Source organism: Ferruginibacter sp. (genome assembly GCF_031391665.1).
Taxonomy (GTDB): domain Bacteria; phylum Bacteroidota; class Bacteroidia; order Chitinophagales; family Chitinophagaceae; genus Ferruginibacter.
In genome coordinates this window covers 1-41,466 of record NZ_JANMUN010000261.1, presented here as the reverse complement: position 1 = coordinate 41,466, position 41,466 = coordinate 1, and the positions used below count along the sequence as shown (strand labels likewise).

At 37.0% G+C, this 41,466-nt stretch carries 44 protein-coding genes; 30 read left to right on the top strand and 14 right to left on the bottom strand.

Annotation, left to right across the window (positions count from 1 at the left end; genetic code table 11):
* A partial coding sequence (locus ACY651_RS20235; RefSeq protein WP_462255334.1) for a sensor histidine kinase occupies positions 1-349 on the top strand: 349 nt, incomplete at its 5' end.
* Here ACY651_RS20235 and ACY651_RS20230 read toward each other — a convergent pair.
* The 3 genes from ACY651_RS20230 to ACY651_RS20220 all read right to left on the bottom strand — a co-directional run bounded on the left by ACY651_RS20230 (position 333) and on the right by ACY651_RS20220 (position 2,090).
* On the bottom strand, positions 333-707 hold the full coding sequence (locus ACY651_RS20230) for a DUF423 domain-containing protein (RefSeq protein ID WP_462255333.1): 375 nt from the start codon (positions 705-707) through the stop codon (positions 333-335). The two genes, ACY651_RS20235 and ACY651_RS20230, sit on opposite strands and share 17 nt — an antisense overlap.
* A complete protein-coding gene (locus ACY651_RS20225; protein ID WP_462255332.1) occupies positions 704-1,237 on the bottom strand; it encodes a shikimate kinase in 534 nt (177 codons plus the stop codon). The genes ACY651_RS20230 and ACY651_RS20225 overlap by 4 nt, the downstream gene beginning before the upstream one ends.
* A gap of 139 nt (positions 1,238-1,376) precedes the next feature.
* A complete protein-coding gene (locus ACY651_RS20220; protein WP_462255330.1) occupies positions 1,377-2,090 on the bottom strand; it encodes a carboxypeptidase-like regulatory domain-containing protein in 714 nt (237 codons plus the stop codon).
* A 168-nt stretch (positions 2,091-2,258) separates the two neighbouring features.
* On the opposite strand from ACY651_RS20220, the gene ACY651_RS20215 reads away from it, so the two are divergent.
* Both ACY651_RS20215 and ACY651_RS20210 read left to right on the top strand, forming a co-directional pair.
* Complete coding sequence (locus ACY651_RS20215; protein WP_462255329.1) at positions 2,259-3,356, top strand: Mrp/NBP35 family ATP-binding protein; 1,098 nt, start codon at positions 2,259-2,261, stop codon at positions 3,354-3,356.
* 260 nt (positions 3,357-3,616) lie between these two features.
* On the top strand, positions 3,617-4,477 hold the full coding sequence (locus ACY651_RS20210; RefSeq protein ID WP_462255327.1) for a glycerophosphodiester phosphodiesterase: 861 nt from the start codon (positions 3,617-3,619) through the stop codon (positions 4,475-4,477).
* 92 nt (positions 4,478-4,569) lie between these two features.
* Here ACY651_RS20210 and ACY651_RS20205 read toward each other — a convergent pair whose 3' ends face one another.
* The gene (locus ACY651_RS20205) at positions 4,570-5,556 is read right to left on the bottom strand and encodes an amidohydrolase family protein (RefSeq protein WP_462255326.1); all 987 of its coding nucleotides are present in this window, start codon (positions 5,554-5,556) and stop codon (positions 4,570-4,572) included.
* 114 nt (positions 5,557-5,670) lie between these two features.
* Positions 5,671-6,321, bottom strand: a complete 651-nt coding sequence (locus ACY651_RS20200) for a 3-hydroxyanthranilate 3,4-dioxygenase (protein WP_462255325.1) — start codon at positions 6,319-6,321, stop codon at positions 5,671-5,673.
* Here ACY651_RS20200 and ACY651_RS20195 point away from each other — a divergent pair.
* From ACY651_RS20195 to ACY651_RS20165, 7 genes are all read left to right on the top strand, one after another.
* Entirely contained in the window at positions 6,298-7,755 is a 1,458-nt protein-coding gene (locus tag ACY651_RS20195; RefSeq protein ID WP_462255324.1) for an aldehyde dehydrogenase, read from the top strand. The genes ACY651_RS20200 and ACY651_RS20195 overlap by 24 nt on opposite strands.
* A gap of 95 nt (positions 7,756-7,850) precedes the next feature.
* Positions 7,851-8,267, top strand: coding sequence for a RidA family protein (locus ACY651_RS20190; protein WP_462255323.1), 417 nt, complete (start codon positions 7,851-7,853; stop codon positions 8,265-8,267).
* 98 nt (positions 8,268-8,365) lie between these two features.
* Complete coding sequence (gene kynU / locus ACY651_RS20185) at positions 8,366-9,643, top strand: kynureninase (RefSeq protein ID WP_462255322.1); 1,278 nt, start codon at positions 8,366-8,368, stop codon at positions 9,641-9,643.
* Between the two features lie 76 nt (positions 9,644-9,719).
* Positions 9,720-11,066 (top strand): FAD-dependent oxidoreductase, encoded by a 1,347-nt coding sequence (locus ACY651_RS20180; protein ID WP_462255321.1) that lies wholly within the window; start codon positions 9,720-9,722, stop codon positions 11,064-11,066.
* 154 nt (positions 11,067-11,220) lie between these two features.
* Positions 11,221-11,835, top strand: coding sequence for an FMN-binding negative transcriptional regulator (locus ACY651_RS20175; protein ID WP_462255320.1), 615 nt, complete (start codon positions 11,221-11,223; stop codon positions 11,833-11,835).
* Positions 11,836-11,872: 37 nt separating this feature from the next.
* Positions 11,873-12,727, top strand: coding sequence for an orotidine-5'-phosphate decarboxylase (pyrF, locus tag ACY651_RS20170; protein ID WP_462255319.1), 855 nt, complete (start codon positions 11,873-11,875; stop codon positions 12,725-12,727).
* Positions 12,728-12,733: 6 nt separating this feature from the next.
* Positions 12,734-13,651: a metallophosphoesterase family protein gene (locus ACY651_RS20165; RefSeq protein WP_462255318.1), complete on the top strand. Its 918-nt coding sequence runs from the start codon at positions 12,734-12,736 to the stop codon at positions 13,649-13,651.
* A 178-nt stretch (positions 13,652-13,829) separates the two neighbouring features.
* Here ACY651_RS20165 and ACY651_RS20160 read toward each other — a convergent pair whose 3' ends face one another.
* Positions 13,830-14,900 (bottom strand): serine hydrolase domain-containing protein, encoded by a 1,071-nt coding sequence (locus tag ACY651_RS20160; RefSeq protein WP_462255316.1) that lies wholly within the window; start codon positions 14,898-14,900, stop codon positions 13,830-13,832.
* A gap of 202 nt (positions 14,901-15,102) precedes the next feature.
* On the opposite strand from ACY651_RS20160, the gene ACY651_RS20155 reads away from it, so the two are divergent.
* Entirely contained in the window at positions 15,103-15,579 is a 477-nt protein-coding gene (locus ACY651_RS20155; protein WP_462255315.1) for a hypothetical protein, read from the top strand.
* Complete coding sequence (locus ACY651_RS20150; protein ID WP_462255314.1) at positions 15,569-15,769, top strand: helix-turn-helix transcriptional regulator; 201 nt, start codon at positions 15,569-15,571, stop codon at positions 15,767-15,769. Before ACY651_RS20155 ends, ACY651_RS20150 begins: the two co-directional genes overlap by 11 nt.
* 10 nt (positions 15,770-15,779) lie before the next feature.
* Here ACY651_RS20150 and ACY651_RS20145 read toward each other — a convergent pair whose 3' ends face one another.
* The 5 genes from ACY651_RS20145 to ACY651_RS20125 form a co-directional block, all read right to left on the bottom strand.
* Positions 15,780-16,247, bottom strand: a complete 468-nt coding sequence (locus ACY651_RS20145) for a hypothetical protein (RefSeq protein ID WP_462255313.1) — start codon at positions 16,245-16,247, stop codon at positions 15,780-15,782.
* A 1-nt stretch (position 16,248) separates the two neighbouring features.
* Positions 16,249-16,662: a YciI family protein gene (locus ACY651_RS20140; protein ID WP_462255312.1), complete on the bottom strand. Its 414-nt coding sequence runs from the start codon at positions 16,660-16,662 to the stop codon at positions 16,249-16,251.
* A gap of 115 nt (positions 16,663-16,777) precedes the next feature.
* Positions 16,778-17,779 carry a hypothetical protein gene (locus ACY651_RS20135; protein ID WP_462255311.1) on the bottom strand — a complete coding sequence of 334 codons (1,002 nt, stop codon included), beginning with the start codon at positions 17,777-17,779 and terminating at the stop codon, positions 16,778-16,780.
* Complete coding sequence (locus ACY651_RS20130; RefSeq protein WP_462255310.1) at positions 17,754-18,338, bottom strand: hypothetical protein; 585 nt, start codon at positions 18,336-18,338, stop codon at positions 17,754-17,756. Before ACY651_RS20130 ends, ACY651_RS20135 begins: the two co-directional genes overlap by 26 nt.
* Entirely contained in the window at positions 18,335-18,886 is a 552-nt protein-coding gene (locus tag ACY651_RS20125; RefSeq protein ID WP_462255309.1) for an RNA polymerase sigma factor, read from the bottom strand. The genes ACY651_RS20130 and ACY651_RS20125 overlap by 4 nt, the downstream gene beginning before the upstream one ends.
* A gap of 324 nt (positions 18,887-19,210) precedes the next feature.
* On the opposite strand from ACY651_RS20125, the gene ACY651_RS20120 reads away from it, so the two are divergent.
* From ACY651_RS20120 to ACY651_RS20100, 5 genes are all read left to right on the top strand, one after another.
* A complete protein-coding gene (locus tag ACY651_RS20120) occupies positions 19,211-20,395 on the top strand; it encodes an acyl-CoA dehydrogenase family protein (RefSeq protein WP_462255308.1) in 1,185 nt (394 codons plus the stop codon).
* A 243-nt stretch (positions 20,396-20,638) separates the two neighbouring features.
* The gene (locus ACY651_RS20115) at positions 20,639-21,583 is read left to right on the top strand and encodes a 3-hydroxyacyl-CoA dehydrogenase family protein (protein ID WP_462255307.1); all 945 of its coding nucleotides are present in this window, start codon (positions 20,639-20,641) and stop codon (positions 21,581-21,583) included.
* A 22-nt stretch (positions 21,584-21,605) separates the two neighbouring features.
* Positions 21,606-22,241: a hypothetical protein gene (locus ACY651_RS20110; RefSeq protein WP_462255306.1), complete on the top strand. Its 636-nt coding sequence runs from the start codon at positions 21,606-21,608 to the stop codon at positions 22,239-22,241.
* A gap of 147 nt (positions 22,242-22,388) precedes the next feature.
* Positions 22,389-23,135 (top strand): class I SAM-dependent methyltransferase, encoded by a 747-nt coding sequence (locus tag ACY651_RS20105; protein ID WP_462255305.1) that lies wholly within the window; start codon positions 22,389-22,391, stop codon positions 23,133-23,135.
* 10 nt (positions 23,136-23,145) lie between these two features.
* On the top strand, positions 23,146-23,757 hold the full coding sequence (locus ACY651_RS20100) for a YdeI/OmpD-associated family protein (protein ID WP_462255304.1): 612 nt from the start codon (positions 23,146-23,148) through the stop codon (positions 23,755-23,757).
* Between the two features lie 62 nt (positions 23,758-23,819).
* On the opposite strand, the gene ACY651_RS20095 is transcribed toward ACY651_RS20100, so the two are convergent.
* Both ACY651_RS20095 and mnmA read right to left on the bottom strand, forming a co-directional pair.
* A complete protein-coding gene (locus tag ACY651_RS20095; protein ID WP_462255302.1) occupies positions 23,820-24,530 on the bottom strand; it encodes a hypothetical protein in 711 nt (236 codons plus the stop codon).
* Positions 24,531-24,580: 50 nt separating this feature from the next.
* Complete coding sequence (gene mnmA / locus ACY651_RS20090) at positions 24,581-25,696, bottom strand: tRNA 2-thiouridine(34) synthase MnmA (RefSeq protein ID WP_462255300.1); 1,116 nt, start codon at positions 25,694-25,696, stop codon at positions 24,581-24,583.
* Between the two features lie 142 nt (positions 25,697-25,838).
* On the opposite strand from mnmA, the gene ACY651_RS20085 reads away from it, so the two are divergent.
* From ACY651_RS20085 to ACY651_RS20040, 10 genes are all read left to right on the top strand, one after another.
* On the top strand, positions 25,839-26,633 hold the full coding sequence (locus tag ACY651_RS20085; protein WP_462255299.1) for a thymidylate synthase: 795 nt from the start codon (positions 25,839-25,841) through the stop codon (positions 26,631-26,633).
* 28 nt (positions 26,634-26,661) lie between these two features.
* On the top strand, positions 26,662-27,312 hold the full coding sequence (locus ACY651_RS20080; protein WP_462255298.1) for a hypothetical protein: 651 nt from the start codon (positions 26,662-26,664) through the stop codon (positions 27,310-27,312).
* An 82-nt stretch (positions 27,313-27,394) separates the two neighbouring features.
* On the top strand, positions 27,395-29,014 hold the full coding sequence (locus ACY651_RS20075) for an OmpA family protein (RefSeq protein WP_462255297.1): 1,620 nt from the start codon (positions 27,395-27,397) through the stop codon (positions 29,012-29,014).
* Positions 29,015-29,166: 152 nt separating this feature from the next.
* Positions 29,167-29,661: a dihydrofolate reductase gene (locus tag ACY651_RS20070; RefSeq protein ID WP_462255296.1), complete on the top strand. Its 495-nt coding sequence runs from the start codon at positions 29,167-29,169 to the stop codon at positions 29,659-29,661.
* Between the two features lie 27 nt (positions 29,662-29,688).
* On the top strand, positions 29,689-30,486 hold the full coding sequence (locus tag ACY651_RS20065; protein WP_462255295.1) for an O-methyltransferase: 798 nt from the start codon (positions 29,689-29,691) through the stop codon (positions 30,484-30,486).
* Between the two features lie 57 nt (positions 30,487-30,543).
* Positions 30,544-31,674 carry a Re/Si-specific NAD(P)(+) transhydrogenase subunit alpha gene (locus ACY651_RS20060; protein ID WP_462255294.1) on the top strand — a complete coding sequence of 377 codons (1,131 nt, stop codon included), beginning with the start codon at positions 30,544-30,546 and terminating at the stop codon, positions 31,672-31,674.
* A 95-nt stretch (positions 31,675-31,769) separates the two neighbouring features.
* Positions 31,770-32,075, top strand: coding sequence for an NAD(P) transhydrogenase subunit alpha part 2 (locus ACY651_RS20055; RefSeq protein ID WP_462255293.1), 306 nt, complete (start codon positions 31,770-31,772; stop codon positions 32,073-32,075).
* Positions 32,076-32,190: 115 nt separating this feature from the next.
* A complete protein-coding gene (locus ACY651_RS20050; RefSeq protein WP_462255292.1) occupies positions 32,191-33,702 on the top strand; it encodes an NAD(P)(+) transhydrogenase (Re/Si-specific) subunit beta in 1,512 nt (503 codons plus the stop codon).
* Between the two features lie 340 nt (positions 33,703-34,042).
* On the top strand, positions 34,043-34,387 hold the full coding sequence (locus ACY651_RS20045) for a hypothetical protein (RefSeq protein WP_462255291.1): 345 nt from the start codon (positions 34,043-34,045) through the stop codon (positions 34,385-34,387).
* A 121-nt stretch (positions 34,388-34,508) separates the two neighbouring features.
* On the top strand, positions 34,509-36,986 hold the full coding sequence (locus ACY651_RS20040) for a DUF5686 and carboxypeptidase regulatory-like domain-containing protein (RefSeq protein ID WP_462255290.1): 2,478 nt from the start codon (positions 34,509-34,511) through the stop codon (positions 36,984-36,986).
* 5 nt (positions 36,987-36,991) lie between these two features.
* Here ACY651_RS20040 and ACY651_RS20035 read toward each other — a convergent pair whose 3' ends face one another.
* Positions 36,992-37,786 (bottom strand): META domain-containing protein, encoded by a 795-nt coding sequence (locus ACY651_RS20035; RefSeq protein ID WP_462255289.1) that lies wholly within the window; start codon positions 37,784-37,786, stop codon positions 36,992-36,994.
* 282 nt (positions 37,787-38,068) lie between these two features.
* Between ACY651_RS20035 and ACY651_RS20030 the strand changes: the two genes are divergently transcribed.
* The 3 genes from ACY651_RS20030 to ACY651_RS20020 all read left to right on the top strand — a co-directional run bounded on the left by ACY651_RS20030 (position 38,069) and on the right by ACY651_RS20020 (position 41,320).
* Complete coding sequence (locus ACY651_RS20030; RefSeq protein WP_462255288.1) at positions 38,069-38,284, top strand: hypothetical protein; 216 nt, start codon at positions 38,069-38,071, stop codon at positions 38,282-38,284.
* Positions 38,285-38,412: 128 nt separating this feature from the next.
* The gene (locus ACY651_RS20025) at positions 38,413-39,510 is read left to right on the top strand and encodes a T9SS type A sorting domain-containing protein (RefSeq protein ID WP_462255287.1); all 1,098 of its coding nucleotides are present in this window, start codon (positions 38,413-38,415) and stop codon (positions 39,508-39,510) included.
* Positions 39,511-39,805: 295 nt separating this feature from the next.
* A complete protein-coding gene (locus tag ACY651_RS20020) occupies positions 39,806-41,320 on the top strand; it encodes a DUF4394 domain-containing protein (RefSeq protein ID WP_462255286.1) in 1,515 nt (504 codons plus the stop codon).
* Positions 41,321-41,466: the final 146 nt, after the last annotated feature.

The following is a 41,466-nucleotide window of genomic DNA, read 5'->3' as shown; positions in this document are numbered from 1 at the left end:
GGTTAATTGCACCATCAGCATTCCGGATGATCTACCCAATATTGTTGTGAGTGGAGAAATAAGAAGAAATGTTTTTTTAGTAGTAAAGGAAGCATTGAATAATGTGTTGAAGCATTCAAAAGCAACTGAAGTTAATATTACCCTGCAGCGTGTGCCCGACGGGCTTAAACTTTTTATACAGGACAACGGTGTTGGCATTGATTTTGAAAAATTGCGCCAGTTTGGTAATGGTTTAAAAAATATGAAGAAGAGAATGGATGATATTGGTATACTATTTTCCATTGAAAATAATAATGGCACTTTAGTTACGCTGCACCGGATAATAACTGACACTAATTTTTCTTCGTAATACCTGCAGCCAATAAAATCCAACCGGTAATAAAACACAAACCGCCAAATGGGGTAATGGCACCAATCCATTTTACAGATTGTACCGCAGTTAAAATATACAATGAACCTGAAAATAAAATAATACCGGCAATAAAAAGATTACCTGCCCATTTTAATAATTTGTTTGAAAATTCTTTATACAAAATACCGGTTACCAGCAATGCAAACGCATGATAAAATTGGTACCTCACAGCAGTTTCAAATGTTTGCAATCCTTCGGCAGATAGTTTTGTTTTTAAAAAATGTGCGCCGAATGCACCACAAATAACTGCCACTGCTGCAAGCAAAGCTCCTGCTGTTAAAAAAAATTTATTCATTGTATTAAGTTGATGCTGTCTGCTGTAATTGCCGAAACCGGCAAAGTTATTTTTGCCTGCGAATAATAAATTTCTCTTTCCTGTAATTTATTTTCAATAAAAATTAATAACTCCTGCGGAGAAAAATCTTTTATCAGCGGCCTTTTTTCCTGTTCGGTAATTACTCTTTTAAAAATATCCTGAGCAGTTGCTGCAAGATATACCGTTGTTCCATTTGCATTCATCCACTGCATATTATTATTAAAGCATGGCGTGCCGCCGCCGCAGGCAATTATACAATTTTGTTTTGTTGCAAATGTTTGCAGCATTTGCATTTCCTTCTGCCTGAAATATGCCTCGCCATTTTGGTTAAATATTTCTGCAACCGATTTTTTTTCTTTCTTTTCTATTACTTCGTCCAGATCAAAAAACTGCAGTCCGCTTTTTGCAGCCCATAATTTACCCCAGTGCGTTTTACCACTGCCCATAAATCCAATAAGAAAAATCTTACCCCCTAACCCCCTGAAGGGGGAATTGACCGCAGTGTTCATGTTAATTGTTTAACTATCCTTATAACTAGGAAAACACGAATTTACACGAATAAAAATTCCGCATTAAATTCTACATAATAATCTTTGCTAAATTCTTCGCTACGATAAAGTTCCCCTTTAGGGGCGGAGGGGCGAGGGGCTAATGCTTTGGATTATAAATATCGTTGGGTGTAGGTGTGGTGGAAGGTGTAGGCGATGTACGTGTAGTAGAAGAACTCTTCTTTTTAAAATCCCCTCTCTTCCACGCTTTAATAAACTCTGCCCATGCAAACGGGTTAAAAATATTTTGCGGGGGAACCTGGCCGGCATAATAAGCTTTTGTACCTGCCTGTCTTAAAAATTGATTGCTGGCTTCCCTTCCGTCGGAGGGTAAGTTGGCTGCTAAAATGCGGCGTGTGGCAGCGTCATTATTTTTTCGGGCCACAGTTATATAATCGTCCTGTACAGGGTTGTTTAAAAAATCTCTTTCAAACTGTGCCCTTGATGGACGTGATTTAATAATTGTTGCAGGCAAATAAATAGTATCGTTAATCATTAATTGAATTACGCTTTGCTGGTTGCCGGTAAGATCTTTAGGGATGGAAACTGATTTTGTTTTAAACCCAATGCTGCTGAATTCAATTTCGTCGCCTTTTAAAACCACAATACTAAAAACGCCTTTATCGTTGGTAACTGTTCCCCTGTTTTGATTTTTTACCACCACACTAACACCTTCCAAACCTTTTAAACTGTCTGCAGTCATTACAAGGCCATATAATTGCACTACCGAATCTTTAAAAGATTCGAACTGAGCTTTTGACTGCACAGGTTTTATAAAACAAAAAATAAAAAGTATAGGTATAAATCTACGCATCAATAAAAGTTGAATAATGGTATGCCGTACAAGTGAGTGACACAACGATGTTAAATAGTGTTACCAAAGTTTGTCCCAAAAATAACAACATTCCTTAATTAATAAACAAAGTAAAGGCATGGTTGTTTAAATTTGCATCTCTATTGGCTTTTTAACAAATAATTGAACATGACAAACGAAGATATTTTAAAAGCGCTGAGTAATGTGCAGGAACCCGATTTAGGCAAGGATCTGGTGACCTTAAATATGATAAAAGATATAAATATTGAGGGCAATAATGTGTCGTTTACCATTGTGCTTACCACGCCTGCCTGCCCAATGAAAGATATGATGCGTATGGCCAGTGAAAATGCGGTGAAAATATTGGTGAATAAAGAAGCCGTGGTTACCGTAAATTTTACGGCCAACACTACCACCAACCGAAAAGATGCTAAGACAATTTTGAGCGGTGTAAAAAATATTATTGCAGTGGTGAGTGGTAAAGGCGGTGTAGGAAAAAGTACGGTAAGTGCGAACCTTGCTTTGGCATTAGCTGCTGGTGGTGCAAAAGTTGGACTGATGGATGCTGATATTTACGGCCCCAGCCAGCACATAATGTTTGGCATACGTGGCGAAAGGCCATTGATGAAAGATGATGGCAGTGGCAAAGGCATGATTGTGCCGATTGAAAAATTTGGAATTAAAATAATGAGTATTGGTTTGCTGATTGATGAAAAACAGGCGGTGGTTTGGCGTGGCCCAATGGTAAGCAGTGCCATCCGCCAGTTTGTTACCGAAGTTGATTGGGGCGAACTGGATTATTTAGTAATTGATATGCCACCCGGCACCGGCGATATTCATTTAACTGTGGTGCAAACTGTACCTGTTACCGGGGTGATTGTTGTTACTACGCCGCAATTGGTGGCGCTTGCAGATGCAAAAAAAGGTGTAGCCATGTTCGGGCAGGCACAACTGAAAGTACCTGTAATTGGTTTGGTAGAAAACATGAGTTATTTTACTCCGGCAGAATTGCCCGGTAATAAATATTATATTTTCGGAAAAGATGGCGGCAAAAATTTAGCCGATGAATTTGATCTTGCTTTTTTAGGCCAAATACCTATTGTACAAAGCATACGTGAGGGTGGTGATATTGGGGTGCCCGTAATAGTGAGTGATGAACCGGTAAGCAAAAAAGCTTTTGAAGATTTTGCAGGCAATGCGGTTAGGGCTATTGCCATGAGGAATGCGAATATGGAACCGACGAAGGTGCAGGAAATGGTGGGTTAACCTCACCTATCCCAAAGGAGAGGGAAATGGAGGAGATTATGTAGAAGATTGTGTTATAGAAATTATTTTGAGTAGAATGCACTCTTTGTAACAAAATTCTAAAAGATGGTTAAATAATTTTAGTTACCCATTTCAGTTTCCTCTTCCTTAGGAGAGGGGTTGGGATGAGCTTTTATTCAACAAAGCACTTCGCTGATATGAAATACTTTTCAATAGCTTTATTCTTTACCGTTTTATTTTCGTGCGCTACAAATAAAAAAATGGCTGCAACTACAAATGAAGTACAAAAGCCCCCTTTAGGGGGTTTGGGGGTTTTCGATAAACAAGGCCACCGTGGCTGCCGTGGTTTGATGCCCGAAAACACTGTACCGGCAATGATAAATGCGGTGGGTATGGGTGTTACTACTTTAGAAATGGATGTGGTAATTACAAAAGATAAGCAGGTGATATTATCGCATGAGCCGTTTTTTAATCATGAGATAACGACAAAAGCGGATGGCAGTTTGGTAAATGAAAAAGAAGAAAAGAGTTTCAATATTTATAAAATGAATTTTGCTGAAACTCAACAATTTGATGTGGGATTAAAACCGCATCCCCGTTTTCCTCAGCAACAAAAAATGGCGGTACACAAACCACGTTTGGCTGATGTATTTGATTCGGTAAAAAATTATATGATGATGGCGAGAAGGCCGTTTCCTTTTTTTAATATTGAAACAAAATCAATGCCTGCTACCGATAATATTTACCATCCTGCACCTGCGGTGTTTGTGGAATTACTGATGAAAGTGATTAAAGAAAAAGATATGGAGCAATATGTAATTATTCAATCTTTTGATTTTAGAACGTTGCAATATTTACACCAGCATTATCCTTTAATAAAAACGGCTATGCTTATTGAGGATTACGATAAGCGAAGTTTAGAAGATCAAATTAAGGCATTAGGTTTTACACCAACTATTTACAGCCCTGCTTATGTTTTAGCTACTGCGGAAGTGATAAAAAAATGTCATCAGCAAAATATAAAGATTATTCCGTGGACGGTGAATGATAAAAAAGAAATAGAAAGGTTGAAGGGTTTGGGTGTGGATGGGATAATTAGTGATTATCCGGATTTATTCTAAAGAATAAAAAAACGGAACGCAGATTATCATGATAGATAAGATTTAATATGATCTTATCTGTGTTAATCATAATCATCATAAAAATCAGCGTTCTAAACCCCCAGCCAATCCTCCGCATTTTTAAACAACAACTTTTCCTGCAAGTCTTTCTCCAGTCCCATCGTTTGAATTAACTTTCCGGGATGATGTTCTCCCAATGGAAAAGGATAATCGCTGCCCAAACAAATTTTGTCTTCTCCCATTACATCAATTATATACTTCATGGCTTTTTCATCATGCACTAAACTGTCTATCCAAAATTTACCAATATAATCTCTGGGGTTAATAGCATTATCAATAGCAACCAAATCGGGACGAACATTAAAGCCATGTTCTATTCTTCCTATCGTTAAAGGAAAACTGCCACCGCCATGTGCAAATGCCACTCTCAATTTTGGAAATGCCTGCAGCACTCCACCAAAAATCATCGAACAAATTGCCCTTGAAGTTTCGACAGGCATGCCTACTAACCAGGGCAACCAATATTTTTGTATCTGGTTTTCTCCCATCATTTCCCATGGATGAATAAATAAAGCACAGCCCAATTCTTCTGCTCTTTTATAAAAAGGAAAGAATTTTTGTTCTGATAAATTTTCGCCGTTGATGTTACTGCCAATTTCTAACCCCGGCATTTTTAATTCGGTAACACAACGTTCCATTTCCTGTATGGCCAGGTCAATATCCTGCAATGGCACAGTGCCAATACCTATAAAACGTTTGGTGTTTTTTGTAACCGTGTTTGCAATATGATCATTAAAAAAGCGGCTGGTTTCTAAACCATCTTTGGGTTTTGCCCAGTAATTAAATAACACCGGAATGGTAGATAAAACCTGGATGGTTACATCTCTTTCATTCATTTCTTTCAACCGCAATGCAGCATCAAAACAATTGTCTTCTACTTCTCTAAACAACTTATCGCCTTTCATCATGCAGGCTTTGCAGTTGCGGTGTTCTAAATGTATAAATTCTCCATAGCCAAATTTTTGTACCCAGTTGGGCATTTTATCGGGCATTATGTGGGTGTGTATGTCGATTTTCATATTTTTCACGCCAAGCAGATAAGATGCAAAGACGCAGTTAATGTAGAGAATAATGAGTTGTAAATAATTTTTCATTGCGCCTTATTTCCTTTGCGCCTTTGCATGAAAACTCCGCTACCCTTTTTTAACTGGAGGTGCCATCACCGCTCCACATTTATCACAAGTTCGTTTATGTTCATCTTTATAAAAACCTTCCATCACTGGCGGCAACTGGGTAACAATATCTGTGATCACTTTATATTCTTCGTACAATTTATTGCCGCAACTTTCGCAGTACCATAAAAAACCATCTTCTTCGCTTTCTCTTACTTTTTCAATTACCAGTCCAACAGTGTTTGGTCCACGCTGTGGACTGTGCGGTGTTTTAGGCGGTAATAAAAAAATATCGCCTTCATTAATTGCAATATCTTTCGGTACACCATCATCAATTATCTTCAGCACAATATTGCCCTCCACCTGGTAATACAATTCTTCACTTTCGTTGTAATGATAATCTTTACGGCTGTTGGGGCCGCCTACCACCATCACAATAAAATTTTCTGCATCTTTATAAATACATTGATTGCCTACAGGAGGTTTTAGTAAATCCCGGTGTTCATCAATCCATTTTTTTAAATTAAAGGGTGCTGAAACTGACATAGCTAAAGTTTTAGGATTGTAAGTTAAATATTTTTTTGTACTGAATACCAACTCATAATTCATAACGCTTAATTCATCACTAAAATATTTACCTTTAACCTTATGAATCTTGCCATTCCATATCATTTAGAAAATTTTATTGGTGGAAATTTTATTGGTCCGCTAAGCGGTGCATTTTTAGATAATGTAAATCCTGCTACTGCAGAAGTGTACGGACAAATTCCCAACAGCAATAAAAAAGATATTGATGTTGCAGTGCATGCGGCACAAAAAGCTTTCGTAGAATGGAGTATCACTTCCAATGAAAAACGATTTTTTATTTTAAATAAAATTGCAGATTTAATTGATAAAAACCTGGAGACATTAGCATTAGCCGAAACCAACGATAATGGAAAACCATTATGGCTAAGTAAAGAAGTTGATATCAAAAGAGCATCGGCTAACTTTCGTTTTTTTGCAACAGCCATTATGCAGTTTGCCAGCGAAAGCCATGCCATGGAAGATAAAGCCATCAATTACACTTTACGTCAACCCATTGGTATTGTGGGTTGCATTTCTCCCTGGAATTTACCTTTATATTTATTTACATGGAAGATTGCGCCTGCACTGGCCGCAGGTAATTGTGTAATTGCAAAGCCAAGCGAAGTAACACCGGTTACTGCTTTTCTCTTAGCAAAAATTTGTAAAGAAGCCGGTTTGCCCGATGGTGTTTTAAATATTGTACATGGCGATGGGCAAAATTGTGGTGAAGCAATTGTACAACATCCTGCAATAAAAGCAATATCGTTTACCGGCAGCACAAAAGCAGGTGGCAGCATTGCCAGTATTGCTGCACCCATGTTTAAAAAACTTTCATTGGAGCTGGGCGGAAAAAACCCTATTATTATTTTTAATGATTGCGACTGGCCAAAAATGCTGCAGGAAACCATTCGTTCGTCGTTTGGTAACCAGGGACAAATATGTTTGTGCGGCAGCCGGATATTAATTGAAAAAGCTGCTTACGAAAATTTTAAAACATATTTTGTTGACATCACAAAAAAATTAACTGTTGGTGATCCGCTGGATGAAAAAAGTAAACAGGGCGCCATAGTAAGTAAAGCACATTTTGAAAAAATAATGAAATGTATTGCAATTGCAAAACAGGAAGGCGGAAAAATTTTATGTGGCGGCAATGCCATTAAATTAGAAGGAAGATGTACTAACGGATATTTTATTGAACCGACAATTATTGAAGGCTTAGATCAACAATGTAAAACTAACCAGGAAGAAATTTTTGGACCGGTAATAACCATTCAATCTTTTGAAACAGAAGAAGAGGCTTTGCAATTAGCCAACGCAACGCAGTATGGTTTAGCAGCAACGATATGGACGCAGGACATCAGCAAAGCCAACCGCATGGCGGCAAAAGTAGAAAGCGGAATTGTTTGGGTAAATTGCTGGCTGGTAAGAGATTTGCGTACCCCGTTTGGTGGTATTAAAAATAGCGGCATTGGCAGAGAAGGTGGCTGGGAAGCCTTGAGATTTTTTACTGAAGCGAAAAATGTTTGCATACAATTTTAAAATTCTATCGCAGAGAAAAGGAGAAGCAGAGATGTCGCAGAGATCCTCTGCGGAAACTCATTATCTCCTTTTCTCTGCGGTTAAAAAAATGAACCATGAGCGAAGTTGTAAATACAGAAACAGCAGCAAAACCATTAGGCGCATATCCGCATGCAAGAAAAGTGGGCAACTTATTATTTCTGTCTGGTATTGGCAGCAGAAATGTAAAAGACAATTCCATACCCGGATTAGAATTAGATAATGAAGGCAATATTATACAATATGATATTGAAGCCGAATGCCGCCAGTGTTTTGCCAATGTAAAGGCCGTGCTGGAAGCCAGCGGCAGCAGTTGGAATAAGATTGTTGATGTAACTGTTTTTTTAACCAACATGAAAAAAGATTTTCCTGTGTATAATAAAGTGTATGCTGAATATTTTACTGCAGTGCAAGCTTGCAGAACTACAGTAGAAGTAAAAAGTTTGCCGACACCAATAGCGATTGAATTAAAAGTAATAGCAACAATAGATTGACAATTGGGCTAAAGCCCTGCGAATAAAAATCAATTGCCACGGGCTTAAGCCCGTGGCAATGCAAAAACAATAGCTGGCTTTAGCCCGAAATATATTTTATGATATTTGAAAATAGCTTAGCATTTGCCCAACAACTTGATGCAAACGATTCTCTAAAAAATTTCAGAGATCAATTTTATATTCCTATCATCAATGGAAAAGAAGCTATTTACTTTACCGGAAATTCTCTTGGCTTGCAACCTAAAACCACACAAGATTATGTACTGAATGAATTAGAGGACTGGGCCAACTTTGGCGTAGAAGGACATTTTCATGCAAGAAAACCATGGATGCCTTATCATGAAATTTTTCCTGCGCAACTGGCAAAAATTATTGGTGCGTTACCCGAAGAAATTGTAGTGATGAATCAACTGACGGTGAATTTACATTTGCTGATGGTGAGTTTTTACAGGCCAACCCAACAACGTTATAAAATTATTTGCGAAGCAAAAGCATTTCCTTCTGATCAGTATGCAATGGAATCGCAGGTAAAATATCATGGATTAAATTATGCAGATGCAGTTGTTGAAGTACAACCAAGAGAAGGAGAATATGCAATTAGAACAGAAGATATTCTTACCACAATACAACAACACGGCGACAGCGTAGCAGTAGTTTTATTTGGCGGTGTAAATTATTATACGGGTCAGCTTTTCGATGTACAAAAAATTACCACTGCTGCACATGCGGTGGGTGCCATTGCAGGATTTGATCTGGCACATGCAGCCGGTAATGTGGAGCTCCAGCTCCACAATAATAACGTTGATTTTGCCTGCTGGTGTTCTTACAAATATTTAAACAGTGGGCCAGGTGGTGTATCCGGAATTTACATTCATCAAAAACATATTGCTGATAAAACAATCCCACGCTTTGCTGGCTGGTGGGGCCATACCAAAGACACCCGTTTTAAAATGGAGAAAGGCTTTGAACCCATACCTACTGCCGAAGGATGGCAATTAAGCAATGCCCCTATCTTATCAATGGCTGCACACAAAGCGGCACTGGATATTTTTGAAGCAGCGGGCATGGAAAATTTAATTGCAAAAGGAAAAATGCTGAGTGATTATTTATTGTTTATTATTGATGAAATAAATACTGGCTTAAAAGAAAAACAAATTGAAATAATTACACCACGAAACGAAAATGAAAAAGGTTGCCAGGTGAGTATGCTGATGTTACAAAGAGGGGCGGCAGTTTTTGAAGCATTGAAACAGCATGGTGTACTTGCAGATTGGAGAGAACCCAATGTAATTCGTGTGGCGCCGGTGCCGTTGTACAATACATTCAGCGATGTGTTTACATTTGGACAAATTGTAAAAGCAATACTGGAACACTGATAAATATGATTATGATGATTTACGCAGATAAAATCATAATCAATGGTAACACTAATAAAAATCTGTGTTCTAAAAAATGAAAAAAGATACTATAATCATTGGAGCAGGCTTAGTTGGTTCATTGCTTTCTATTTATTTAAGTAAGAAAGGGCATAAAGTAAAACTTTATGAACGCCGCAGCGATATGCGTAAAGAAAAAATTGTTGCAGGCCGCTCTATAAATCTTGCTTTAAGCGACAGAGGAATAAAAGCATTAGAAGAAGTGGGCATTATGGAGGAAATAAAAAAGATCGCTATTCCCATGCATGGCAGGTATATCCATAACGCAGATGGCAGTACCGCTTACCAGCCTTATGGAAACGATGGGCAATTTATTAATTCTGTATCAAGAGGAGAACTGAATAAAATGCTGATGAATTTAGCAGAAGCTAATGGAGCAGAAATTTTCTTTAATGAAAAATGCGAAAGCATTAACTGGAAAGAAAATAAAATTTCATTTCAACATACTGCTAACTTTCTACCTACAATTATCAACTATCAACTTTTCTTTGGCAGTGATGGCGCTTATTCTGCAGCAAGGCTAAACCATCAATTACAACACGACAGGTTTCAATATCAACAGCACTATATTGATTTTGGGTATAAAGAACTAACTATCCCTTCAGGCAGCAATGGCGAATTTTTGATGGAGAAAAATGCATTGCATATTTGGCCGAGAGGAAACTTTATGCTGATTGCATTACCCAATATTGATGGCAGTTTTACTTGTACCTTATTTTTTCCTTTTGAAGGTGAAACTTCCTTTGCATCATTAGATACTAAAGAAAAAGTAAAAATATTTTTTGAAAAGACATTCGCAGATGCAGCTGATTTAATCCCCACATTAGAGGATGATTTTTTTAATAACCCTACTGCTTCTTTAGTAACTGTAAAATGTTTTCCGTGGATAAGAGACAATAAATTTGCATTGATAGGTGATGCGGCACATGCCATTGTTCCATTTTTTGGCCAGGGTATGAATTGTGGTTTTGAAGATTGCAGTGTATTAAATAATTTAATTGGTAAACATAACGACAACTGGAAAAACATTTTAGAAGAATATCAAATCTTGCGTAAACCTGATGGCGATGCCATTGCCCAACTGGCACTGAATAATTTTATTGAGATGAGAGACAAAGTGGGTGACCCTAAATTTTTATTGCAGAAAAAAATTGAAGCTGCCTTCAGTAAAAAGCATCCTGATAAATGGACGCCTGCTTATGCACAGGTGACTTTTAGTCCGCAGATAAGATATAGCGATGCATTGAAGAATAGCATAAAGCAGGAAGCGATAATGCAGCAGGTAATGGCTTTGCCGGATATTGAAAATATTTGGCAGACTGGAGAAGTAGAACAAATGATGCTAGAAAAGCTATTGGGCTAAAGCCCCCAACTGGTGATTGTTATCCAGAGCCTGAAGGCAGTGGCAATTGAAATACATTTTTTTAAAAAGTAGTTTGTAATTATTACCAATAAATTGCCCCGCCCTTCAGGGCGGGTAACTGATAAAAAGCCAACGGGCTTTAGCCCAATAAACCATGTACAAATTTTCCTACTACACCGAACAAGACACAGAAAAGGTAATTGCCTTTATGAAAGAAAATGCCTTTGCCTTAATTACTGGCACAGGAGAAAAATATCCTGTAGCCACACAAATTCCTTTGGAGATAAAGATAAAGGAAGGTAAAATATTTTTAGAAGGCCACCTGATGCGAAAGACAGATCACCATTTGGCTTTTGAGAAAAATAATAATGTATTGGTGCTTTTTACAGGGCCGCATTGTTTTGTAAGCGCAAGCTGGTACACCAATCCGGGAGTGGGTTCTACCTGGAATTATTTAACCGTACATGCTAAAGGAAAAATCAGTTTTACCGACGAAGAAGGAACTTTAAAAGCAGTAAAAGCAGTAAGTGATAAATATGAAGGTACAACATCTGAAGGTGCATTTGATAATTTACCAAAGGAATATATTGACCACATGGTAAAAGCTATTGTTGGTTTCAGCATTGAAGTGGAAACCCTCGATAATGTTTTTAAATTGAGTCAGAACAGAGATGTAGATTCTCAAAAAAATATTATTGAACAGTTAAAAAAAAGGGGCGATGACAATTCGGTAATGATTGCAGAAGAAATGGAACGCAGATTGAACTGATAAAAATTATTATAACTGATTTATTTACTTTTGCAGCATGACAAGGAAACAACTGACAGAACAGATACAAATAAAAAAATCTTATTTAACTGTAGGATTGGATACCGACATCACAAAAATCCCCAAACATTTACAATCGCACCCCGATGCAATTTTTGAATTTAATAAAGCAATTATCGACGCCACAAAAGATTTATGTGTTAGCTATAAAATAAACACTGCCTTTTATGAAGCGTTGGGAGTAAAGGGTTGGCAAGCGATGGAGAAAACAGTAAATTACATTCCCACAGAACATTTTAGAATTGCAGATGCCAAGCGTGGCGATATTGGTAATACTTCTTCGCAATATGCCAAAGCATTTTTTGAAACGTTGAATTTTGATGCGATAACTGTTGCGCCTTATATGGGTGAAGACAGCATTCGTCCGTTTTTAGAATATGAAAATAAATGGACGATAGTTTTAGGGCTGACGAGTAATGCAGGCAGTAAAGATTTTGAACAGCTGCGTTTGGTTAGTGAAGACACTAACCAAGGTAAAGTAGTTTGTGAGGACACGAACTACGGTGGTGAATTTTTATACGAACAGGTTTTGAAAAAAGTAAGCAACTGGGGTAATAAAGATAATTTAATGTTTGTAGTGGGTGCTACAAAAGCAAGCGACTTAGAAAAAATAAGAAAAATAATTCCTGATAATTTTTTATTGGTACCGGGTGTTGGTTTCCAGGGTGGCAGTTTAAAAGATGTAAGTAAATATGGCATGAATAAAGATTGCGGACTTTTAGTAAATGCCAGCAGGGCAATAATTTTTGCCAGCGAAAAAGAAGATTTTGCAGCAGAGGCAAGGGTTATTGCACAGCAGTATCAAAACGAAATGGCGGAATATTTAAAATAATATCTTATGCAACGCAGAAAATTTCTCCAAAACATTTCACTGCTTTCTGCAGCTGCAACATTGCCTGCAGTTAGTAATGCCACAGCTGAAAAAAAGAAAAATAAATTTACTGCTGCCTTCATCAGCGATATACATATTAAACCATTAGCCATTGCCGAAGCAGGAATGACAAAGGTTTTACAGAATATTAATCAATTAAAACAGCTTCCCGATTTTATTATTAATGGCGGCGACAGTATTATGGATGCACTTGCTGTTGATAAAGAAAAAACAAAAATACAGTGGGATCTTTTTAATAAAATTATGCAGGCCGAGAATAAATTACCTGTAAAACATTGCATAGGCAATCATGATATTTGGGGATGGCAATTAAAAGAAGATGTAAAAAATGACAGTCTTTACGGTAAAGCCTGGTGGCTGCAGCAAACGGGTAACGCAAAACCTTATTACAGCTTTTCGCACAACAACTGGCATTTTATTATTTTAGACAGTACACAGGAAAATAATGGCAGCTATATTGCATTGTTAGATACTGAACAATTTAACTGGCTGGAAAACGAATTGAACAATAACAAAGAAAAATTCATCTGCATTGTTTCTCATATTCCCATTGTTTCTTTTTGCAGTGCTATGTTTTTTAAAGATATGCTGCCCAATGGGGATTGGAAATTATCGAGGGCATTACTCCATACCGATGCAAGAAAAATAAAAGATCTTTTTAAAAAATATCTCAACATTAAAACATGCCTGAGTGGCCATATACATTTACAGGATGAAGTGGATTATCTGGGTATAAAGTATTTTTGCAACGGGGCAGTTAGCGGCAACTGGTGGAACGGATCCTTCCAGGATTTTGCGCCAGCTTATGCACTGTTTAATTTTTATACCGATGGAACTGTGGAAAGAAAGATGATGGAATACTGATACTGCCTTATTTAAAAATGCCGTTATTTGATTTAGAAAATTTTCTTCCACTGCAAACTGTTCAACAATAAAATAACTGGCGCCTGATGCTCAGTATATTATTATACTTAAATGTAAACAATGAAGCTGCTTTATTTGAAGTTTGGTTAATTAGTTATCAGCAGTGATAAAAGAAATATTAGTTGGTTACTGCTTTTATTTTTTGCCAAAGGCTATTGTCAAAACCAGAAACTGCAAAACTCGGGTTTGCCGGATCTGATGCATCACCCATTCTTATCACCACCATATTTTTACTGGGTACTACATAAATACGCTGGTCGGAGGCTCCCATTGCAGCAAACATATCAGCAGGTGCATTTGGCACAAGCATTCCCGGGAAAACCGTTTGCCCGCTGGGCACCATAAAAGTGGTTTTACCATTTAACCACCATAAATAACCATACCCCGGATTTATATTTTGCGATGTTGAAACACTTTCATTAAAATAAGTTTCATTTATTATCTGCTCATTGTTCCATTTGCCTTTATTAAGTGCAAGCAATCCAAACCTTGCCATACTGCGGGTATTGCTGTTGTAAATTTTATAAATAACTCCGTTGTTCCAAAAGCCATCCATCCCTATTCTATTTTTCAATTTTGCATTGAAGTATGTTTCAAAACTCTGGCCGCTTGCGGCGGCCACAACATCCATTAATTTTTGAAAAACATTATGGTAACTCCATCTGGTACCTGCATCTGCCATGTAGGTTAAGTTTGCAGTAATAACTAAATCGCTTGAGTCTTTAATTCCGGAAGTCATGGTAAGCAAATGCCTTGATGTTATTAAATTTTCTTTTGCTAATGGTTCTTTCGTCCACCCAGTACCTAAATATTGCGAAACGCTGTTATTAATGCTGAGTAAGCCTTCCTGCTGGGCAATTCCTGTTGTGGTTGCCGCAAGGGTTTTGCCTGCGCTGTTCCATTGCCATGTTGTGGTGGGGGTGTGCCCGTTAAAATATTCTTCCATTACAATTCTTCCGTTTACAAGAATTATAAATGATCTGGTGTTTTTTTGAACAAGAAAATCTTTCAGTGGCTGTATGGCACTTTCGTTCCAACCCAGGCCGGAAACGGGCTTTGTTTGCCATGTATTATCAGTGATTGAAGGAAAATACATGGTTTCTGGCACAGGGTCAACTGTAGAATCTCCATCTCCTTTTTGGCAGCTAAAGAATGTAATTGCAGCGGTAAGCAGTAGTAAGTATTTCATAAAATAATTTTGCAGATAGACTTTACGCTTTCATAAACGTTTAAACTGGCAAATTATTTTTCTCTATTTGTTTAATCATTCTCTTAATAAATAATAGTTAACTATAAATGAAATGTTCAAAATGTTAAAATATTCTTACAAAATGTAAAATAATTACTACTTATTGTAAAAAATATTTTACATTTGTGAAAACAATAAAATTATGACTACACAATTATTATTATCACACAGGTATAAAAAAATTGGTTGGTTCATCTTTATTCCTGCTACAATTTTGGGGCTTATATTAGCCAGTGGTCGATTTGATACAACTTGGATTAGAGCCAGGGTATTTGCAATTGCCAATGATGGCTCTGCATTGCATTCTGAATACTTTAATTTTGCAGATACCGATATCACTAATACAGTTATTGGGGCTTTATTTATTATTGGTGCAATGCTGGTAAGTTTTTCAAAAGAAAAAAATGAAGATGAATTTATTGCGAATGTACGTTTGTCATCATTACTTTGGGCTGTATGTGTAAATTATATTTTACTGTTATTTTGTTTTGTCTTTGTCTATGGCACATCATTTTTAAGTATTATGCTGTATAATATGTTTACGGTGCTCATCATTTTCATTATCCGGTTTAATTATCTTATGTATAAAAATTCTAAAAGAGCATTTGATGAAAAATAATATTAAGGTAGAAAGGGCAATAAAAGGATTAACGCAGGAAGAACTGGCTAATAAAGTATCTGTAAGCCGGCAAACCATCAATGCTATGGAAGCAAATAAATATGTTCCATCAACAGTATTAGCGCTTAAAATTGCAAAACTATTTAACAAGCCTGTTGAAGAAGTTTTTATACTGGAGAAAACCGATTGATAAATAATTTTTATTTTGATAGTTCCAATTGTTTAATCCATTTCCGGCAAATAGCTAAAGGTATTAAACCAATTACCCCAAAGCTGCAGTCTATTAAAACATGAAAAATTGGGATATGCCTTATTGGTGCAGCAATAAAAGCCAATGGAATTATTGCCACGCAAGCCATCATGGCCCAATCAATAACCCATATATTTTTTACCGGATCTTTTAACGGGCCGATAAAAGCCATGGCAATTACAATATGTGCAAAAGCCAGCCAATCGAACCCGTAAGCCAGCATGGGATATTTTGCATTGGTTTCTACCAACGCCGCATACACCTCTTTTAACCATTGCTCTGCAAAGGTTGGCACTAATGCAGGATGATTAAGTAACCAGCGCAATTCTGTTTCTACAGGAAATGCAGTAACACCACTTAGTATTAAGGCGATGATAAAAAATAAAATGAGCAGTCGGATTTTGGTGAGTAATTTCATTTTAAGGATTTAATTTTTTTGGTTTGCCCGGCACAAAACTTCCTGTAGGCGCTGTCCACCAGGGATGAATTTCATAAGTTAATCTTCCTGCTGCAATTGCAGGATCGGTATTCAATAATTTTTCAACTTCTTCTTTTGTGCTGCAGTCAAAAATAAAAATGCCTTTCCAGCTGCCATCATCTCCAAACGGGCCGGCTACTTTTAATTTTCCCTCATAATATAAATGGCCGATGTTTGCCATATGCCCTTCCTGTATTTTTGCGGCAGTTGCAGAATCCTGTGTACGGTTGCTTCCTGCAATAAGCATTACAAACCAGTATTGTTTTATTTGATTTTCTACTTTTGGTTTTCTTCTTATTGTTGAAGTGCTGGATTTTTGTTGAGCTGAAGCTTCAATAAAAAAGATTGAACACATTGAAACGATCAACAAATATTTTATAACAACTTGCATAAAAAATAATTTTACCGAATATACAAAAGGCCCGTAAATAATTACGAACCTTTTATCATTCATGGCTATACAGTTGTTATCAGGTGGTTCTGCTTTTCGATTTATTTTTATTCTTGCCTTTTAAATCATCCGCACTGGGTTCTCCTAAAATTACTTCGCCAAAACTCGATTTAATTTTAATGGATACGGAACCACTCCCCGATTTGCCATTATAATTGTGGTCAAACTTTGGGCCTTTACCATCATCCTCTTCATCACCATCAAATTTTACATTGGTTCTGTTTTTAAAACCGCCAAAACTGGTAGAGATATTATAAGAAGCAGACAGATCATTAGCCGGTTTAAGGTTAAAAGTAGAGTATGATACTTTTGCATCAAGGCCGGTAAGGCTGTTATCAATATTTATTTTTGTTGCACTGCTGAATTCAAGATTCAGTTTTACATTACCTGATAATTTGCCAAATTCTGCGGAGGAATATTTAATACTAACATTACCATTAGCCGCACTTTCAATTTTTGCTTTTCCAAATTCAACGTTTAGTGATTTCACATTGCTTAAAGCACCTGTTGTTAACGAACCAAATTTGCTGCTCAGGTCAACTTCGCCTTTGTAATCCGGCACTACAGTTGCGCCAAATTCATTGATAATATGCAAAGGATTAGATGCAGGCATAGAAATATCGTAATTAATTTTCATGCTGCTTTTTTCTCCTTTTGAATTATTGACACCTTTTATAGCAGTTTTGAATGAAACGTCGCCACCACTTTTAGAATCTGCAATGCTGATGCCATCTATTATTTTTTGTGCAACTGCTTCTGTATTGGCAGATACTTCAACAGTAATATCAACTTTTATTTCGTTCTTATTCCAGGTTACTACTTTCACATCGCCAAAAGAATTTTGAATATTCAATTTATCGGATGAAGAAACATTGTACGATTTGTTTACCGATTTATTTTTTACAAATTCATACTTTTTTTTGCTGTCATTATTATTGTCGTTATCATTTTGGGCAAAAATGCTTTGCTCAAAAAAGAAGAAAGGCAGTATAAAATTAAATAGTCTGATTATTTTTTTCATGGCTATACTTTTTTGTTTGTTTAATTTGATTAATGATGTTTAATTGCTGATTCAATACATTCAGCTGCAGCTGCAGGTTTTGAATCATGGCTTCAATCAGCATTTCACGGTTGGGTGTAGCGCCGAGTTGGTTTTTAAGGGATTTATACGAACTGTCCAATTGGTTAATGTCGGTGGCGAACTTGCGGTACAACTCCGGCTGTTCGGGTGCAAGTGCTTTTAATTCCTCTTGTTTAAGCACAACTAATTTTGCAAATTCATTTAGTTCTGGTGCAAATTCAGGAGCTGTGATATTAATGTCTGCAGCTGAATCATTTTTTGTTGCAGTTGCAATATCTGTACCTGCTTTTTTATTATTCAGCATTAAAAAAATAGTGATGCCTGCTGTAATTAAAAGTGCAGCTGCAATACTCCATTTATAAAGCGGCGTTAGTGCAGCTTTCTTTTTTTTCTTTTCGGCAAAACCAGCTGCAATATTTTCCCAAACTTTACCCGATGGTACCGCATCATCAAATTCGTTGCGGTTATCACCTATAAATTTTTCTAACCTCCTGCTCATATTCCTTCTTTTAAAAGTTGTAATAATTTTTGTTTGGCACGTATGTATTGTGTACGTGTGGTTGATTCTGCCACATCCAAAATTTCTGCAATTTCTTCATGGTCGTAACCTTCTAATAAATATAAACTCAATACAGTTCTGTAACCATCGGGCAATTGCATTATCGATCTTTTTACTTTCTCCACTTTTAGTTCAATTTCATGCTCATCAATAAAAATCTCCTCTGCCTTGTTGTGTATTTCGGTTCCATCAATATCTACCCAAATAACTTTTCGTTTTTTAAGTTGATTAATGCTGCGGTTAATACAAATTTGTTTAAGCCAGCCGCCAAAACTGCTGCGGTATTCAAAGCCCTGCAGGTTTTTAAACGCTTCTGTAAAACTTTCCTGCAGCACATCTTCTGCTTCGGCAATATTATTTACAATACGCAGGCAGGTATTAAACATTGCTTTGGCATATCGCTGGTACAATTCCTTGTAGCCAGCCGCTTCGCCTTTTTTGCAGCGTTCAATCAGTTCATCGTGATGTGGCAATAGCGTCAGTTCCAAAAAGAAAGGTTTTAGTAATAGAGACAACAGGGTTTCAGCAATGTTGCATCAAAGATAAAAACAAGTTTTTGGTGGAGAGGGAAGATATTATCTTTGTGCAAGTCATCTCACCTATCCTCTCCTTTAGGAGAGGGAAATGGAGAAGACATTAGCGAAGTTGTTGAAAACAATCTACGCTTCAATAAAAGATGAACAATAGTATGCGGTAGAAGTGAGTGACACAACGATGCTAAACAGAATTACTAATGCTTGTTACAAAAAAATATTACATAATCTTCTAAACAATCTCCGCAATTCCCCCTTTAGTGGATAGGGGTACTTTTTATGGCAGCTAAAACAGATAATTTTCAAAGTCCCGATTATTTTAATGTAGATGAATTATTAACGGAAGAACATAAATTGATAAGAGAAAGTGTACGCAGTTATGTAAAAAAAGAGATCAGCCCCATTATTGAAGACTATGCACAGCGGGCAGAGTTTCCGCAGCAGATAATAAAACAATTGGGCGACCTGGGTTGCTTTGGCCCCACGGTGCCGGAAAAATATGGCGGTGGCGGATTAGATTATATCAGCTACGGTTTAATGATGCAGGAATTGGAACGTGGCGATAGCGGTGTACGCAGCACCGCTAGTGTACAGGGTTCGTTGGTAATGTTTCCTATTTATCAGTACGGCAGCGAAGAGCAACGCAATAAATATTTACCCAAACTTGCCAGCGGCGAATGGTTAGGTTGTTTTGGTTTAACAGAACCCAACCACGGCAGTGACCCAAGTGGTATGCTCACCACAATTAAAGATGCCGGGGATGATGTAATTTTAAATGGTGCAAAAATGTGGATCAGTAATGCACCTTTTGCACAGGTAGCTGTAGTGTGGGCAAAAGATGAGGCCGGAGATATTAAAGGTGTAATTGTGGAAAGAGGTATGGAAGGTTTTAGTACGCCTACAACACATGGCAAATGGAGTTTGCGTGCAAGCGCCACCGGGGAGTTGGTTTTTGATAATGTAAAAATTCCGAAAGAAAATATTTTACCCAATGTAAAAGGATTGAAAGGTCCGCTGGGATGCTTAACCAAAGCCCGTTACGGTATTGCGTGGGGCGCAATTGGTGCGGCAATGGATTGTTATCATATTGCTTTGGAGTACAGCAAAGAAAGAATTCAGTTTGGAAAACCTATTGCACAATTTCAACTGCAGCAAAAAAAATTGGCAGAGATGGTTACCGAAATTACCAAAGCACAACTATTAAACTGGCGCCTGGGTGTGTTGATGAACGAAGGAAAAGTTACACCTCAGCAGGTGAGCATGGCTAAAAGAAATGCCTGCGAAGTGGCTACCAATATTTGCAGGGATGCAAGACAAATGCTGGGCGGCATGGGCATTACCGGCGAGTACCCGATAATGCGCCACATGATGAATTTGGAAAGTGTAATTACTTATGAAGGCACACATGATATTCATTTGCTGATAACGGGAATGGATGTAACGGGGTTGAATGCGTTTAAGTAGCCCCTCCTATCCCCCCCGAGGGGAGGGAAATGAAGAAGATTGAAGTGATAAATGTGTTGTATGTTTTTATGAGCCGGGCTCAGAAGCTTTGTTCAACTTCATTGGCGTCGCACTCTTGTACATTGGTTCTTTATTCAGCTCTTATTAAATTTAATGCAGCTTTTATTTTTAGGAACCACTTTTAAAAAAAATCTGCGGCGTCTGCGAAATCAGCGGGAAATAAAAAAATAAACTCTTAATAAAATGAACAGCATTTCAAATTTTAATTCTCTTTTAGTTCCCCCTTCAGGGGGCGGAGGGGGCAAAGTAAGCGTCATCGGCGCTGGCACTATGGGCAATGGTATCGCTCATGTATTTGCACAAAGTGGTTTTGCAGTAAATTTAATTGATGTAAATCCAACACAACTGCAAAGAGCATTAACTACTATTGAAAAAAATATCGACCGGCAAATTGCAAAAGGCGCCGTAACCGAAGAACAAAAAAAGCAAACGCTTAAAAACATTACCTCAGTAACAGATATTGCGGAAGGCGTTAAAAATGCACAGTTAGTAGTAGAAGCTGCTACAGAAAATATTGATTTAAAACTCAGCATTTTTAAACAGATGGATATTGCTGCGCCTGCAGATTGTATTTTAGCGACCAACACTTCTTCTATCTCCATTACAAAAATTGCAGCCATAACCAAACGTCCGGAATTAGTAATTGGTATGCATTTTATGAACCCCGTGCCGGTTATGAAACTGGTAGAAATAATAAATGGCTACGCCACAAAAAAAGAAGTAACGCAAACTATTGTTGAGCTGAGCAAACAATTAGGTAAAATTCCCTGTGCAGTAAACGATTACCCGGGCTTTATTGCCAACCGCATTTTAATGCCCATGATTAACGAAGCTATTTACAGTTTATATGAAGGCGTTGCAGGTGTAGAAGAAATTGATACTGTAATGAAACTGGGTATGGCGCACCCGATGGGGCCTTTGCAATTGGCAGATTTTATTGGCCTTGATGTTTGCCTGAGTATTTTAAAAGTTTTGCAGGATGGTTTTGGCAACCCTAAATATGCCCCCTGCCCGCTGTTGGTAAACATGGTAATGGCTGGCAAATTAGGTGTTAAAAGTGGCGAAGGATTTTATGTTTATGCGGCAGGGAGTAAGGATTTGGTGGTGAGTGAGCGGTTTAAAAAATAATCTGAAATACAAAAAAAATTAAATGATCCTAATAGAGCCATCGAAAGAAAATATTGAAGATCACTTTGATAAACTCAAAAATCCAAGTACTAACAATACTTATTTACGAACTGTTGACATTATTTCAATGGCAGTTAATACTTATAGTGAAAACAATAAAGAAGCTCATGTTTTAGCAAAAGCTATTTTAATAAATAAACTTTATAATACTAATATTATTTCAATTGACAAAGTTGCTAACCATATAGTAGAAAAAAATGTTCATCAATCAATTAATACAGGAAAAACCCAAGCAGTAAAAGAAATTACTTCTGGACATGGGGTAATATCAAAGAAGAAAGGAAGCGAATACAAATTTTATTCATTTGCAACAAAATACTGTTTTAGTCATAATCCTGAATCTTTTCCAATTTATGATAGAAATATCGATACTGCTTTATGTGAATATAAAAAAATGAGTATTAATAAAGAAAAAAAATTTATAAATTTTAAAAAAAGTGAGTTAAAAGATTATGATACATTCATAAGGGTTTTGTCAGATTTTAAAAGTGATTTCTATTTAGAAGATTTGCCTAATGACTATATTGATAAATTTCTTTGGTCGCAAGGAGATGCTTTTTTAAAAAATAAAAAGAATAAAACTTTATCTATGAAATAGTATAGTCTTACATGCATAAGCCTATAATACCCATATGATAACAAACATATCTTTTGGAATTTGAACATGAAAAATAAGGTAATCTCAAAATTTTTATATAAAGAATTAGTGGCAAATTTTATATTTTAATATTTCTAACTCTAAGTCATGGACAGAAAATACTGGGAAACAATTGCCCCCAAATACGAAACTGAAATATTTGATGTGTTGCAAAATGATGTATCGGGCAGTATAGTTGCTGCAATTGAATCAATGGCTTCGCCTGAAAAAACTATTATTGATATTGGTTGTGCTGTGGGTAAATGGATGCCGGTACTGGCACCAAAATTTAAAATGGTTATTGCTGCAGATATATCTGCAAAAAATTTGCAGATAGCAAAAGAAAAATATACCGATTTTGATAATATAGAATATCACCGGATGGATATGTCGGCTGATGATCTTTCTGTAATACCCTGCGATGCGGCCATCTGCATTAACGCCATCCTCACCCACTCTCTTGAAAAAAGAATTAATTTTTTTCAATCACTTTCACTTTGTTTAAATGCAGGAGGGGAACTGGTGCTGGTAGTACCTTCGTTAGAATCAAAATTATATACCAATATTATTGCCGGCAGATGGAATGTTGATGATGCAGAAAATGATAAACTGCCCGAACCAAAAAAGGCAATTGATCTTTTTAAAAATATAAAACAGGGCGTTACCGATATTGATGATGTGCCCACCAAACATTATTTAAAAGAAGAACTGGAGTTATTACTTGGGCTGGAAGGTTTTGATGTACAAGCAATAAAAAAAATAAATTACGACTGGAAAACAGAATTTCATAAACCACCAAAATGGTTAAAAGAACCTTATCCCTGGGACTGGATGTGTACAGCAAAGAAAAAATAAAAAAATATTTATGGCAGCCAAAGAAAAAAAATTCGATGCCTACATTGCAAAATCGGCCGATTTTGCAAAACCTATTTTGAATCATATTCGTGAGCTGGTACATAAGGCCTGCCCGGATGTAGAAGAAAAGATGAAATGGAGTATGCCATTCTTTGATTACAAAGGAGAGATGCTTTGTCACATGGCTTCGTTTAAACAACATGCTGTTATGGGTTTTTGGAAAGCATCGCTGATGAAAGATTCCATTCTGGTTGAAAATGCTAAATCAGAAGTTTCGATGGGGCATTTAGGAAGGATAACTTCTTTAAGAGATCTGCCACCCGATAAAAAAATAATTGCCTGGATAAAAGAAGCCATGGCACTAAACGATAAAGGCATTAAGCTTGCCGCCAAACCAAAAGCAGAAGATAAAAAAGAATTGGTTGTACCCGATTATTTTTTAAAAGCGTTAAGTAAAAATAAAAAAGCACTGCAAATATTTACTGCATTCTCTTACTCACACAAAAAAGAATATGTGCAATGGATTACCGAAGCAAAAACAGAAGAAACTAAAAATAAACGCATAGCCAGCGCCATAGAAATGATTGCAGAAAATAAAAGCAGGAATTGGAAATATAAATAGTTGCAAAATAAAAAAGCTGCAACAATACAATGTGCAGCTCTTTACTATCGTAAAAAAATAATTTAATTGTGGTCTATCATTTTCATGATAACGCCGTACGATGCATCAGAAAAAGTTCCGTTTACATTGCCTTTATTCCAGTATAAAAAATTACGGTACACCAGGCCAATACCTTTTGCATATTTGGCTTCGCTAAAAGTTCTGTCAATTGCGGTTTGATTATCAATTTCGGCAACTTTAATAGTGCTGTCAATAGTTACTGCACCAATTTGTGCAGGCACGTTCAAACTGTCGTAAGCATAATCCCAGTCATCTAAATATTTAAGGGTAGAACTTAGAGAAGTGGTGTTAATATAAGTATTGCCTTTCCAGTTATAGTCTTGCCTTATAGGGCCTTTAAGTTTTAAAAACCTTAAATTATTCTCCACAAACTCAATACTGTTTTGACTGGGTATCGCCATAAAAACATTATCGGCAACCCATGGGGCATTACTAAAACTGCGGATGTATCTTATTATTCGGTATGCAGGCCTTCCAAGATTATCTGTTATTTGTGCCTCCACCAAATGTTTTACCTGGTAGCTTTTTATTACTGCCGATACCCCAAAGTTGGTGTAATACACCACCGAATCTAAACTGTAAGTGATGTATTTACCCACGGTAAGCGGATAATAATCGCTTACTGGTGCAGTCGCAAGTTCTTCGGTGCTTTTTTTACAGGCACTAAAAAATATAAGCGAAGCAATGGCTAAAAACGAAATTTGTTTTCTCATAAATGGGGTGTTACAAATACAGATGTAATTTTTGTATAAAAAGCTGCCTGTTATAATAAAATGGGTGCGGTACGTTGTATTATTCCGCCACCAATTACATCATCACCTTCGTAAAAAACAGCGCTTTGCCCCGGGGCAATACCTTTTACATTATCGTAAAAACGTACATTTATACCATTTTCGTATGTGTACAGGTTAGAAAGCGCACCTTTATCTTTATAACGGATTTTTGTTACTGCTTCCATGCCCTCGGTAATGCCTTCGTATTTTATCCAGTTTAATTTAGTTACCTGCATATCGTTACGGTTTAAATCATCTTCTTCGCCCAATACCACAGTATTGGTTTCGGGGATAATTTGGGTAACATAAGCTGGTATGCCTAAAGCTATATCCAGTCCTTTGCGCTGGCCAATAGTATAAAAAGGATAGCCTTTGTGTTTGCCCAAAATTTTGCCGTTTTTATCTACAAAAGATCCGCCATCCACTCTTTCTTCCAGCCCTTCTACTTTGCGTTTTAAAAAACCACGGTAGTCGTTATCGGGTACAAAACAAATTTCGTAGCTCTCGCTTTTTTTAGCCAGTTCGGGGTAACCAAAATCATGCGCCATCTGGCGGATTTCGGTTTTACGGTAAGTGCCCAATGGTAAAATTGTGCGGCTAAGCAGATCTTGCTGCAATCCCCACAGGGCATAGCTTTGGTCTTTGGTTTCATCCAAACCTTTGCGTAAAAAAAATCTTCCGTTGGTATGCTGATGCACTTGTGCATAATGCCCGGTGCTTATAAAATCGCAACCCAATGCATCGGCCCTTTTCATTAAGGCACGCCATTTAATATGGGTGTTACACATTACGCAGGGGTTGGGTGTGCGGCCTGCAATATATTCATCCACAAAATTTTCAATTACAAAGTCGCCAAACTCTTCTCTTATATCTAAAATAAAATGCGGAAAGCCATGTTGTACAGCAGCTTGTCTTGCATCATTAAAGCTATCCAGGTTGCAGCAGCCGGTTTCTTTTTTTCCGGTAGTGCCCACACTGGTGGCATAATCCCATGTTTTCATAGTAATGCCCACTACTTCATACCCTTGCTTATGAAGCATCAATGCCGCTACGGTACTGTCGATACCGCCACTCATCGCCATTAAAACTTTTCCTTTTTTACTCATGATTATTTCTCCTGTGCAAAGATAAGGCTTAGACTAGGGACAACCGACGACTGACAACGGCGGGGATTTTCGATTTGGGGAGTTTTTTCTGTCTTAATAACTTTCAACTAAACACTTTCAACTTTTCACTTATTTTGCTGCCATGCAGCAATATTTAGATTTAGTTAAACATATTATAGCAACCGGCACCGATAAAAGCGACCGCACAGGCACCGGCACCCGTAGCATTTTTGGTTATCAAATGCGGTTTGATTTACAGAAAGGGTTTCCTTTAGTAACTACTAAAAAAGCTCATTTAAAAAGTATTATTTACGAATTGCTTTGGTTTTTGCAAGGCGATACCAATATTGATTATTTAAAACAGCACAACGTAAAAATTTGGGACGAATGGGCCGATGAAAACGGCAATCTTGGCCCGGTATATGGCAAGCAATGGCGCAGTTGGGTTGGTGCAGATGGTGTGGAAGTGGACCAGGTAAAAGACCTCATTTATCAAATAAAAAATAACCCCGACAGCAGGCGTATGATCATAAGTGCATGGAATGTGGCAGATTTACCCAAGATGAAATTAATGCCCTGTCATTGTTTGTTTCAGTTTTATGTGGCTAACGGAAAATTAAGTTGTCAACTTTATCAACGCAGTGCTGATGTTTTTTTAGGCGTGCCTTTTAATATTGCATCTTATGCTTTATTAACCATGATGATTGCACAGGTTTGCGATTTACAACCCGGTGAATTTGTACACAGTTTTGGCGATGTGCATTTATACAGCAATCATTTTGAACAGGCTAATTTACAACTCAGCCGTACACCGTTTCCATTACCAACCATGAAGATCAACCCGGATGTAAAAGATATTTTCAGCTTTAAATTTGAAGATTTTGAATTGCTGGATTATGTGAGTCATCCGGGGATAAAAGCGCCGGTGGCAGTGTAGGTAATAATTATAAGTTAAGGGTAATCTTATGAGTTTAATAGAGAAAATAACCAGCATATTTAGAAAAAAAAAATCAATACGATACAATCCTATTTTCGAAGACTTTTCTGATGAATACAATAGAGATGGAGATATTCGAGAAACATTTTATTTAAATCTTGCAAAAACAATAATTTATACTCAATCAATAGTTAATACAATTCAGGATGTTTCAAATGTTAACTATGCAAAAATTTTACGTTCTGTAAATCCAATTTACAATAGCAAATCTTTTTATATTTTTTTTGATACCTCTGAAGGAACCGTGGTAAACTCAGGAAATTTCCCTTTCAACTATAATACTATTTTACATGAAGGCTTAAGTGTAAGAATTGAAACTAATTTGCCAAAAGGAGATTTAAAAACAGCAGGAAAAATTCTTGAATTTGACCTTGACATAACTACTTATGATGGAGCTGCAGCTGCAGCAAGTGGTTTTGTTGACGAAGGTGATATCCCGCCATTAGATACTTGGTTTTATGTCACCAAAACAAAATTGTATTGCTGGATACCAGCTATGTTTGTAAACAAAATAGAAGATGCAATTGCAGTAGAGATTTTTGGAAGTTATAGATGGCTTGAGGAAACCGATCCGTTTTTCTATACAGAAATATTTAAAAAGCTTGAAGAAATGCGGTAATTATCAATTTTTATATTTTATTCTCTCCTCTCACACATTATTTCTCTCAATTTTTCGTTCTTACATAAGCTAATTCCAACTTATGAAGACAACCTCTACATTTTTCGCTTTATTTTTTTGCTTTTTAACTACCGCAGCACAACCTGCACAGGATACTACTTTAAAAGAGCAGAAAGAAAATATTATTAAAGAAACCACCATCGTTAAGGTAGAAAACCTGGGCGAATTGATCAATACCGGTAACCCCGAAATGCGGCCTACTATTTCTGCCGATGGCAACCTGTTATTTTTTATTCGTCAAAACGATCCTTTAAATATTCAATACCAAACCGTACCCAATTCACAGGATATCTGGTATTCTACCAGGGATACCACCGGCAAATGGAGCAAAGCAAAACATTTGAGTGCTAAAGTAAATGCATCGCAATACAATGCGGTGTACTGGATATCTCCCGATTTAAATACTATTTTATTGAAAGGGTCATTTATTGACGGGCAATATTTAGGCATGGGCGTTAGTATGATACATAAAAGAAATGATAACAGCTGGACGAATGCCGAAATGCTCAAGATCAGGAATTTTGAAAAATTCAGCCGAACCATGCAGATAGGCGCCAGCATGGGGCAAGATGGCAAAACATTATTATTTTACATGACGGATAAAAAAGAAAGTTATGAAAACGATCTTTATGTTTCTTTTTTAGAAGGCAATGATATTTGGACAACACCAAAAAGTTTAGGCAAAAAAATTAATTTGTCAGATTATAATGAGATGAGCCCGTTTATTGCGGCGGATGGCGTTACACTTTATTTCAGCAGCGACAGGCCCGGTGGCGTTGGCGAAAATGATATCTGGATGAGTAAACGCCTTGACGACAGCTGGACAAAATGGAGTGAACCGGTAAACATGGGCAAACCGATTAACACCGAAGGCTCCGAAGCATTTTTTACGTTAGACGCAGGTGGAGAATTTGCATACCTAACATCAAGTGATGGTGCTTTTGGTGCCAGCGATATTGTAAGAGTAAAATTATTGGAGAAAGAAAAACCTAATCCTGTAGTGCTGGTAAGTGGCAATGTGTACAATGCAAAAACAAATGCACCATTAACCGCATCATTAATTTATCAAACTTTACCCGATGGTACAGAAGTGGGTAATGGTGTTAGCAGCCCTGTGGACGGCTCGTTTAAAATTGTATTGCCCTACGATAAAAATTACAGTATCAGGGCATCGGCAGATAAATTTTTCGCCATCTCCGAAAATTTAAATTTAGATTCTTTAATAAAAGCAGGCTATAAAGAAATTCATAAAGATCTGTATTTAGCGCCGATAGAAATTGGGCAGGTGTTTCGACTAAACAATGTGTTTTTCGATTTTGATAAATATAATTTGAGACCCGAAAGTTTTGTGGAGTTAGACCGTGTGGTTAAATTTTTAAATGAGTATCCCAATATAGAAATTGAAATGAGTGCCCATACTGACAGCAAGGGGGCTGATGATTACAATATGACATTGAGTGATAACAGGGCAAGATCGGTAATGGAATATATTTTGTCTAAAGGTATTGTGGCATCAAGGATTATTTCAAAAGGTTATGGCGAAACAAAACCTGTTGCTGCCAATGCTAATACTGATGGTACCGATAACCCTGAAGGCCGCCAGTTGAACAGGCGTGTGGAATTTAAAATTTTAAAAAACTAAATACAGCTGGCCACGGATTACACGAATTTTCACGGATTATTTTGTTCTTTTTAGCAAGAAAAATAATTTAACCCTTTGTTTTTAATCCGTGAAAATTCGTGTAATCCGTGGCTAAAATAAAACCGTGGCTAAATTCCGTATTTTTGTTTCTTATGATTTCACTCATTGCAGCCGCCGCAGAAAATTATGCCATTGGCCAGGATAACCAATTACTCTGGACCTTACCCAACGACATGAAGTTTTTTAAAAATACCACCTGGGGAATGCCGGTGGTCATGGGCCGTAAAACTTTTGAAAGTTTAGGCAAGCCATTGCCCGGCAGAACAAATTTTGTAATTACCAGGCAAAAAGACTGGACATCTGAAGGTGTTACAGTTGCAACAGATATTAACGACGCATTACAAAAAGCAGCCGAAACAAATAGCAAAGAAATTTTTGTAATTGGCGGTGGCGAAATTTACTGGCAGAGTATGGCTGTTGCCGATAGAATTTATCTTACAAGAGTGCATGCAGAATTTCCAGAAGCAGATGCCTACTTCCCAGATATTGAAGAAGACCAATGGAAACTTATTTGCAATGAAGATTTTGAGCAGGATGGCAAACATGCTTATGCGTATTCCTTTCAAATTTGGGAGAAGAGAAAATAATTTATTCTTATAATTCATACTTCATAATTGTTTACACGTTTTCAATTAGCAAAAAAATATTTACATTATTACCTTACCGCTTCTAACGGAAATGGGCATGGCGTTCATTCTCCTTTTGTTTTTGATTGTATTTCAAAGGTGTTAAACGATAAAAAAAAATATACCTGTTATGAGAAAATCGAGAACAGAAGAAAAGAATTATTAAATGATAGTACTGTTATTGAAGTAGAAGATTTTGGCGCAGGTTCATCACTAATAAAAACCAACAAAAGGGTTGTAAAAAATATTGCTCAATCATCTTTAAAGCCCAAAAAATTTTCACAATTATTATTCAGGATGGTGCAGTATTACCAGCCTGAAACAATTTTGGAATTAGGCACTTCCTTCGGCATTACTACTGCATATCTAGCCGCAGGCAATACAAATGCAAATGTATTTACCTGCGAGGGCGCAAAAAATATTGCCAACATTGCACAACAAACATTTGAAAAATTTGCCCTTAAAAATATTACGCTTACCAAAGGCGATTTTGAAAATACTTTACCCGCTCTCTTAACCCAAATAAAAAATATTGATTTGGCTTTTCTAGATGGCAATCACCGTAAGGAACCCACACTCCAATATTTTCAGCAATTATTAAACTATTCAAACCCTCAAACGCTGCTTATTTTTGATGACATCCACTGGAGCGCCGAAATGGAAGAAGCCTGGCAGCAAATTAAACAACATCCGCAGGTAACACTTACGATCGACCTGTTTTTTATTGGCATTGTCATCATTAACCCGGCAATAAAAGTGAAGCAGCATTTTGTAATAAGGTATTAATTATGCAAATTTTATTAGGCGTAATTTTTGTTACCTTCGTTTCAATTATTTTATCTTATGACAATTGGCATTTTAAAAGAACCAGCTCACGAAACAAGGGTATCATTATTACCTGAACATGTTACCCTTTTAAAAAAATGGAATGTAAATGTTTTAGTAGAAACTACCGCAGGCGTAAATGCTTTTGCAAACGATAATAAATATGCAGATGCCGGCGCAACCATCAGCAGCAGAGCAGAAGTGATGCAAAACAGCGATATTGCCTTAAGCATACATCCGCCATTGTCCGGCGACATTGGTTACAAAACTGCAAATATTTTATTAGGCATTTATCAGCCATTATTTACTGCACCACAAATGAAAGAATGGGCCACAAAAGGGCTTACCGTTTTTAGTATGGATATGCTGCCCCGTACCACAAGGGCGCAAAGTATGGATGTGCTGAGCAGCCAGGCAAATATTGCAGGCTACAAAGCGGTGTTATTGGCGGCCAATTTGTTTCCCAAATATTTTCCCATGTTTATGACGGCAGCCGGCAGTGTACCTCCTGCAAAAATGCTGATATTGGGTGCAGGTGTTGCTGGCTTACAAGCTATTGCTACTGCAAAAAGATTGGGCGCTGTGGTAGAAGTTTTTGATACCAGGCCAGCAGTAAAAGAAGAAGTGCAAAGCCTTGGTGCAAAATTTATTGAAGTGGAAGGAGCTGCCGATGCCAGCAAAGCCGGTGGTTACGCAGTGGAACAAACCGAAGAATTTTTACAAAAACAAAAAGCAAAAATTGCAGAAAGTGTTGCAAAAGCTGATATCATAATCACCACTGCACAAATACCCGGCAAAAAAGCGCCGGTGTTAATTACTGCAGGTATGATTGCTGCCATGAAAAATGGTTCGGTAATAATTGACCTTGCAGCAGCAACAGGCGGCAATACCGAATTGACTAAAAATAATGAAACTATAATTTATAATGGTGTGAGTATTGTGGGCAATTCTTTTTTAGCGGCTACTATGCCCAGTGATGCCAGTAAATTGTACGGCAAAAATATTTTAAACTTTTTGCAATTAATTATTAACAAAGAAGGTAATTTAAATTTAAATTTTGAAGATGATTTAGTGAAAGGTACTTGTGTGGCGCATGGCGGTGTGGTAATTAATGAAAAGGTTTCTATGCTGGTGGCAACGGGGAGTTAGGAATTGGTAATTTGGAATTAGGTATTAAACCGATAGCTGTTGATGATGCAGTTGCCAATTAAAAAATAATTTTAAAAACTTTAATATAAAAAAATATGTTGCAATGGATATCCGCTAACCAGCAAATCATCTATATCGTAATACTGATGATTTTTGTTGGTATCGAAGTTATTGGCCGTGTGCCAAGCGTATTGCATACACCATTAATGAGTGGCGCTAATGCCATTCATGGTGTTGTAGTTATTGGTGCAATCATTGTTATGGGCAAAGCTGCTTCAGATAATTATTTAGCATTGATATTGGGTTTTTTAGCAGTGGTGCTGGGCACTATAAATGTAGTGGGTGGTTTTGTGGTAACGGATAGAATGCTCGAAATGTTTAAAGGTAAAAAAGCCCCCTAAATCCCCCGAATGGGGACTTTTATCTTAGCGAAAATTGAAAATAAAAATATTAATATCTAATAACATGCTCTCCTCCATGTCCTCCCCCTTCAGGGGGAGATAGAGGGGTTTTTATATGGAATCAAACATACTCACACTCATATACCTTATCGCCTCCATAACATTTATTATCGGGCTAAAAATGTTATCCAATCCTGCAAGTGCACGTAAAGGAAATTTATTAGCAGCCGCAGGTATGACAATCGCTATTTTGGGAACAATTTTTTTATACCAGGATAATGGTCACCGGCTTTTTAATTATGGTTGGATATTTGGCGGATTAATAATTGGTAGCGTAGTGGGCACTTTAGCGGCTAAAAAAGTAAAGATGACAGCTATGCCCGAAATGGTGAGTTTGTTTAATGGTATGGGTGGCGCCTGTGCTGCATTAATTTCTATTGTAGAGTTTAATCATTTGATCGAAGCATCTGCAGTTCAGGATTATTATCATTCTAACACTGATTTAATTTTCTATCAGTTTCCTGTGGGTAAATTATTGATCATTCTTTTAGGGTTGATCATTGGTTCAGTTTCCTTTGCCGGCAGCATGGTTGCCTGGGGCAAATTAAATGGAAAAGTAAAAGACATTTCTTTTAAAGGACAAAATATTTTCAACCTTGTTATTTTATTTATCATTATTGTTGGCGCAGTTGTCTTAATGATAAATATCGAAAATGGTTTGGAGTTAACAGGTTCCCGTTTTAGTAAAGGTATTGAGCCAAGATATTTTTTGGTGCAGCCCTGGGTACAACTCACTTTTTACGGCATATTTATTTTATCTCTTTTTTACGGTGTATTTTTTGTTTTCCCCATTGGCGGCGCAGATATGCCGGTGGTAATTTCTTTACTCAATTCTTTTACAGGTGTAGCCGCAGCTTGCGGTGGATTTTTGTACGATAATAAAGTAATGCTAACCGGCGGCATACTAGTTGGCGCCGCTGGTACTTTACTTACCATTTTAATGTGCAAAGCAATGAACCGTTCTTTAGGCAATGTTTTAATTGGTTCGTTTGGTGGTAATAAAACTGCAGCAGCAACTGGTAACACTGCACAAGGGCATTATAAAGAAATAAGTTTGGCAGATGCGGCTATGGTAATGAGTTATGCCAACAAAGTAATGATAGTACCCGGTTATGGTTTGGCAGTTGCACAAGCACAACATATTTGTCATGAGCTGGAAAAAATATTAAACGATAAAGGTGTGAATGTGCTGTATGCCATTCACCCGGTGGCGGGCCGCATGCCCGGCCACATGAATGTATTGCTGGCCGAAGCCGATGTGAGTTATGAAAAATTATTAGAGATGGAAGGAGCCAACGATGAATTTAAAACTGCAGATGTTGTTTTAATATTAGGTGCTAACGATGTAGTTAACCCTGCTGCAAAAACCGATCCTGCTTCTCCCATTTACGGCATGCCCATTTTAGAAGTGGAGCTGGCAAAAAATGTTATCGTAAACAAACGCAGTATGAAACCCGGTTATGCCGGTATAGAAAACGAGCTGTTCTTTCAACCCAAAACAAGTATGTTATTTGGCGATGCTAAAAAAGTTTTGCAGGATTTGTGTGCGGAAATTAAAGTCGTTTAAGGATTGGAATTATTTTTTTTGATAGGGGCTTTTGTTTTCCATGGTCCCGTACATACGGGATTGCCCCGTTCGTTTCAGAGGCATACCGCTGCTGAATTTTTATTGAAGCGTAATTTTTCCTTCGGTTACAAATTTTGTTTCAACTCCAAAAATCTAACCCTTAATTTTAATTATGCAGTCGCAAAAAAAATATTTGTTTGGCTTTTGGGTTTTAATTTTTATTGTTTTTTTACGAACGCTTTCCCTGGTAATTTTATGGTATAATCTGCAAGGTCTTTCAGCCTTAAATATTAGGTATTCTTTCTGGCAAATTATTTCCCCGATTGAAATTGTGCATTTAATGGTACTTACAATAGAGGCATTTGCATATTGGTTTTTACGTTTCAAAATAAAAAATAAACGCTGGGTACGGCTGCATGTATGGCTGTTACTTTTAGCAACAGTAATTATCCCGGCGGTTATTACAGGTATCCTGTTTTATGGATCTCAAAATTTGGGTTTGCAAGATTACACCTTATTAAAAATAAGACTGAATATAACAGAGTTTTACAGGTACTGGATATTGATTATAGCCGGGCACGGATTTTTTATTTTAACACTGAGTAAATATTTTGCAGCAAGAAAAGAAATTATTCCGGCACACAGTTCAACTGAAATTCTTGACGAATTTGCTGCAGAGGAATGATGCAATTACATTACTTAAAGCATTTTATTATTTTGTTAATTAATATCCAATAAAAAAAATCCGTTTTACCCTTTCAATCTTTTATCGCATATTTATAAGTACTAACCTGCCAAACTAATTCATGCGAATAATTCTCTTTTTTATTTCCTTCTCTTTTTCTGCAAATATCTTTTGCCAGCAATATAAGTTGTACGGTAAAATAATTAATGCCAAACAGGAACCTCTTGCATTTGCCAGCGTACAAACAAAAGAAATTAAACTGGGTACCGTATCAAAAGAAGATGGCAGTTACATTCTGGAACTTGAAGAAGGAAAATACGATTTGGTAGTAACATTGTTGGGTTATAAACCGCAGGTAATAACTGTTATACTGCGTAAAACCAACCTGGAGCAAAATATAATTATGGAAGCTGCCGAAGCCACCAGCCTTTCCGAAATAACAGTAAAAAGTAAAAACAGGGATAAGGCTGAAGAATACATCCGCAATGTTATTCGTAATAAAGAGGCCATCGAAAATGCTGCCGGTGCTTATTCCTCCAAAGTATATATAAAAGCATTGCAGCAAGATTCGATGCCTCTGAAAAAAAATAAAAAGCCCATAAGTGATTCTCTCTTAAAAATAAAATTGGCCAATGCCGAATTAAACCAAATGGCGCTGGCAGAAATTGTTTTGCAATTGGATTATGCATCACCCAAAAAAATAAAAGAAGAAAGAACCGGCGTAACTAAAAAAGGCAATACACAAAGTTTATTTTTTCTTTCTACTACTGAAGGTGATTTTAATTTTTACAATAATCTCATCAATGTGCCTGCCATTTCTCCTACACCGTTTGTATCACCGCTTAGTTACAGTGGTTTGCTGGCTTACCGTTACAAAACAATTAAAACAGAAATAATAAACGGTAAAAAAATATACACCATCAGCATAAAACCCCGGCAATTAAGTAACGCTACGGTAGAAGGCGAAATAACCATTGCCGACAGCCTTTGGGTAATATTGCATACCAAATTAAAATTACCCAAATACCATTTGGCTGAGTACGATTTTTTTGAAGTGGAACAGCAATACAATTTAATAAACCGTAAAGCGTGGATGATAACCCGGCAGCAGTTTACTTACAATGCCGCATCTGGCAAAAAAAAATCGAGTGGCCGTACGGTAGTTACTTATACTAATTACGAATTGAATAAACAGTTTGATAAAAAACATTTTGGTACAGAAATTAGTTTAGCCACAGCGGAAGCTTATAAAAGAGACAGCAGTTTTTGGCAAGCCAACCGCACCGAACCATTAACTGAAAAAGAAGTGCGTTTTATTCATTATAAAGACAGTATGTACAGGGCAACACATACCAAAATATATCTTGATTCAATAGATAAAATAATTAATAAAATTACGTGGCAAAAAGTTTTATTTAAAGGGCAAAATTTTAATGATCATGTAAAAAGAAGAAACTGGTACATTCCACCGCTGCCCAATTTATATCAACCGCTTCAGTTTGGCGGAGCAAGGATACAACCTTCCTTTTTTTATTTTAAAACTTACGAATCCAGAAAAAATTTATCCCTGTTTACTGAAATAAGTTATGGCTTAAGAAATAAAGATTTTAATGGCAGTATAAGATTGAACAGGATCTACAATCCGTTTAACCGTGGCTTTTACTCCGTAAGATTGCAGAAAAGTTTTGATTTTATTTTTAATGGCGATGCATGGATAAATATGATAAGCCGCAGCAATCTTTATCTTAACCAGGGAATTGGTGCCGGGCATGGGCTTGAAATTGCCAATGGATTATTTTTTTATTCAGATATTGATGTAGCTTTTCGCAGGTCGCTGAGCGGTTATAAAAAAGGCGATTTTATAGACAGTCTTTCTTTTGGTAATTTATTAGACAGTAACAGTAACCGTGTTGTAGCTTTTGAACCTTACAATGCATTTTATGGAATGCTGCGGCTGGAATATACGCCTCACCAGCGCTATATACGTGAGCCAAGAGAAAAAGTAATACTCGGTTCTTCGTGGCCTACTTTTTATGCACTATGGAAAAAAGGTATCCCCAATGTTTTCGACAGCAAAGTAAATTTTGATTATACAGAATTGGGGATAAAACAAGCCATTAAAATTGGCACAGCAGGCATATCATCTTATACCATAAAAACAGGGTCTTTCCTCAATACAAAAGACTTGCGCCTGGTGGATTACAAAAGGGTACGCCGTGGCGATCCGCTTTTCTTTTCCAATCCTAACGAAGCATTTCAATCACTCGATTCTACCTTCCCGGTTTTTAAAAGATTTTACGAAGGACATTATGTGCATGAGTTTAACGGCGCTTTACTAAATAAAATTCCCTTGTTTAAAAAGATTGGCCTGAGGGAAATTGCCGGCGCAGGGTTTTTATTTGCACCCGAAAGAAATAACCTTCGCTATGCCGAAATATTCACCGGTATAGAAAGGGTTTTTAAATATCCCTTTAACCAGTTGGGTAAATTTAAACTGGGTGTTTATGTAACAGGCTCTGCAGCTAACCAGTTCCGTAACCCCGTACAGTTTAAAATTGGCGTAACTACCTGGGATAAAAGGAATGGCAAATGGTTTTAAGATGATTACTTTTTTGTAAAGCGCAATACTTCAATAGTATCTTTAAATAAGGTAAGCGTAGTTTGGTTAGTTATACTGTACGAAGTTACTTTTTTAAGTGAGCTAAAAAAGACGGGCTCTCCCCCACCCTCACAAGCCATCATGGTAGAAAGCGGATCTCCAAAATTTATTTTATTACCATCAATTTTTATTGGTGCACTGTAACCATTGCAACTGCCATTACCACTAATTTCTGCATTAGGTAAATTAAATATTAAAGTGGGTTTTTTTGCAGGAAAAAGTTTGTTGAAGTCTATTATTGTATCTGAAATAATTGTTAGTTCCCATGTACCGTTAAGTTTTTTTACACTGTCGCTTAATGGTTTTACACCTTTTAATTTTGCTTCTGCTACTGATCCTTTACTTAATACTAATTCATCGCCGTTCAAACTATAACTGTCAGTTAATCTCAATACTTCTAAAATTTTACTTTCTAAAGTATTGGCATCACTGTTAAGGCAGGCCATTTTTGTTACTGCCAGCGGCGAAAATTTTATAGTATTGGTATTGCTTAATTCAAAGCTGCCATTCATCCAGTTACAACCAGTATTGCCGCTCACTTTTTTACTGCCGGCATCAGTAAATAAAATATTTGCCGCAGAAGATAATGGAACCGGCATTCCTTTTACTTCGGTAAAAACCCATTGCATGGTATATAATTTTTCAAACGCCCCATCATCAGCAGTTTTTTTGCTGTTATTGCAACCAATACCGGTTATAAGAGTAATATTAACGGCGATAAATAAAAAAAATCTTTTCATTTCAATTGTTTTAAAAAATAATTTACAAAAAATATCATGGTGCAAACACCGCTACAGTAAATATCGGAATGGTGTAAAAGCTAATACTCAAAATGCGTTCCAAAATTAAAGCAGGTAATTTTTATGTAAGATGCTTAAAACTGGAATACTTAAAAAGATATTTTGGTCATTTTAACGGTAATTATGCGCCGTTCGCCGAAAAAAATTACTGCTTGTTAAATTGCTGAATACATTTGGAGGCTGAATATCCCATTAAAAATTATTCCATTTAAAACGATCTATATGACAACTCCCATTGTTCTAGCCGCAGGTTTACTTACTATATTATTATCCGTAATTTTTTTATTCGCTAAACGAAAAGTAAAAATTAACCAGCTTAATAATAAAATCTACAGGCTGGAAATTAAAATTTTTGATTACGATACCGAAATTTTAAAATTAAAAAAGAAGATAACGGTACTGGAACAGAACCAGTTGGCAATGAGTGAGGCTGATTAAAATATCAGCTCTTTTGGAAGCAGTAATAAAAAAAACAATTAGGGTATCTTAACATTACACAGTTACATTATCTTGCCTTATAAATAAGTGTTATCTTACATTGATTTTAATTTTAAAATTTATTATCCATGTTAAGAAAAATCTTTGCCTTACTGGTATTACTCAATACTTTTTTATTTGCACCTGCCCAAATATTAGGAGGCGGAACATTATTTTCAAATGCTGTAGTATTTAATCCCTCATGGATATCAGGTTGCCCTGCCGGTGGCACTTCATTTTCTAACCAGGCCGTATTTGAACCTACTACTGCAATAGACCCCTGTGCCCCGGCACCCACCTGCGTTATACCTGGTGGTTCAAACGCATCGGGTAGCGATGTTTGGTTTAGTTTTTTTGCACAATCAGCCACGGCTACAATAGCTGTTAATCCGAGTGCTTCCTTTAATGCAGCTATACAGGCATTTTCCGGTTCAGCATGCCCGGGGTTGACACAAATCGGATGTAGTGATATTGGAGGAATAAACCAGGTAGAAACATTAGTACTCACAAGCCTTAGTATTAACCAGCTTTATTATTTCAGGGTTTTTGGTTTTGGTAATCCGGCTGCAAGAACAGGTACTTATACTTTCTGCGGATCTGCCGGTTTAGGTAGTACAGTGCTGGCCGTTAGTTTGATTAATTTCAATGCAACCAGGCAAAACAATACCGCCGTATTAAACTGGACAACCGAATCGGAAAATAATAATGCTTATTTTGAAATAGAAAGGAGCGAAAACGGTACTTCTTACTCTCCTGTTGTAAAAGTTGCAGGTGCCGGCACAACGTCATTTAATACGCCATATATTTTTACCGATATTACACCTTTAACATCGGCCGTTACTTATTACAGGCTTAAAGAAGTTAGTACAGACGGAAGTTTTAAATACAGCTTTGCGGTAACCATACGGCGTGATAATAATTTAAAAAATGCCGTTACGGTTTTAAACAATCCTGTTGCCGGCAATTTAAATATCAGTGTAAATGCTACTGCTCCCGGCATTATGCAATTAAAAATTATCAATAATTCAGGCCAGGTAGTTTATCAGCAAAAAAATAATTTAGTAAGAGGTCACAATATTTTTAATATAACCGCAGCTGGCTTTCTAAATTATGCAAAAGGCATTTACAACCTGCAGGTAACAATTAATAATGAAAAGCTGAACAAAAAATTTATAATTGCCAGATAAAAAGTTTGCTGTGTGTTGTACTATTCAAAATAAGTTTCTATTCCTGCTACTTATACATGTTTTTGCTTTGCTATTGATTACATTACAAACATAGCGCATGCTTTATTTGTAATGCTGAACCCGACAGCGGCCTTCAAAAAGCAACATTGATAAATTACATTTTATTAATGTTGGTAAATTATTTATACGAAACCCGCCCTGCCTCTGTTTACATTGGTTTTAAAAATCAGGTTACCAAAATCCAATTTTGAAATTTATTCGTAGATAAATTTTTAAAACCAAAATAAAACAACCAATGAAAAAAGTTTTCCGCACTTCAATTTTACCCTTTTTAACTGCTGCAGTACTGCTTTTAAACAGTTGCTCACAGGACGATAGCTTTATTATGCCACCGGTAATTCCGGTAGTTAAACCAGATATAGTATTTTTTGGAATCTCTGCGTCTAACCAGCTAATAAAGTATAATGCAAATGCATCGCAAAATGTTGCTGCACAGTTTACTGTTAGTGGTTTACAAGCCACCGAAACTATTTTAGCAATCGACTTTAGGCCAGCCACCGGCCAGCTTTATGGCCTGGGCAGTACCAGCCGCATTTATGTAATTAACCAAGAAACCGGTGCAGCGAGGGCAATAGGAGCTGCTCCTTTTACACCTGCAATTAACGGAACAATTGCCGGGTTCGATTTTAACCCAACCGTTGACCGTATAAGATTAGTAACTAACAGCGGACAAAACTTAAGGTTAAATCCTGAAACTGGCACTGTAGCTGCAACAGATGCGGCCATAAATCCTGCTGCTGCATTAATAGGCGCTGCATATACCAATAGTTTTGCAGGTGCTGGCGGTACAGTATTATATGATATCGACGGACAAAAATTATACAAACAAGACCCTCCTAATAACGGCACTTTAGTTGAAGTAGGCAATTTAGGTGTAACCGCAACCGGTGGTGGCGATTTTGATATTGCAAATGATAATAAAGTGGCATTGGCAGCCTTAACTGTAGCTGGCGTAAACAGCATTTATCAAATTGATACTTTAACAGGCAAAGCAGTTAATTTAGGTACATTGGCAACTCCGGTTATTTGTATAGCTATTCCCACAAGGCCAGTTGCTTACAGTACAGATATGGCTAACAATCTTTTAATTTTTAATTTAACAACACCAGCCACACCTGTTACAAAAGCTATTACAGGTTTACAGGCCGGCGAAAATATTTTGGGTATTGATATCCGTCCTGCAACTGGGCAATTGTATGCATTAGGCAGCACCAGCAGATTATACACTATTAATATGAGCAGCGGCGCAGCAGCAGTAGTTGGCACAGCACCGTTTGCAACTGCACTGGCAGGTACATCTTTTGGTTTTGATTTTAATCCAACAGTTGATCGCATTAGAGTGGTAAGCAACACTGGGCAAAACCTGCGTTTAGATCCTAACACCGGTTTAATTGCAGCAGTTGATGGCGCATTAAATCCTGGTACTCCTGCAGCATCGGCAGCAGCATACACCAATAATTTTGCAGGCACTACAGCAACAACTTTATTTGTAATTGATCCATCAACAGATAAATTATATACACAGGTGCCGCCTAATAATGGTACGTTGGTAGAAGTTGGTGCATTAGGCGCAAATGTAGAAACTGATAATGGTTTTGATATTGGTGGCCGTACAAATCTGGCATACGCATTATTAACCGTGGGTACTACAACAAAAATATATTCCATTAACTTAAGCACGGGTGCAGCAACCTCAGTCGCAGATTTCCCCGGCCTTGTAAAAGGTTTTGCAGTAGGCTTAGGTTTTTAAAATAATTGGCTATTATGGTTTTGAATGTTCCGGTGGCTCTTTTGCCGCCGGATTTTTTTTGCAATATAACCTGCGGTTATTTTTATTGTTTTGTTACGGGCATTTGTTTTTTATGGCATCATCGTTGCGTCGCACACTTATACGGC

Excerpts from the sequence above, each read along its gene's own strand:
- ACY651_RS20140 (WP_462255312.1), bottom strand. The coding sequence starts at position 16,662 with ATGTGTTCAATCTTTTTTATTGAAGCTTCAGCTCAACAAAAATCCAGC.
- ACY651_RS20060 (WP_462255294.1), top strand. The coding sequence starts at position 30,544 with ATGACAATTGGCATTTTAAAAGAACCAGCTCACGAAACAAGGGTATCA.
- ACY651_RS20035 (WP_462255289.1), bottom strand. The coding sequence starts at position 37,786 with ATGAAAAGATTTTTTTTATTTATCGCCGTTAATATTACTCTTATAACC.
- ACY651_RS20040 (WP_462255290.1), top strand. The coding sequence starts at position 34,509 with ATGCGAATAATTCTCTTTTTTATTTCCTTCTCTTTTTCTGCAAATATC.
- ACY651_RS20190 (WP_462255323.1), top strand. The coding sequence starts at position 7,851 with ATGAGCGAAGTTGTAAATACAGAAACAGCAGCAAAACCATTAGGCGCA.
- ACY651_RS20110 (WP_462255306.1), top strand. The coding sequence starts at position 21,606 with ATGATCCTAATAGAGCCATCGAAAGAAAATATTGAAGATCACTTTGAT.
- kynU (WP_462255322.1), top strand. The coding sequence starts at position 8,366 with ATGATATTTGAAAATAGCTTAGCATTTGCCCAACAACTTGATGCAAAC.
- ACY651_RS20075 (WP_462255297.1), top strand. The coding sequence starts at position 27,395 with ATGAAGACAACCTCTACATTTTTCGCTTTATTTTTTTGCTTTTTAACT.
- ACY651_RS20050 (WP_462255292.1), top strand. The coding sequence starts at position 32,191 with ATGGAATCAAACATACTCACACTCATATACCTTATCGCCTCCATAACA.
- ACY651_RS20135 (WP_462255311.1), bottom strand. The coding sequence starts at position 17,779 with ATGAAAAAAATAATCAGACTATTTAATTTTATACTGCCTTTCTTCTTT.
- ACY651_RS20080 (WP_462255298.1), top strand. The coding sequence starts at position 26,662 with ATGAGTTTAATAGAGAAAATAACCAGCATATTTAGAAAAAAAAAATCA.
- ACY651_RS20225 (WP_462255332.1), bottom strand. The coding sequence starts at position 1,237 with ATGAACACTGCGGTCAATTCCCCCTTCAGGGGGTTAGGGGGTAAGATT.
- ACY651_RS20220 (WP_462255330.1), bottom strand. The coding sequence starts at position 2,090 with ATGCGTAGATTTATACCTATACTTTTTATTTTTTGTTTTATAAAACCT.
- ACY651_RS20100 (WP_462255304.1), top strand. The coding sequence starts at position 23,146 with ATGGCAGCCAAAGAAAAAAAATTCGATGCCTACATTGCAAAATCGGCC.
- ACY651_RS20030 (WP_462255288.1), top strand. The coding sequence starts at position 38,069 with ATGACAACTCCCATTGTTCTAGCCGCAGGTTTACTTACTATATTATTA.
- ACY651_RS20120 (WP_462255308.1), top strand. The coding sequence starts at position 19,211 with ATGGCAGCTAAAACAGATAATTTTCAAAGTCCCGATTATTTTAATGTA.
- ACY651_RS20165 (WP_462255318.1), top strand. The coding sequence starts at position 12,734 with ATGCAACGCAGAAAATTTCTCCAAAACATTTCACTGCTTTCTGCAGCT.
- pyrF (WP_462255319.1), top strand. The coding sequence starts at position 11,873 with ATGACAAGGAAACAACTGACAGAACAGATACAAATAAAAAAATCTTAT.
- ACY651_RS20145 (WP_462255313.1), bottom strand. The coding sequence starts at position 16,247 with ATGAAATTACTCACCAAAATCCGACTGCTCATTTTATTTTTTATCATC.
- ACY651_RS20175 (WP_462255320.1), top strand. The coding sequence starts at position 11,221 with ATGTACAAATTTTCCTACTACACCGAACAAGACACAGAAAAGGTAATT.
- ACY651_RS20230 (WP_462255333.1), bottom strand. The coding sequence starts at position 707 with ATGAATAAATTTTTTTTAACAGCAGGAGCTTTGCTTGCAGCAGTGGCA.
- ACY651_RS20045 (WP_462255291.1), top strand. The coding sequence starts at position 34,043 with ATGGTACTTACAATAGAGGCATTTGCATATTGGTTTTTACGTTTCAAA.
- ACY651_RS20020 (WP_462255286.1), top strand. The coding sequence starts at position 39,806 with ATGAAAAAAGTTTTCCGCACTTCAATTTTACCCTTTTTAACTGCTGCA.
- ACY651_RS20085 (WP_462255299.1), top strand. The coding sequence starts at position 25,839 with ATGCAGCAATATTTAGATTTAGTTAAACATATTATAGCAACCGGCACC.
- ACY651_RS20205 (WP_462255326.1), bottom strand. The coding sequence starts at position 5,556 with ATGAAAATCGACATACACACCCACATAATGCCCGATAAAATGCCCAAC.
- ACY651_RS20095 (WP_462255302.1), bottom strand. The coding sequence starts at position 24,530 with ATGAGAAAACAAATTTCGTTTTTAGCCATTGCTTCGCTTATATTTTTT.
- ACY651_RS20160 (WP_462255316.1), bottom strand. The coding sequence starts at position 14,900 with ATGAAATACTTACTACTGCTTACCGCTGCAATTACATTCTTTAGCTGC.
- ACY651_RS20210 (WP_462255327.1), top strand. The coding sequence starts at position 3,617 with ATGGCTGCAACTACAAATGAAGTACAAAAGCCCCCTTTAGGGGGTTTG.
- ACY651_RS20150 (WP_462255314.1), top strand. The coding sequence starts at position 15,569 with ATGAAAAATAATATTAAGGTAGAAAGGGCAATAAAAGGATTAACGCAG.
- ACY651_RS20180 (WP_462255321.1), top strand. The coding sequence starts at position 9,720 with ATGAAAAAAGATACTATAATCATTGGAGCAGGCTTAGTTGGTTCATTG.
- ACY651_RS20200 (WP_462255325.1), bottom strand. The coding sequence starts at position 6,321 with ATGATATGGAATGGCAAGATTCATAAGGTTAAAGGTAAATATTTTAGT.
- mnmA (WP_462255300.1), bottom strand. The coding sequence starts at position 25,696 with ATGAGTAAAAAAGGAAAAGTTTTAATGGCGATGAGTGGCGGTATCGAC.
- ACY651_RS20215 (WP_462255329.1), top strand. The coding sequence starts at position 2,259 with ATGACAAACGAAGATATTTTAAAAGCGCTGAGTAATGTGCAGGAACCC.
- ACY651_RS20105 (WP_462255305.1), top strand. The coding sequence starts at position 22,389 with ATGGACAGAAAATACTGGGAAACAATTGCCCCCAAATACGAAACTGAA.
- ACY651_RS20025 (WP_462255287.1), top strand. The coding sequence starts at position 38,413 with ATGTTAAGAAAAATCTTTGCCTTACTGGTATTACTCAATACTTTTTTA.
- ACY651_RS20195 (WP_462255324.1), top strand. The coding sequence starts at position 6,298 with ATGAATCTTGCCATTCCATATCATTTAGAAAATTTTATTGGTGGAAAT.
- ACY651_RS20055 (WP_462255293.1), top strand. The coding sequence starts at position 31,770 with ATGTTGCAATGGATATCCGCTAACCAGCAAATCATCTATATCGTAATA.
- ACY651_RS20155 (WP_462255315.1), top strand. The coding sequence starts at position 15,103 with ATGACTACACAATTATTATTATCACACAGGTATAAAAAAATTGGTTGG.
- ACY651_RS20130 (WP_462255310.1), bottom strand. The coding sequence starts at position 18,338 with ATGAGCAGGAGGTTAGAAAAATTTATAGGTGATAACCGCAACGAATTT.
- ACY651_RS20115 (WP_462255307.1), top strand. The coding sequence starts at position 20,639 with ATGAACAGCATTTCAAATTTTAATTCTCTTTTAGTTCCCCCTTCAGGG.
- ACY651_RS20070 (WP_462255296.1), top strand. The coding sequence starts at position 29,167 with ATGATTTCACTCATTGCAGCCGCCGCAGAAAATTATGCCATTGGCCAG.